The organism is Enterococcus mundtii (assembly GCF_002813755.1).
GTDB lineage: Bacteria > Bacillota > Bacilli > Lactobacillales > Enterococcaceae > Enterococcus_B > Enterococcus_B mundtii.
This window is the reverse complement of sequence record NZ_CP018061.1, coordinates 1-57,671: the sequence shown is the minus strand read 5'-3', so window position 1 is coordinate 57,671 and position 57,671 is coordinate 1. Positions and strand designations below refer to the sequence as shown.

General features: G+C 37.6%; 52 protein-coding genes and 9 pseudogenes (1 of these 61 running past the window's edge). 12 read left to right on the top strand and 49 right to left on the bottom strand.

What is annotated here, in order from left to right:
* From EM4838_RS00295 to EM4838_RS00270, 6 genes are all read left to right on the top strand, one after another.
* A protein-coding gene (locus EM4838_RS00295; protein ID WP_071866197.1) for a SpaA isopeptide-forming pilin-related protein crosses the window boundary here: on the top strand, positions 1 to 4,702 show its 3' portion. Its footprint begins 194 nt before the window's first position; only the last 4,702 of its 4,896 coding nucleotides appear in the window; the start codon falls outside the window, past its left edge; it ends in the stop codon at positions 4,700 to 4,702.
* Entirely contained in the window at positions 4,683 to 5,396 is a 714-nt protein-coding gene (locus EM4838_RS00290; RefSeq protein WP_071866196.1) for a pilin N-terminal domain-containing protein, read from the top strand. Before EM4838_RS00295 ends, EM4838_RS00290 begins: the two co-directional genes overlap by 20 nt.
* Positions 5,397 to 5,599: 203 nt before the next feature.
* Positions 5,600 to 7,345 carry a sortase family protein gene (locus EM4838_RS00285; protein ID WP_071866195.1) on the top strand — a complete coding sequence of 582 codons (1,746 nt, stop codon included), beginning with the start codon at positions 5,600 to 5,602 and terminating at the stop codon, positions 7,343 to 7,345.
* A gap of 61 nt (positions 7,346 to 7,406) precedes the next feature.
* Positions 7,407 to 7,730, top strand: coding sequence for a hypothetical protein (locus tag EM4838_RS00280; RefSeq protein ID WP_071866194.1), 324 nt, complete (start codon positions 7,407 to 7,409; stop codon positions 7,728 to 7,730).
* Positions 7,731 to 7,781: 51 nt separating this feature from the next.
* Positions 7,782 to 8,270 carry a signal peptidase I gene (gene lepB, locus EM4838_RS00275; RefSeq protein WP_205216901.1) on the top strand — a complete coding sequence of 163 codons (489 nt, stop codon included), beginning with the start codon at positions 7,782 to 7,784 and terminating at the stop codon, positions 8,268 to 8,270.
* A 19-nt stretch (positions 8,271 to 8,289) separates the two neighbouring features.
* On the top strand, positions 8,290 to 8,664 hold the full coding sequence (locus tag EM4838_RS00270; protein WP_071866192.1) for a hypothetical protein: 375 nt from the start codon (positions 8,290 to 8,292) through the stop codon (positions 8,662 to 8,664).
* Between the two features lie 272 nt (positions 8,665 to 8,936).
* On the opposite strand, the gene EM4838_RS00260 is transcribed toward EM4838_RS00270, so the two are convergent.
* From EM4838_RS00260 to sstT, 22 genes and pseudogenes are all read right to left on the bottom strand, one after another.
* Positions 8,937 to 9,932 (bottom strand): aldo/keto reductase, encoded by a 996-nt coding sequence (locus EM4838_RS00260; RefSeq protein WP_071866190.1) that lies wholly within the window; start codon positions 9,930 to 9,932, stop codon positions 8,937 to 8,939.
* A gap of 220 nt (positions 9,933 to 10,152) precedes the next feature.
* A complete protein-coding gene (gene msrA, locus EM4838_RS00255) occupies positions 10,153 to 10,971 on the bottom strand; it encodes a peptide-methionine (S)-S-oxide reductase MsrA (protein ID WP_071866189.1) in 819 nt (272 codons plus the stop codon).
* A gap of 98 nt (positions 10,972 to 11,069) precedes the next feature.
* Positions 11,070 to 11,807 carry a tRNA pseudouridine(38-40) synthase TruA gene (truA, locus tag EM4838_RS00250; RefSeq protein WP_071866188.1) on the bottom strand — a complete coding sequence of 246 codons (738 nt, stop codon included), beginning with the start codon at positions 11,805 to 11,807 and terminating at the stop codon, positions 11,070 to 11,072.
* A gap of 137 nt (positions 11,808 to 11,944) precedes the next feature.
* Positions 11,945 to 12,997, bottom strand: coding sequence for a PTS sugar transporter subunit IIC (locus EM4838_RS00245; protein ID WP_071866187.1), 1,053 nt, complete (start codon positions 12,995 to 12,997; stop codon positions 11,945 to 11,947).
* A gap of 13 nt (positions 12,998 to 13,010) precedes the next feature.
* Positions 13,011 to 13,949 carry a 2-dehydropantoate 2-reductase gene (locus EM4838_RS00240; protein ID WP_071866186.1) on the bottom strand — a complete coding sequence of 313 codons (939 nt, stop codon included), beginning with the start codon at positions 13,947 to 13,949 and terminating at the stop codon, positions 13,011 to 13,013.
* 508 nt (positions 13,950 to 14,457) lie between these two features.
* Positions 14,458 to 15,297, bottom strand: coding sequence for a PRD domain-containing protein (locus tag EM4838_RS00235; RefSeq protein WP_071866185.1), 840 nt, complete (start codon positions 15,295 to 15,297; stop codon positions 14,458 to 14,460).
* A gap of 50 nt (positions 15,298 to 15,347) precedes the next feature.
* Positions 15,348 to 16,808 (bottom strand): glycoside hydrolase family 1 protein, encoded by a 1,461-nt coding sequence (locus EM4838_RS00230; RefSeq protein WP_071866226.1) that lies wholly within the window; start codon positions 16,806 to 16,808, stop codon positions 15,348 to 15,350.
* Between the two features lie 31 nt (positions 16,809 to 16,839).
* Positions 16,840 to 18,681: a beta-glucoside-specific PTS transporter subunit IIABC gene (locus EM4838_RS00225; RefSeq protein ID WP_071866184.1), complete on the bottom strand. Its 1,842-nt coding sequence runs from the start codon at positions 18,679 to 18,681 to the stop codon at positions 16,840 to 16,842.
* 203 nt (positions 18,682 to 18,884) lie between these two features.
* A pseudogene (locus EM4838_RS00220) lies at positions 18,885 to 19,007 on the bottom strand (dicarboxylate/amino acid:cation symporter); the annotation flags it as partial.
* A 29-nt stretch (positions 19,008 to 19,036) separates the two neighbouring features.
* Complete coding sequence (locus EM4838_RS00215) at positions 19,037 to 19,657, bottom strand: P-loop nucleotide/nucleoside kinase family protein (RefSeq protein WP_071866225.1); 621 nt, start codon at positions 19,655 to 19,657, stop codon at positions 19,037 to 19,039.
* Between the two features lies 1 nt (position 19,658).
* On the bottom strand, positions 19,659 to 20,528 hold the full coding sequence (locus EM4838_RS00210) for a class II fructose-bisphosphate aldolase (RefSeq protein ID WP_023518997.1): 870 nt from the start codon (positions 20,526 to 20,528) through the stop codon (positions 19,659 to 19,661).
* Between the two features lie 22 nt (positions 20,529 to 20,550).
* Entirely contained in the window at positions 20,551 to 20,943 is a 393-nt protein-coding gene (locus tag EM4838_RS00205; RefSeq protein WP_071866183.1) for a hypothetical protein, read from the bottom strand.
* Positions 20,944 to 20,962: 19 nt separating this feature from the next.
* Entirely contained in the window at positions 20,963 to 22,252 is a 1,290-nt protein-coding gene (locus EM4838_RS00200; RefSeq protein WP_071866182.1) for a PTS sugar transporter subunit IIC, read from the bottom strand.
* A gap of 25 nt (positions 22,253 to 22,277) precedes the next feature.
* Positions 22,278 to 22,580 (bottom strand): PTS sugar transporter subunit IIB, encoded by a 303-nt coding sequence (locus EM4838_RS00195; protein WP_010736508.1) that lies wholly within the window; start codon positions 22,578 to 22,580, stop codon positions 22,278 to 22,280.
* An 18-nt stretch (positions 22,581 to 22,598) separates the two neighbouring features.
* Positions 22,599 to 24,680 carry a BglG family transcription antiterminator gene (locus tag EM4838_RS00190; RefSeq protein ID WP_071866181.1) on the bottom strand — a complete coding sequence of 694 codons (2,082 nt, stop codon included), beginning with the start codon at positions 24,678 to 24,680 and terminating at the stop codon, positions 22,599 to 22,601.
* Between the two features lie 277 nt (positions 24,681 to 24,957).
* Positions 24,958 to 25,602: a DUF998 domain-containing protein gene (locus EM4838_RS00185; protein WP_071866180.1), complete on the bottom strand. Its 645-nt coding sequence runs from the start codon at positions 25,600 to 25,602 to the stop codon at positions 24,958 to 24,960.
* Positions 25,603 to 25,793: 191 nt separating this feature from the next.
* A complete protein-coding gene (locus tag EM4838_RS00180; protein ID WP_071866179.1) occupies positions 25,794 to 26,534 on the bottom strand; it encodes a sugar isomerase domain-containing protein in 741 nt (246 codons plus the stop codon).
* Complete coding sequence (locus tag EM4838_RS00175) at positions 26,535 to 27,785, bottom strand: PTS ascorbate transporter subunit IIC (RefSeq protein WP_071866178.1); 1,251 nt, start codon at positions 27,783 to 27,785, stop codon at positions 26,535 to 26,537. It lies immediately after the preceding gene.
* A gap of 4 nt (positions 27,786 to 27,789) precedes the next feature.
* A complete protein-coding gene (locus tag EM4838_RS00170; protein WP_023518991.1) occupies positions 27,790 to 28,071 on the bottom strand; it encodes a PTS sugar transporter subunit IIB in 282 nt (93 codons plus the stop codon).
* Positions 28,072 to 28,084: 13 nt separating this feature from the next.
* Positions 28,085 to 28,516, bottom strand: a complete 432-nt coding sequence (locus EM4838_RS00165) for a PTS sugar transporter subunit IIA (protein ID WP_071866177.1) — start codon at positions 28,514 to 28,516, stop codon at positions 28,085 to 28,087.
* Positions 28,513 to 30,153, bottom strand: a complete 1,641-nt coding sequence (locus EM4838_RS00160; RefSeq protein WP_071866176.1) for a BglG family transcription antiterminator — start codon at positions 30,151 to 30,153, stop codon at positions 28,513 to 28,515. The genes EM4838_RS00165 and EM4838_RS00160 overlap by 4 nt, the downstream gene beginning before the upstream one ends.
* A 234-nt stretch (positions 30,154 to 30,387) precedes the next feature.
* Positions 30,388 to 31,620, bottom strand: a complete 1,233-nt coding sequence (gene sstT / locus EM4838_RS00155; RefSeq protein WP_071866175.1) for a serine/threonine transporter SstT — start codon at positions 31,618 to 31,620, stop codon at positions 30,388 to 30,390.
* Between the two features lie 262 nt (positions 31,621 to 31,882).
* On the opposite strand from sstT, the gene EM4838_RS00150 reads away from it, so the two are divergent.
* Complete coding sequence (locus EM4838_RS00150; RefSeq protein ID WP_071866174.1) at positions 31,883 to 33,529, top strand: 6-pyruvoyl-tetrahydropterin synthase-related protein; 1,647 nt, start codon at positions 31,883 to 31,885, stop codon at positions 33,527 to 33,529.
* Between the two features lie 135 nt (positions 33,530 to 33,664).
* Here the strand turns inward: EM4838_RS00150 and EM4838_RS00145 are convergent, their stop codons facing one another.
* From EM4838_RS00145 to EM4838_RS00090, 11 genes are all read right to left on the bottom strand, one after another.
* Entirely contained in the window at positions 33,665 to 34,378 is a 714-nt protein-coding gene (locus EM4838_RS00145; RefSeq protein WP_071866173.1) for a TIM44-like domain-containing protein, read from the bottom strand.
* A gap of 314 nt (positions 34,379 to 34,692) precedes the next feature.
* Positions 34,693 to 35,361, bottom strand: coding sequence for a hypothetical protein (locus EM4838_RS00140; RefSeq protein WP_233433751.1), 669 nt, complete (start codon positions 35,359 to 35,361; stop codon positions 34,693 to 34,695).
* A 207-nt stretch (positions 35,362 to 35,568) separates the two neighbouring features.
* Positions 35,569 to 35,955, bottom strand: coding sequence for a DUF4176 domain-containing protein (locus tag EM4838_RS00135; protein ID WP_071866172.1), 387 nt, complete (start codon positions 35,953 to 35,955; stop codon positions 35,569 to 35,571).
* Between the two features lie 327 nt (positions 35,956 to 36,282).
* On the bottom strand, positions 36,283 to 36,813 hold the full coding sequence (locus EM4838_RS00125; RefSeq protein ID WP_071866170.1) for a hypothetical protein: 531 nt from the start codon (positions 36,811 to 36,813) through the stop codon (positions 36,283 to 36,285).
* Positions 36,814 to 36,822: 9 nt separating this feature from the next.
* A complete protein-coding gene (locus EM4838_RS00120) occupies positions 36,823 to 37,548 on the bottom strand; it encodes a hypothetical protein (protein ID WP_071866169.1) in 726 nt (241 codons plus the stop codon).
* Positions 37,538 to 38,824 (bottom strand): hypothetical protein, encoded by a 1,287-nt coding sequence (locus EM4838_RS00115; protein WP_071866168.1) that lies wholly within the window; start codon positions 38,822 to 38,824, stop codon positions 37,538 to 37,540. The genes EM4838_RS00120 and EM4838_RS00115 overlap by 11 nt, the downstream gene beginning before the upstream one ends.
* Positions 38,815 to 39,171: a hypothetical protein gene (locus EM4838_RS00110; RefSeq protein ID WP_071866167.1), complete on the bottom strand. Its 357-nt coding sequence runs from the start codon at positions 39,169 to 39,171 to the stop codon at positions 38,815 to 38,817. Before EM4838_RS00110 ends, EM4838_RS00115 begins: the two co-directional genes overlap by 10 nt.
* A gap of 589 nt (positions 39,172 to 39,760) precedes the next feature.
* Positions 39,761 to 40,324, bottom strand: coding sequence for a restriction endonuclease subunit S (locus EM4838_RS00105; protein WP_070828486.1), 564 nt, complete (start codon positions 40,322 to 40,324; stop codon positions 39,761 to 39,763).
* A gap of 14 nt (positions 40,325 to 40,338) precedes the next feature.
* Positions 40,339 to 41,382 carry a YncE family protein gene (locus EM4838_RS00100; protein ID WP_002292292.1) on the bottom strand — a complete coding sequence of 348 codons (1,044 nt, stop codon included), beginning with the start codon at positions 41,380 to 41,382 and terminating at the stop codon, positions 40,339 to 40,341.
* Positions 41,383 to 41,514: 132 nt separating this feature from the next.
* On the bottom strand, positions 41,515 to 41,919 hold the full coding sequence (locus EM4838_RS00095; protein ID WP_002292291.1) for an organic hydroperoxide resistance protein: 405 nt from the start codon (positions 41,917 to 41,919) through the stop codon (positions 41,515 to 41,517).
* Positions 41,920 to 42,117: 198 nt separating this feature from the next.
* Positions 42,118 to 42,366, bottom strand: a complete 249-nt coding sequence (locus EM4838_RS00090) for a GlsB/YeaQ/YmgE family stress response membrane protein (protein WP_071866166.1) — start codon at positions 42,364 to 42,366, stop codon at positions 42,118 to 42,120.
* A gap of 130 nt (positions 42,367 to 42,496) precedes the next feature.
* Here EM4838_RS00090 and EM4838_RS00085 point away from each other — a divergent pair.
* A pseudogene (locus EM4838_RS00085) lies at positions 42,497 to 43,689 on the top strand (IS256-like element ISEfm2 family transposase).
* A gap of 51 nt (positions 43,690 to 43,740) precedes the next feature.
* On the opposite strand, the pseudogene EM4838_RS00080 reads toward EM4838_RS00085, so the two are convergent.
* From EM4838_RS00080 to rlmH, 6 genes and pseudogenes are all read right to left on the bottom strand, one after another.
* Positions 43,741 to 44,172 (bottom strand): annotated as a pseudogene (locus tag EM4838_RS00080) (DUF998 domain-containing protein); the annotation flags it as partial.
* A 265-nt stretch (positions 44,173 to 44,437) separates the two neighbouring features.
* Complete coding sequence (locus EM4838_RS00075) at positions 44,438 to 45,490, bottom strand: PTS sugar transporter subunit IIC (protein ID WP_002291912.1); 1,053 nt, start codon at positions 45,488 to 45,490, stop codon at positions 44,438 to 44,440.
* A 12-nt stretch (positions 45,491 to 45,502) separates the two neighbouring features.
* A pseudogene (locus EM4838_RS00070) lies at positions 45,503 to 46,440 on the bottom strand (2-dehydropantoate 2-reductase).
* A gap of 450 nt (positions 46,441 to 46,890) precedes the next feature.
* Entirely contained in the window at positions 46,891 to 47,526 is a 636-nt protein-coding gene (locus EM4838_RS00065; RefSeq protein WP_010728617.1) for a hypothetical protein, read from the bottom strand.
* Positions 47,527 to 47,625: 99 nt separating this feature from the next.
* A pseudogene (locus EM4838_RS00060) lies at positions 47,626 to 48,122 on the bottom strand (YehS family protein).
* An 84-nt stretch (positions 48,123 to 48,206) separates the two neighbouring features.
* A complete protein-coding gene (gene rlmH / locus EM4838_RS00055; protein ID WP_034689953.1) occupies positions 48,207 to 48,686 on the bottom strand; it encodes a 23S rRNA (pseudouridine(1915)-N(3))-methyltransferase RlmH in 480 nt (159 codons plus the stop codon).
* A 427-nt stretch (positions 48,687 to 49,113) separates the two neighbouring features.
* Between rlmH and EM4838_RS00050 the strand changes: the two genes are divergently transcribed.
* On the top strand, positions 49,114 to 50,418 hold the full coding sequence (locus EM4838_RS00050; RefSeq protein ID WP_066025889.1) for a S1C family serine protease: 1,305 nt from the start codon (positions 49,114 to 49,116) through the stop codon (positions 50,416 to 50,418).
* 46 nt (positions 50,419 to 50,464) lie between these two features.
* Here the strand turns inward: EM4838_RS00050 and ytpR are convergent, their stop codons facing one another.
* The 4 genes and pseudogenes from ytpR to pepA form a co-directional block, all read right to left on the bottom strand.
* Positions 50,465 to 51,070, bottom strand: coding sequence for a YtpR family tRNA-binding protein (gene ytpR, locus EM4838_RS00045; RefSeq protein ID WP_071866223.1), 606 nt, complete (start codon positions 51,068 to 51,070; stop codon positions 50,465 to 50,467).
* A 246-nt stretch (positions 51,071 to 51,316) separates the two neighbouring features.
* Positions 51,317 to 51,771, bottom strand: a pseudogene (locus EM4838_RS00040) (universal stress protein).
* A 21-nt stretch (positions 51,772 to 51,792) separates the two neighbouring features.
* Positions 51,793 to 52,113 carry a thioredoxin family protein gene (locus tag EM4838_RS00035; RefSeq protein WP_071866164.1) on the bottom strand — a complete coding sequence of 107 codons (321 nt, stop codon included), beginning with the start codon at positions 52,111 to 52,113 and terminating at the stop codon, positions 51,793 to 51,795.
* 123 nt (positions 52,114 to 52,236) lie between these two features.
* Complete coding sequence (pepA, locus tag EM4838_RS00030) at positions 52,237 to 53,316, bottom strand: glutamyl aminopeptidase (protein ID WP_019724279.1); 1,080 nt, start codon at positions 53,314 to 53,316, stop codon at positions 52,237 to 52,239.
* Between the two features lie 200 nt (positions 53,317 to 53,516).
* Between pepA and EM4838_RS00025 the strand changes: the two genes are divergently transcribed.
* Positions 53,517 to 53,867, top strand: a complete 351-nt coding sequence (locus EM4838_RS00025; protein ID WP_019724280.1) for a PepSY domain-containing protein — start codon at positions 53,517 to 53,519, stop codon at positions 53,865 to 53,867.
* 138 nt (positions 53,868 to 54,005) lie between these two features.
* A pseudogene (locus EM4838_RS00020) lies at positions 54,006 to 54,964 on the top strand (glycosyltransferase family 2 protein).
* Between the two features lie 35 nt (positions 54,965 to 54,999).
* Here EM4838_RS00020 and EM4838_RS16990 read toward each other — a convergent pair.
* The 5 genes and pseudogenes from EM4838_RS16990 to EM4838_RS16730 form a co-directional block, all read right to left on the bottom strand.
* Positions 55,000 to 55,239, bottom strand: a complete 240-nt coding sequence (locus EM4838_RS16990; RefSeq protein ID WP_250645099.1) for an aldehyde dehydrogenase family protein — start codon at positions 55,237 to 55,239, stop codon at positions 55,000 to 55,002.
* The gene (locus EM4838_RS16985) at positions 55,229 to 55,405 is read right to left on the bottom strand and encodes an aldehyde dehydrogenase family protein (protein WP_250645098.1); all 177 of its coding nucleotides are present in this window, start codon (positions 55,403 to 55,405) and stop codon (positions 55,229 to 55,231) included. The genes EM4838_RS16990 and EM4838_RS16985 overlap by 11 nt, the downstream gene beginning before the upstream one ends.
* Positions 55,406 to 55,568: 163 nt before the next feature.
* Positions 55,569 to 55,889 carry an aldehyde dehydrogenase family protein gene (locus EM4838_RS16980; RefSeq protein WP_250645097.1) on the bottom strand — a complete coding sequence of 107 codons (321 nt, stop codon included), beginning with the start codon at positions 55,887 to 55,889 and terminating at the stop codon, positions 55,569 to 55,571.
* A gap of 88 nt (positions 55,890 to 55,977) precedes the next feature.
* Positions 55,978 to 56,300 (bottom strand): annotated as a pseudogene (locus EM4838_RS16975) (aldehyde dehydrogenase family protein).
* Positions 56,234 to 56,452, bottom strand: coding sequence for a hypothetical protein (locus tag EM4838_RS16730; protein ID WP_233433750.1), 219 nt, complete (start codon positions 56,450 to 56,452; stop codon positions 56,234 to 56,236). The pseudogene EM4838_RS16975 and the gene EM4838_RS16730 overlap by 67 nt, the downstream one beginning before the upstream one ends.
* Before the next feature lie 224 nt (positions 56,453 to 56,676).
* On the opposite strand from EM4838_RS16730, the pseudogene EM4838_RS00010 reads away from it, so the two are divergent.
* A pseudogene (locus EM4838_RS00010) lies at positions 56,677 to 57,054 on the top strand (PH domain-containing protein).
* 426 nt (positions 57,055 to 57,480) lie between these two features.
* On the opposite strand, the gene EM4838_RS00005 reads toward EM4838_RS00010, so the two are convergent.
* A complete protein-coding gene (locus EM4838_RS00005; RefSeq protein ID WP_071866161.1) occupies positions 57,481 to 57,660 on the bottom strand; it encodes a hypothetical protein in 180 nt (59 codons plus the stop codon).
* Positions 57,661 to 57,671: the final 11 nt, after the last annotated feature.

Sequence of the window (57,671 nt, the reverse complement as noted above, 5' to 3'; positions counted from 1 at the left end):
TCCTGCAACCATCACGATCAGAAGTACTGAAAATCGTTTACTCGCTCTCCCAGCTAGTACGGATTATGCAATCACCACCTTAAATGAGGAACAGGAGCAAACCATCCCTATCTATTCCACCGAAAATTTTGTTCAAGAAGAAGAGCTGGCTCGTCTAGGTATTGGTGTAAAAACGACGGAAACAACCGTCTCCTCAACTACTGCGTCCATGGTTGAGCCTGCCCTCCCTACAATTGAACAAGCAGTAGCAAGTGATGTAATTGGTGTAGCATCCGAGGAAAACTCGGAGCAACCGACTATTTATTTACGCTTAGTCAAAGATCAGCCAGTCACTCTCGTTTTTCGGGAACCAACGAAAGATATGAGTATCGTATTGACGGATGTTTATTCTCAGCAGTATCAATCCCTTTTTCAATGGTTAAGACCAGATGATGTGACTGCATTAGAAGAAACATCCGAATCCCACGTTGAAGAAACGTCATCTTCAGCCGAAGACTCAGACTACGAGGCCCAAACAGAACAAGCTGAAACCCATGATGAAAGAAACGATACAGCACTTCCTCCATTTGAGGAAACTATCGCCGATGAGAATATCTTAGTGGTCGAAACAAAGGAAACTGATTTAACAATGGAAGAACTTCTCGAAGAAGAGTTCCCTGCAGAAGACTCCATCATTACACCAAAATTAGTGGCTGAAGAAATAGATACCAGCGAAGAAACTAGCAGTAATCCTATCGTCATCAAAGATGCCAAATTAACGATGGCCACTGGTACAGACAGTTTTGATTCCCACGATGATCCTGGCTATGATAGTTCTCCAAATAACGATATCGTTCGTTCCAATGATCAAATCTTATACCGACTTGGCTTCTCAATACAAACACAGTTACCGAACGATTACACAAATATCCGCTATCGTGTCGTTAGCACCTTGCCTAACGCGACTACCCTGATTAATGATGCGCCTTTTATTAATGGAGAAATTGCCAATGGCACGTATATTGATACAGGCATCGGTGATGGCACCATGTATTCTGAAGGCATCATGGAATCGATCATCAGCACTTCGGGACAAGTTTTCGTGCCCATCGTTGTCAATGTGTCTGGTGCAAAGAACGGAACGATCATGCAACCCACGTTCAAATTGCAACTGATTGATGCCATAAATATAAATACTGGTGAGTTAGAAACATTTAATCACACTTATACAGTCGAACATTTAGCAAATCTAACTGCGCCGCCAACAATCGTTTCTTCCGCACCTTCTATTGCTGCAACACTCGTCCGTGGCGAGCAAACGACTTATCAAATCTATGATCCTAACGCTACAAATAATGATTCGGTATACAACCTAGGATTAGTCATTGAGCTAAAAAATCTAGATGGACGAAGTATCGGTGATATTCGCGGTTCCACCTACCCTGAAGGACCGATTACTTTTGATCTTATTCAAAATGTCACCGGAACTTTGGGAAATACTCAAATACCTGTAGATCCATCTGAATATGACTCCGCCCAAACACGTTTCTATTCTGTCACAGATGCCGATCGAACGACTGCTGATTGGCAAGCAACCACAGAAGGTAGTCCGTATGAAGCAACATTTGATCCGACAATATTAGCGCACCCATTGCCTGTACCCCACGGAAAAACAAATGAACTTTACTTTTCTGAACCTTATAGTGATCACAAAAAAATCGGGGTGTTCAACTCTGGTAATGTCATGATTGAATTAGGAAATTATCAAGAATCTTGGGAAATCTCAAACTATAAAGGAATCAAAAATATCTATACTTATGACACTTTAGGTCATACCTTTTCAAACAAAGCTTTTATCAGCATTGAATTTATTTTTGACTGGGATCATTCGAGGTTACAGGAATTAATGTTAACAAACAATTGGTCGTATTACACATTAAACTTAAGTATTCCTACTTTAACTTATGATGGAGTAACTACTACTAATGACGCTAAAGTACATTTTAGTAGTTATATGATTCCGACAGGAGATATTTCCTCCGGTCCAAACTTCGTCGTTTTAAATCCTCCAGATCCCATAACAGGCAAGATACACAGTTGGGGAAATCAGGATATTGGATTCAATACGTGGGAATTTAATGTTGGCAAACCGACTCTTATGAGAGGACAAAAATTACATTTAGGAGGCTGGTTTGTCACACAGAATGTTCCTGGAACAGCAACCTCTGACCAAATTTTCCAATGGAATTCCAATGGATTTGAGTATGATATTTCTAGACAACCGTATACACAACGTTATTATCCAAACGAAAGTGATTACTCTTATTTAACGTATGGTGTTAGAAATAATGGAAATGCTATGCCCGACTTAACCGTCCCACATATTGATACAATCGTTTCAAATTACACTTGGTACGACACTCCCCAAGAAGCACAGGAAGCTGGGGTGATCAGTGCCGTCCGATTCCAATACCATATCAATAACGAGCCTACCTTTTTACACTGGAATGGCGTTCCAATAAGAGTCATCGGTCAATCAGGCGCATTGGATGAGGAGGGCGATCCTTATGTCCACCTATCACGTGCTGCTCTCAGAAATGATTCAGGTGTTGTTTTTAAGCAAAGCCCTGCGGAAAATAATCTTACTTTCTTTCCAGCTACTTGGGCCGCGGATGGTTCTAATGTAACCATTCCCTACGATAGTAGTATACCAAGTGCTGTTACTACGCCTTTTCTTGGTACAAATGCCTTTATTAAGAATTTTGGAATTGAAACAGAAACACTTGTATCGAAACCTTTGTATCAATCCGACGAACAAATCGATGTCAAAGTTCGAGGAACATTCTCTGGATCGGAAGAAGTTGATTATGATAGTGCGCTGAATACCATTCTTCCAAAAGGAATCAATTACCTAGCTGGTTCTTCGAAAGATGAACATGATAATCCTTTACCTGATCCAATCATTATCCAACACGAAAACGGAGAAACGACATTGCGTTGGGTGTTTCCTGACTCCTCTATTACAGAGGGGATTGAAGTGAATTTCACGGCTATCAGTGATAGTTCGCAACTAGCATTCAATGACATGGGCTTAACTCATTCACTCGTCATACGTAGTGTTGGTGAAATGTGGATTTCCGATACTCCAGAAATTATAGATACCCGTGCCGAATCAGCTCGATCATCTCAAGACCAGTTCATTCAAGAGCTTGTCCAGCAACTAACAATAAGCAAGTCCGTCAACAAAACATCAATTGAAACAGGAAATCAAGAAATGAATCCTTTGACCGAAGCGGATGCTGATACTTCGTTCACTTATTCGATCACTTCAGCCAACAGTGCCTTACAACCCGCTCATGATTTTCGTCTGATGGATATCTTACCGTATAACGGTGATTCTCGTGGCTCTTCTTTCAATGGTACGCTAGAGGTTCTTTCAGTGGATATCGACACAGAAGGATATACGATGTATTACACCACCGAACCAGTAGAAGATGCGACGAACCCAAATGAGATCGACCTTGCTACATGGACGGAATACACACCCGGTTCAACACCTGATGAAGAAATCAAACATGCCACAGGTTTTATGATCACTAAACCAACTGTTCCGATTGGTGAATCGGTCACTCTCTCCATCACTGTCCAACCAGTTGACCAATTACCAGGCGACCAATATCGAAATACCGCCCATATGAATGCGCAAATCGACTTACCTGTCCATTCACAAGAAACGATTACCCGAGTATATGGCAGAGAGTTGAGCGGGTTCGTATGGTTAGACGAAGATCGCGATGGTCTATACGATGATGGCGAGGAAAGGCTAGCAAATATCCCTGTCAAACTCTATCGAACAAGCCTGACTCACCCAAGCGAAGTAGCCGATCAGTTGGTCGAGCATAACTTGAAAGGAACATCATTTGTTGACAGTAACGGAAATGCCACACTAAAAACAGAAGCAAACGGACATTACAGTTTTAATTATCTACCAGAAGGAACCTATATCGTAGAATTCCAAATCGGCGATCAAATCGAACGAAAAGAAGTTGCAGTAACGAGGCCAATGGTTGGTGAAGATCCTTCCATCAACTCAAAAGCAAATCAAACCACCTTCCGAACCAATGAGTATATCGCTGAACCTTTAGCCAATTTGCCGGGAATGATCACGACAGATGATTCTATCTATCATATTCCTTATTTGAATCTAGGGCTTGTCAGTACACTCGGAGAGATTTATTTGTATAAGTTAGAAGCAGGTACCGCTGTAGATGATGATCAGGATGATCAACCAGATATCAATGACGAAAATCAGTTGATTGGAGGAAATAAACTGGCTGGCGCTGAGTTTTCCCTCCACGAAAAAGAATCAGGCGTGATCCTCCAAACGAAGACAACTGACGCGAATGGACGTATTCATTTTGAAGAGGTTCCCTTCGGTACCTATGAGTTGGTTGAAACAAACGCACCCGATGGCTATGAACTATTGAAACAACCAAGCGAGGTCACATTGGATGAAAACAACACGATCGTTCATCTCTTTGCCGAAGATGAGCTGATCACTGAATTGCCTTTTGCCGGTAACAGTTCAATCATGCAACGTGTCCTTATCGCAGCTGCTAGTTTATCCCTGATTGGTTTAATCGGATTAGGTACAAAATACCAATTGGAGGAAATGAATCGAAAAAAAACAGGAGGAAAGAAAGATGAACCCAAAAAAAGATGATCATTCCATTTTATTTATTCGCCTCCTGTTGGTTCTACTATTCCTCTTCGGTGGTTCAATTGGAAAATGGACTACTCCTGTGGCATACGCAGAAGAAGCCTTCCAATTAACAATTGTAAAATATAAGCTTTCAGAGCAGGAAATGGATAATCACCTACTTCCTTCTGAGCCAACTGGCTCCTTAGAAACGGGATTAACGAACGAACAGGGACAGGCATTAACCCCCTTTCCTGGGATTCGTTATCAAATCAAGAAGGTCACACCGAGTAATGATGCCAGTGATCCTTTTACGGAAATCCCAAGTTTTGAACCAATCGAAATCATCACGGGGTCAAACGGGCAAGCGACTATTCCATTGACTGAAGGACTCTATGAAGTCACCGAACTTGCAAACGATGCATTGTCTTCCCCAGCTAAGCCAGTCGTTGTCCAATTACCTGCAATTACTGCCGATGGCACTCGTTTAGATCAATTGTTTATTTATCCAAAATCAAGCGTGGTCGTCTCTCCTGAAGAAGGAGCTACTCCTAGATCGATTATACCGAAACAAGGGCAAGCGACTACAAAAAGGATTCCACAAACAAGTGGGAATCTCGGTTCACTTTTTCCGGTTTATTTTACACTGGCATTGATCATCTTACTAGGGATCGTCACAATCGTTAATTTTAAACCAAAAGGGAAAAAAAAGCCTTAAACAGTCTAGAACCAATTGTTTCTAACCTAAGAAGTAAGAAGAAATTCACAAAAATCGAGTGTTGATTTTTGTGGATTTCCGCTTATTTCAGAATTTTTCACAACTCTCGTTTTTACATTTCCGAAAGCAGAAAAGAGAAATGACTTTGCTTTTTTCGCAAATCTAAAAACAAAAATAATGAAATGAAAATGAGGTGAACAACCTTGATTGAAAAAGAAAAGAAGTCTGTTCTTTTGTTATTTGCTTCACTATTGATTCTTTTAGGAACGCTCACTTTGATCTATCCGATTTTTGCGAACTATCTCGCAAATCGTGAACGTAGTACTGCTTCCATCAATTACCATCAAGCATTAGAACAGCTAACGAAAGATGAATTAGGGCATAAATTCGAGCAAGCAAAACGTTACAATGAATTGATTTATAAAGAACAACAAGGAGACTTGGTTGACTTCGATGAAATTGAGTACCAAACATTGATCAATACCGCTGGGGTAATGGGTACACTAGACATTCCCGCTTTGGCAATCGAAACCATGCCTTTTTATCACGGCACTGATTTTTTGACACTTAATCGTGGCTTAGGACATTACGAAGCGAGTTCGATTCCAGTGGGCGGTGAAAACACACGATCGATCATCACTGGTCATAGCGGTATCCAGAACCAAGTTTTATTTACTGATATCATCCATCTTCAAATTGGCGATCTATTCTTTCTCACGATTTTAGGTGAACGCCTCGCTTATCAAATCGAATCCTTTGAAGAAGTCTTGCCTACTGAAGTCGATAAAGCCAAAATCATCCCTGGAAAGGATATGGTCACCTTATTGACTTGCACGCCACCAGGAATCAATACGTATCGATTATTAGTAAATGGTGTCCGGATTCCTTACAACGAAGCCGTTAATCGACAAGTTGAAAAACGAAATTTCTGGAGTTATCAAACCATTGTATTAGGCTCTTTCAGTGTTTGTCTCACTATCGCTCTCCTACTTATTGTTCGTTTTCGTTATCTAGTCAAACGCTTTCGCTCTGAAGACCCCTTTGTCAAAGAAAAATCCAGAAAAAAATTGCTTCGCCTTTATTTCTTGACCAAAGGACTCTTTATTACTTTAGTTCTTTCAATGGTTGCTTTACTAAGTGTCGGAATCTATGGCTATACACAAATTCAGAAACAACAAGAAATGGAGAGCATTGATATAGGACAAAATACAGACCTTTCAACGTTCAACTTGCCAAAAATAGCGGCAGCTAACTACTCTGAAATCGACATTGCGAGTGTCAATCTCAGTAATTTTTCCAAAGCGAAGATCAATTACCAACAAAGCATCAATGACTGGGGCATCGGAAAAATAATGATCCCAGAAGTAGCGATCGACTTACCGATACTTGCCGGTATGAATAATGACAACTTGATGAATGGCGTAGCCACTTACACGCAAAATCAACAACTCGGCAAAGGAAATTATGTCCTCTTATCACATAATGTATTTGAACAAAATGTCTTGCTTCATCAAATCGCTCAACTTCGTCTCAATGCAAAGATCTATGCGACAGATTTCAACGAGCTATTTGTCTATGAAGTGAGCTACAACGATGTCGTTGTTGATACAGAAATCGAGTTACTCGAAATCAAAAAAGAAGCACCACAAGCTATGATCACTTTAGTGCGTTGTGAAGGTGACATCGGCACACGTTTTCGTCGAGTCGTTCAAGGAAATTTAAGTAGCGTAAAAAGTCTAAGCACCTTATCCGCTACTGAATTAGCCCAATTAGGCTTAGAAAAAAACCGTACAAACATAGATGGCACGATTCTCGCGGACTCTCCCGTCCATCCCATTAATTCGTGGTCAATGTCCGTGGCGTCTAAGATCGTCGCCGAGCCATTACAGACCTTGATCCCGATCGTTTTTTTCTTATTGATACCGATACTGTTGTTCCATCTTGTTTAAGTGTTTTCCCCCATTGAGCAAAACATCTTCAAAAGAACTACTTATAAAGGAGGTCTCTTTCATGCTTATCAACAGTATCTTATCCCTTGTTGTGTTGGCTATTTTATTTTTCTTGGGAATCCAAATGATAAAACAAGGGAGATTGATTTTGCTAAAAAAGAAAGCCGGTGATCAACCGCTTCTATATAAAAAAATCAGTATTTATGAACTGAAATTATTGAAAAAACAATTTTTTTATCTTTTGATCATTAATAGCTTGCTAACTATTGCATTGGCCTTTTGTGTCTACATGCTGTTTGAACTACAAAATACTCGAATAAATGACCATCAGACAATCCTTGAGTTAGTTGAACGGGTCCAAGAACTAAAAAATCGATTGGACTAATCAAAAAGAACAAGCAAGTAAAAAAAGGGGGCTGTTTTCTTGTTTATTTGGGTGAATGGTCAACTTCGAAAAAGGAAAAAGAAAGGACCCTATTTCTTAATATGTCTGCTTCTATGCGTTACGTTTACTTATTCGCTTCACCGCTATCACTTTCATCAAGTTACTGGAACATCGATGGAGGATACTTTAGTCAACGGCAACATAGTGATCGTGGACAAATTTTCTTCGCTTACACGTTATAGCATCATCGCTATTCAGCGATCCTCTACGGATGAAATCGTAAAAAGGATTATCGGAATCCCAGGAGATTCTATAAAAGTACATGGGAATGAACTGACCTTGCATTTAGGCAACAAGCCGCATTCTCCTACAGAGATTTTTCGACTGAGTCCAGAAGCAGTCGCGCAAATGAAACATTTGACCTATCTTCCTGAAAATACCTATTTTGTTTTAGGCGATAATCCGGATATTTCTGAAGATAGTCGGACATTTGGACTTGTTAGTCATTCTCGTATTTTAGGAAAAGTTATTTTTAAATAAAAGGAAGTGTTTGACAACTATGGGTAAAAAAAAGAATGATGGTTGGTTTTTCTCAAAAAGTTTATTAGATGAAATTTATCAACTACCACTAGAGGAAGAGATTGATTTGGAAACTGAGGAAGAACTACATGAACCATTCACAAGAAAAATAAGTGAGCTAACGCTAGAAACAGCGACAGTGTCAGAAAAAAAAACAGAAATCGATAGCCACTCGTCTCCCGTATCTTTAATAAAAACCGCAGAAGATGGGCGTATGTTGTATGTGAAGGCTCCTTCTGTTGCGTCTGAAACAAATTTGGAACAAATAGAACAGGAACAAAAAAAGCAAGACGATAAAACCTTCACTTTAGAAGAACAAGCAGGCAAGTTATTGTACCAAGTAAAAAAGAAGTGAAGAAAACAATCTGCGCCGTCTGTCCCTACATCACCTCTCAAACACAAAATACGATAGCAGAAACAAGAGGAGGTTGGAACAGAAGTGTTTAGCCTCGATAAATAAGGCGCCATCCACGAAAATTGTTTTTCAAATTTTTGTGGATGGCGCCTTATTTCCGAAGAAGTTACTCCTGTTTCCGCCTTTTATTCGGTTTTAAAATATGCTAGAGGACTAATGCCCCAGACACTCTTGCTTTTGTTGTATCCACTTCAACGTGATTTTCTCACACGTTAATTTTCTGCCAAAATCGTTTCGATCGTTGCTAGTTCTTCTGGTGCAAAGACGAGATTATCTTTCATTTTGACACTTTCCTGCAACTGACTCAAACGGCTAGCACCGACTAAGACACTTGTCACTGATGGTTGTCGCACATTCCACGCCAATGCCATCTGAGCCAATGTTTGTCCTCTCGCTTCCGCCACTTCCTGTAACTGTGTGATTTTACGTAGTGTCGGTGCAATCTGTTCTTCTGAAAGAAAAGGGATTTCTTTTCGATGGGCACGTGAATCTTCAGGAATACCATGTAAGTAGCGATTCGTTAACAAGCCTTGTGCTAAGGGACTAAACGTGATTGCACCTAGTCCATTTTCAGCAAGAACAGGTGCTAAGTCCGTCTCAAGTAATTCTCTTGAAAACAGATTGTAACGCATTTGATGGATCACGAAGGGGGCATCTTTTTTGCGTAAAATTTCCGCCATTCGCTGTGTGTCCGCCCCATTGTAGTTAGAGATACCGATATAAAGGGCCTTTCCTTGTCGAACTAATTGCATCAATGCCTCTGCGGTTTCTTCCAAAGGTGTTTCAGGATCTGGACGATGATGATAGAAAATATCCACATAGTCCAAACCCATACGTTGCAAACTCTGGTCACAACTGGCAATGATCGACTTACGAGACCCCCAATCGCCATATGGGCCATCCCACATATGATAGCCTGCTTTACTAGAGATAATCAGTTCATCTCGATAGGATTTGAAATCCTCTTTAAAAAGTCGCCCAAAGTTTGTTTCAGCTGCTCCAGCAGGTCCACCATAATTATTGGCTAGATCAAAATGGGTGATGCCTAAATCAAAAGCCCCCCTTAAAATTTCCCGCTGATTACTGATGGGATCATATTCCCCAAAATTTTGCCATAACCCTAAAGACAGTAAGGGCAGCTTTAAGCCAGATCGACCGCTTTTACGATACTCCATGTTTTCGTAACGCGTTTTATCAGCTACATACATTTCATTCACTCCTTATTTTTTATGATTATCACAGAAGTCTTCCACTCCGAAAAAATAAGGAGTTACTTCTGGAATGCCGTTTTTCATTTTCAAGGATAGCAGATGACTACTAACCCAGCTTTTTGATCCATCTCTATTTCAAGTACCCATGTAACCTCGTCTACTTTCAAGTGATACATCAGCTCTGGCAGAAAACGCTATCATAATTGTGTTAACTTATTTATTTCTTGGCTTTTTTTCCCCAATTGTGCGTCATTCTTTGCAAAAATGCTAATTGTCGACGGGTTTGTTTTATTTTTTTGTAACGTTTTGGTTGCTTCTGGTAAAATTGTTGATGGTAATTTTCAGCCGGCCAAAAAGCTGTCGCTGGCAAAATAGCTGTAACTATCGGTTTTCTGTAGCGACCTGATACGCTTAATGCTTGTTTCGACGCTTCAGCAGTTTTTTGTTGCTCTTCATTTTGAACAAAAATGATTGGGCGATATTGTTCTCCGCGGTCTTGGAATTGTCCAAATTCATCCGTCGGGTCCGTTACTTGCCAGTAAATCTCGACTAGCTCTTGATAACTGATCACTCGCTTATCAAATATGATCTCCACTGCTTCCACATGACCAGTATAGCCGCCACTGACTTGGTCATAATTAGGGGAATCAAACTGCCCACCTGTGTACCCGGACATCACAGAAACAATCCCTGCTTTTTGCTCAAAAGGCTCTACCATACACCAAAAACAACCGCCAGCAAATACTGCTCGTTCTTGAACAGTCGGATCTGTCATTTCGTGTTTAGAAAAATCATACCGCGCTTCCCCTAACGGATCGCCGACCATTTGCAAATAGAAATCCATGACGTCTGGCGTTAGATTTTGTCGTAAAGCTAATGGTCGTAAAGAAACTTCCAACTTTTCAAGTACCTCTTTTAGAGAAACAGAAGTTGCTAACTCTTCTTTTGCTGTAATTAGTTGTTGCCGTTCCCAGTCTCGCGTGTTTGGGTTTAAAATCAAATTATAGAGAGTGGTGATTTCTTCCTCTTTCTTCATCGGATCTCCTCCTCCCAAAGTGTCCACTGTCGATCCAAGGAAACAGGAAAAAGCTGAGATTGCTTTTTCACTATTTTCTTTGAATCATTTAACATCTCTTAATAATACACTTCATCTAGAAAAAGCGCATGTGCGGGAACTGTCTCGCCTGCTTGCTGTCTGACTTTCGTTTCAAAAATCGTATCGATCAAAGATAAATCAGCTTTACCTGAACCAATATCTAAAATCGTTCCCATTAAGATCCGTACCATTTTATACAAAAAACCATCTCCTACAAATGTAAAATGAAGCATATTGCCTTCTTGTTGGACCGATAATTCTTCAATTGTACGTACTGTTGATTTTTTTGTTTTTTTCAATGCTGAAAATCCAATAAAGTCATGTTTTCCTTCTAGTTTCCGACAAGCTTCTTCCATTTTCTCCAAATCAAGTGCCTTCGGATAATCAAAACTATGGTTTCTTTCAAACACTGTTGGAATCGGTGCATTCCAAACGTAGTAACTATATTTTTTCCCTTTTGCATTATATCGAGCATGAAAACGTTCAGGTACTTCTTCCACTTTTTTCACCACAATATCTCTTGGCAAATAACGATTGAGGAAATCCAGCATCTCCATTCGACTCATTGTACTAGCTGTTTTGAAGTTAGCTACTTGACCTCTGGCGTGTGTCCCAGCGTCTGTTCGACCAGAACCGATAATCTCAATCGTTTCACTGGTCATTTGCGAAATGATCGCTTCGATCTTTCCTTGGATCGTTTTTTCATCATTACCAAGTCGTTGCCAACCAGAATATCTTTTTCCATCATATTCGATCGTTAATTTTATATTTCTCATGTATTCTCCTTCTATTGGATCAAATGATCCATTGTTTTCATTTAGTGTCAGTATAGCAGATAACACCAGCTTCTTCTCAAAAAAAAACGCAATCCAGAAATTTCTCTGTTTTGCGTTTTTTTCTTTTATAATTTTGATCAACCTAAGAATTTGAAGACTTCTTCCCGGTCGTAAAGTTTTAAGACTTTTTCAAATACCAATTGCGTAAATAAAGCAGCCGCGACTGGTACGACGAACCAACAAATCAACACCATCACGATATTTAGTCCAGCATCTAATGAAGCAAGAGGGCCAACTAAACCAACGATCCCAAAGCCCGCAGAAGCTGGTGTTCCTGATACAGAGAAAAGTGCAACAGGTATCGCTGTGATAACCGCACTTACTAAACATGGAACTAAGATGATCGGTTTACGGAATAAGTTCGGCATCATCATCTTCATCGCACCTAACGCAATCGCGATCGTGACACCTGATTTATTGACACGCCAAGAATTGACGATCAACACAAAGGTTGTTGCTGCAACACCCATAGCAGCAGCACCAGCAGAGACACCGTCTAACTGGATTGCTAAACCAATCGCCACTGTTGAAATCGGTGAAATGATCAAAAAGGCAAATGAACAACCGATCAAAATAGACATCAAAAGAGGTTGCAATGTCGTGAAGTTATTGATACCTTCACCGATTGCAGAGGTGATCGCTGTCACATAAGGGAATAAATAAAACCCAATAAGACCTGCGCCCACACCGACTACGATTGGTGTCAATACGATTGCGACTGACCCAAAACGATCGCCGATCAATAGGATCAGACCAACAGCAATCGCTGCAGTAATCATAGTATTGATGATATCTCCTGTACCTGACCCTACATATACACCTGCTTCACCAAGGTCTGGCATAAAGCGGACAACACCAGAACCGACAAATGAAGCACCAGCTACTACCATCATTTGCATCGGATTAAACCCAAATTGTAACCCGATCAAACCACCAATGATCAACGGAGTCGCTAATTGGAAGATCACAGCTAGTTGTGCGATCGTCACAGCAACAGGATATTCACTGAAATACTTTAAAATAGCTCCTAAAACAGCATTTGGAATCAGTCCTACGATGATCCCTGTTGCTGTTCCAGCTAATACTTTGTTCAAAAAAATTCTTGGCGTTAATTTATTCGTCGTATCCATTTATTTGTTCCTCCTATTTCGCCTGTAAAATCTGTTCTTTTGCATGCACGAGCGCTGTCAAAAAGTCACAGTAAGGCGTAGCGATCCCGTATTTCTTTCCTTTACGTGAAATCGCACCGTTGATATAGTCGATTTCTGTCAATCGGTTGTTTTTGATCAAATCTTGATGCATCGATGGGAAATGCATACCGATCGTCTCAGGATCAAAACAAGTTTCACAGTGTGCGACTGCTTCTTCCACATCTAAATCAATATTTTCTGCTTTTGCTACTTGACCAAATTCATTTACGATAGCAACAACCATATCATGAGCCGTAGAAGTACGACCAAGTCCTGCCATGTTCACGTCTAAAATCGTACATAAGCCGTTCATCGTGCCATTGACACAAGCTTTACGATAGATCGAGTAATGGATATTACTTGAATACTTCGCATTCAAACCCGATTCAGCTAAAGTTTCTGCCAATTCTTTCGCAGCTTCTTCTTGTCCGTCTCCTAAGTTTTGTAGTTCTACTGAACCACTACCGAATAATTTCACACGTCCAGGCCCTTCTAAGCCTGCTGTCCACATCGTATTACCAATAAAAATATTTTTCATTGGTACAAATTTTTCAATAATATCTTCATGGCCGATCCCGTTCAATAAACAAAGGACTTTAGTATCATCTTTGATCATTGGACGAATATCTTCCAGCATTTTTTCAAGTTGCATTGCTTTCGTGAATAAGACGATCAAATCAACTTTTTCTGCATCATTGATTTCTGATTGAAGAACGACTGGGATATCGACAACGATGTCCTCGCCATTAAAGTTTGCTTTCAATCCATTTTCTTTGATCGCTTCTACATGGTCTTTCCAACCATCGATCAATGTCACGTCATTTCCACCTTTTTGCAACATGAGTCCAAATCGACTCCCCATTGCACCTGCACCAGCAATTGCTATCTTCATTTCTTTGTTCTCCCCCTTTAATTTGGTTATACGACGAATAAGCAAATAATTCCCCTTACGATCATTCAATCATTCACAATGTCCGCTAGTTATGACTGATCATTCGTTTGAAAAACTATTTTACTTGACTCATTTTCCCATTTCCTTTGATTTATTTCAAATAGCCTGATTGATTGCTCATAAACGTAAGCGTTATCTATTGATTCCAAGCTAAATCAGATGGGTTGTCGTACGACACTAAGGAGTATTATACACTAAAAACAGCCCGTTTTTTTAATATAACCGCGATTATTTTTCTTAAATTTAAAATCATAAGTGTTATATAACTAATCACATAAACTTGTGAACTAACACACGATCGTATTCTAAAAATAGTATATCTTGTATTTGGCGGACATACATTTCGCTAAAAAAATACCTATTCCTCTTATTCGACACAAAAAAGCAGCTGCCAGAAATGTTCTTTGGCTTGCTGCTTTTCATTACATCATCTTATCTATTTTTATCTTCAATCAGGGTGCCGCATCAATCGATTGATATGCACACCTAGATAGGTGACTTCCTCATTCGTGATTTCCTGTTGGATCATTTTCTGGATATACTGCCTTACTTTGTCTGCATTTTCCATCGCCAATGGATACAAGATACACATTTGTTGATATAGCCCATCATCTTGACCATCCAACATCTTATTCGCAAACAACCGTTCAACGAAAAAACGAACATGAGTAATAAAGCGACTATAATGGATCGAGTCTGGAGCAATGTCGATCCGAATCGAATATTTTACTAAGTTGACGATCCCACCAATCAGCTTTGCTTGCTTCATACTATCGGTTCCTTGACTTTCTTGAGACAATGAATTGATGACGTGAAAGGCGATATTTGCCGCTTCTTCAATGGGTAACTCCACATCGGATTTTTCATTGAAGATCATCAAGGCTTCCTCCGCTGCTTGATATTCCTCCGGATAGTAATTCTTGATTTCCCAGTATAAACGATTGGTGATGATGATCCCTTGGGTCATACGTTCAACTGAAAAATGTAAATGATCAGGTAATGTTAAATAAATACTAGAGTTCAACCGTTTCTCTAGTCGTTTTTCCATACTAGAGACCATTGCTTTCGTTAATTCAAAATAGGTCAAAGGAACTTCTTTGATCAAATCCAATAATTGCATGGCTTTGCCTTCATCATAGGGTAGATAGATTTCATCAATCGAATCATCCGAGATGATCTCCCCGGGCTTTTTGCCAAAACCGATCCCTTTTCCTAAAGCAATCATTTTTTGATGATTGCTGTCGATCAATACCACACTGGAGTTAAGCACCTTTAGTATTTTTCTCATGATACCCTCCTTCGATCCAGTTCACTCCTTGAGCGCATCGAACAGTTCCTTCACTTGATCGATCGACCATTCGTTCTAATAACTTCTTTATACCAGTAAAATGAATCTTTACGCAAGCGATCATAACTTCCATTTCCTTCATCATCCGCATCTACATAAATGAATCCGTAACGTTTTGACATTTGAGAGGTTCCGGCACTGACTAAATCAATAGGTCCCCAACTTGTATAACCAATCAAATCAACCCCTTCATCGATGGCTGCTTTCATCGCTTTGAAATGTGCAGTAAAATAGGCGATTCGATAAGGATCATGGATTTCATCGTCAATCACTTCATCAAAGGCTCCCATGCCATTTTCAACGATCATCAACGGTACTTGATAACGGTCATATAATTCTAGTAAAGAAATTTTCAAGCCTAAAGGATCGATTTGCCAGCCCCAATCTGTCGCTTCTAAATAAGGATTTTTAACACCCAAAACGGTATTCCCCGGTGTCCGCTCTGCCTTTGGATCTGCGGATTCACACATAGACATATAATAACTAAACGATAGGAAGTCTGCCGTATGTTCTTTCAATAATTCTTTATCACCAGGTAACATGTCGATCGTGATATGACGGTTGGCTAAGTCTTTCAACACGAGTGGTGGATACATACCTTTTACTTGAACATCCGCATAAAAATGATTGTTCATATTCTTTTTCAATGTTCGTTCCACATCTTCTGGTCGACTCGTCAACGGATAGGTCATCAATTTGGTCAACATACAACCAACTTGGCTACCAGGGATCTTTTCATGGCAATGTTTCGTTGCTAAAGCTCCTGCTACAAATTGATGATGTAACGCTTGATAGATAGCTGCTTCAATTTTGTCTGGTTCGATCGTATCAGTCAAAATCCCGGCAGTCGTAAATGGGTGTCTAAAAATACTATCCACTTCATTGAACGTCAACCAGTAATGAACATACTCCCCAAATTCATCAAAACAAGTATCTGCAAATCGAACAAAGTCATCCACCACGCTTCGTTGAATCCAACCGTTGCCTTTCATCGCTAATGCTAATGGCATCTCATAATGAGACAAGGTCACAATCGGTTCGATTCCTAAGCGCTTCATTTCTTTAAAAACTTCTTTGTAAAATGAGACACCTTCAGGATTAGCTGTCTTTTCATCCCCATTTGGAAAGAGTCGGGACCACGCAATCGACAAACGTAATGTAATAAACCCCATTTCTGCAAATAACGCTAAATCCTCTTTGTAACGATGATAGAAATCGACCCCTCGTCGTTTAGGGAACCACTTGTCTGTAGGGTCGGCTATTGCTTCTTCTACTTTTTCGATCGTCACACCTACATGAGCTGCGTAATCTTTGTTGTCTACATTGGGTTTGTAGGTTGCAACATCGGCCACAGATAACCCTTTTCCACCAATATTCCATGCTCCTTCTACTTGGTTTGCTGCAATTGCACCTCCCCATAGAAATCCTTCGGGAAAACCTGTTTGTGTCATATCCATTTTTCTATTCCTCACTTTTATTTTTTCATTTTGCTAAAGCAGAAATCATCAATAACTCAGTTTCGGGTGTCACTGATTGATTTTCTACTTGACGATCGATGTGATACTCCTTCTGATTGGTCACGACCACCACAACGACTGGATCAAATCCTGCTTGTTTGATTTTTTCAATATCAAACTCAAGTAAACGCTCGCCTGGTTGCACCATCTGCCCTTCTTGAACAAGGGCATGGAAACCTTCACCTTGTAACTTGACTGTATCGATTCCTACATGAATCAGTAATTCTACTCCGCTCACCGTTCGTAACCCGATTGCATGACCTGTCTCAAATAGCATGGTCACTTGTGCTTCTTCAGGAGAAAAAACAATACCTTCTTCTGGAATGACCCCGACACCTTCGCCAACCATCCCACTAGAAAAGACATCATCTGGGACTGTTTCAAGAGGAATCACTTGCCCTTTGACTGGGCTCACGATACCCCAAGTTCCTCCCCTACGACTCTCGTTCTCTTCTTGTGTGGTTGCTTCTTCTTGATCTTTAAAAAATACCAAGCCACCTACAAACGACACAACAAAAGAAAGAGCTGTACAGACGAATGCCCAGACAAGATTCATCGGTTGATCTGCACTGGCAAACATAGTGATACTCGCAATCCCTGGTCCAACCAATGCGAAAGCTTCTAAAGCCATGATTCCGGCAAATATCCCGCCGATGAAACTAGAAACCATCACGATACTCAATACCCTTTTGTGTAAGATCGTGACCCCATATAATGCGGGTTCAGTGATACCAAACAAAGCTGAGATTCCTGCAGAAATCGCTGTTTGTCGCAATTTCATATTTTTTGTCTTTAAACTTACGGCAAAACATGCACCAGATTCAGCGATATTGTGAGCCAAAGAAGCCGGTAAATAGAGCATCTCTTTTCCTAACTCTCCCATTGAAGAAACAGCATAAGGAATCATCGCTTTGTGCATACCAGTAACGACCATCAATGGTAGAACTGCGGCAAGTAAGCCTGTTGCTAACCAGCCTAATCGTTGATATAACTCGACGATCAAATACGAGAATGCGCCACCAACGTTATATCCTAAAGGGCCTAAAATCAGCAGTGCAACTGGAACAGTCACTAATAAAGCAACCATCGGAACAAAGAAAATACGAATCGGCTTCGGAGAAACCTTCGTGACATATTTTTCGACGATACTGTAAAACAACACCGTTAAGATTGCTGGGAAGACTTGAGAAGCATACGCAATATTTTCAATTGAGAACCCTAGAAAGGAGGTTCCGTCTGCTAGAAGAGTTGCCATCTCTGGTAAAAGCAAAGCACTCACTGCTGAAACAGCTACGATCTCATTGACTTTTAGCTTTCTTGCCGTCGTCATCGCAACTAAAATCGGTAAGAAATAAAGAGGCGCTCCTCCGATCAAATTCAATAGAAGGTAAGTAGATGAGTTTGCATCCATGACACCCAATAAAGATAAGAGCAGTAAAAGTGATTTTAAGACACCGCCACCTGCAATCGCGGGAATCAACGGTTGAAAAACTGAAATGATAAAATCAAGTAAAATTGTTCCAACAGGTTTCTTTTCTTTGTTTATGTTCTGATCTGCAGAGATTTCTCCGATCAGTTTGGCTAATTCGTCATAAACTTCCACTACTTCATTCCCAATGATTACTTGGAATTGAGCATTGCTACGAACACCGATGACCCCATCTAAGCGTTCTAACTCTTCACGATTTGTTTGTTTGACATCTTTCAACGTAAAACGAAGCCTAGTTGAACAATGTTCCAAATGAATGATATTTTCTTTTCCGCCAACGAATTGTAAAATATGCTTTGCTAAAGTTTGATAATCCATTTTTTCCACTCCTTCTTTCGTTTTCCTTTTTCGCTGCGCAGACAAAAAAGAAAAAAGCAGGCAAGACCATAAGAAATAACAACAAAGGATTCTTTGTGTGTCTTTCTTTAGGTCCTGCCTGCTTTACCAGTCACATGCCTGTTTTATTTACATTTACTATAACAAGTATTTTTTAAAATTGCAACCCCTTTCTTTTTATTCATTTAGCCACGGTTAAAAATCTCATAATCGATTTCATCGACTGATTTTGCCACTAGGATCGCTGAATACACATCAGAATTGACATTCAAAATCGTGCGCAACATCCCTACTAACCATTCAACACCAGTCGAATCAATCAATTTGTCATTAATTTTTATTGGTCATTCGCCACTCGCCACTCTAACTCGTCTAACAGCGGCGTATAATCCACTTTGGTAAAATCAGTCACATCGAATGTATAAAGCGTTCCAAGTTCAAAGTGTTCATACTTTCGATCATTTATAACAGCTCTAAATTCTTCTTTGGTGATATGATTGGTTCCTAACGATCGATCGTCCAACGTATCTCCATAATGATAATGGTCCATGATATAACTCAAATGACGTTCAGGATCACGATCTCTTTTATAACGTCGTTGCCATAGTACATCAAAGTCTGCGTGCAAGCGAATCGTGATCACTTCATAGCCATATTTTTTTGATAACGCTTCTAATGGTCCTTTTTGTTTGTCACTGAAAGGATACTCTGAAACAATCACTTTCTTCCCAGCTTCCATGTACAGTTCCAACGCCTGATAAAAGAATGGATACACCTTGTTTTTTTCTTGCTCTGCTCGTTCAGCTAAATTATCGAACCCAATTGATTCAGCGTAATACTCTTTGACTTCATCTAAGGTAAGACGATACATCGTTGGAAACCGTTCGAACAGTCGTTCCATCAAATAGGTTTTCCCTGTCCCAGGACTTCCTGCCAAAAGAAACAAATATTTTTTTATTTTAGCTCTTTCCTGCATAGATCTCACTTCCTGTATTCAAAAACAAGCCGATTTTATGTTTGATGATTGCCTTCACTGCTTCATTGGCTGGGATCACGTTGTGGCGTAATGATCGGCTGACTTCTGTTTCACCAAAGCTTTCTTTTGCGGTTTTCGTCCAGTTGACAAGTAGCTCTGTCCCAACATTGAATTTACGGATTCCGTGATTGATCAACTCTGGATAATCTTCCTCTTTCACTCCAGTACCACCGTGGATGACCAAGGGAACATCGACTACTGCGTCGATTTCTTTCAGGAGTGGTAGATTGACTTCTGTTTTTGATTTGAATTGCCCATGATTTGTTCCAATAGCAATTGCTAATGCATCTACTCCAGTTGCTGCTACGAATTCTACCGCATCTTCGGGTTTCGTATACACTTTATCATCTTCTGCCACATGGATTCCTTCTTCCGTCCCACCAATCGTTCCTAGCTCCCCTTCCACTGAGACACCACGAGCGTGGGCGTATTCAACGACTGCTTTTGTTTTCAAGATATTTTCTTTAAAAGGTAAATGGGAACCATCATACATCACCGAAGTATAACCGCTATCGATTGCTTGCTTGATATCAGAGAAATCACGCGCATGATCCAGATGAAGAACAGCATCCACCATTTCTTCTTCAGCGATCGTTTTCACTACATTGACTAAGACATTCATCCCAATATATTTCGCCGTATCCACACTTGTTTGGATAATGATCGGCGCACCCATTTCTTTGGCTGCTCGTAACATTTCTGGCAACATCTCTAAGTTATGCGTGTTGAATGCGCCCACGGTAAAATTCAAAGCTTCTGCTGTTTTTGTTACCTCTTTTAATGTCGTATACATTTTTTTATAGCCACCTTTATTCTTATTTATTCCCTGTAATCGTGAGTTGTTTAGCAATTTGTCGCATCTCGTCCATTTTCCCCATATAATGCTCAATTCCTTGATCGTCCCCAGCTCGTGCAGCTTCTGCTCTTTTGGCATTATATAAAGACATCAACCTCTTGTACCCATCATTGATACTTTTCTTCAGTGATAAACTTTTCTCAAGCTGTTCGATTGCCTGATCGTTATCCCCTAGCTCAGCGAGTTTTAGTCCTACTTGTTCAAAAAGAACAGCTAGTTGGTCTGTTTCTTCTGTCTGGTCGATATCTTTTTTGAGACGTTCGATCGCTGTTTGAAGTTCTTCTTTTTCTTCGCTGGAAAGCGTCTGTATTACTTCAGGTTGCTCTTTTTTCTTTTTCAAAAAACCAAACATCATGATCCCTACTTTCACATTAGAATGCTTTTAAAATCGGACTTAAGATCCAAGCGTAAAGTAGTGCTACCACTACTGTATCGACATCTGTCGCTGTCGCACTAACAAATCCCATTGAATTGAAAATCGTTACTAGTAATGCTGGCAATAAGGTAATAAAGAAGCCATGAGCGATTCCACCAATGATTGCTCCTCGTCGTCCACCAACTGCATTACCAAAGATACCCGCTGTCCCCCCAGCAAAGAAATTCGTCAACATCCCTGGCAGAATCATCGCTAATCCAAACATCGGCAACGTAAACATCGCAATGACCGTACCGATCGTTGTGGTGATAAACCCTAAAATCACCGCATTCGGGCTATAAGGGAAGAATACCGGACAGTCTAACGCTGGAATCGCATCAGGAACTAGTTTCATCGCAATCCCCCGAAACGCTGGAACGATTTCGCCTAGTAATAAGCGTACCCCTGAAAGTAATACGTATACACCCACAACAAACTGGATGGCTTGTAAAAAGGCAAACATGATGTAGTTTTGCCCCCCTGATAGCTCAGCCGCAAACGTCTCTCCTGCAAATAACACAGTCACAATATAAAGTGGTACCATCACCACCATGACGGATAAATACGTATCTTGTAAAAATTCAAAGTGAGCAGGCAATTTGATGTCTTCAATCGATTTCTTGTTCTCGCCTCTTTCACCAAAGATTTTTGCTACCCCAGCCTCAAATAAATAACCGATCGTACAAAAATGCCCTAAAGCAATATCGTTTGAACCGGTGACCTTACGTATGATTGGTTGCGCCATCGCTGGCATCGCAATAGCAAAAACTGCCCCAATGAAACCACCAACTAAAATCAAGAAAAACCCACGTAACCCAGCAAAGTACCCAAATACAGTGGTCATCGTCGCCATCCATAAGATTGCTTGACCAGTCAAGAAGATATATTTCCACTTCGTAAAACGGGCAAGTAAGATATTAAAGATAAAAATAGCTAAAAATGTTAATGCGATATCTCTACCTAGACCAAGTTCATTCATTGCTTGACCATTGATTGCTTCAATTGACGGGATGATCCCTTCCATTTGGAATCCTTCGGTAAAAATTTGCCCAAAATACGTCAAACTACCGACGATGATACTCGAACCCGCACTTAAAACTTGAAAGCCTAGCAATGTTTTCAATGTACCCGAAATAATTTGACCCGTTGATTTCTTTTGCAGGATCAGCCCTAGCATCGCAATCAAGGCAATCGTGATCGATGCTTGAGTCAAAATATTTTCGATAATAAAATTGATAACGCCCATGTTTTCTCCCCCTATTTTTTCTTGATTAGATAGCTCCCTTACTTTGTAAAACTGGTGTTAACTTCTCTTCGATCTCAACTTTTGAGACGATATTTTTCAAGTAAATCATGGCTGTTGTCGGATCAATGGTAAATTTCTCAAATTGTGAACGAAAATTCTCTGCGGTAATGATCACATCCGGCTTCATCGAAACGGCTGACGAAATATCACAATGATCCAGCTTAGCTGTCACTCCTAATTTATTCAATACATCTTCAGCTGACATTTGAGCGGCAAAACTACTTCCTAACCCTGCGCCACATACAAATAAAATATTCAATTTGTTCATTCCACTCTCTCCTTCTATCTACTTAAATAGTAGTTTTTTAAATGAATCTACATTAGGACTTTCGATCAAACGAGTCAATTTCGTTTCGTCATTGATCAACTCGATCAACTCTTTCATGATCGTTAAATGAGAATATGAATCCACCGCTGCTAAGCAGAAAATGATTTTAACCGGATCCATCTCTTCATTGCCAAAATCAACTGGCTGACGAATCGTCGCGACACTCACCCCTAACTTATTGACGCCATCTTCTGGTCTGGCATGGGCTAATGCCAGATGCTTGCCAATAACGATATAGGCGCCATACTCTTCTACTGCACGGACCATCGCATCAACATAACTTGACTCAACGATATTTTCTTTCAACAATGGTTTAGCCACTCGTTCAATCGCTTCTTGCCAATTGGCTACGTGTTCTTGGATCAATATATGATTATCTGTCAAAATGTCTTTTAGCATTGGTTGGATCTCCCTTTTATTGATTTCTAAATGATTTTGCTCAAATAATGTTTCTAATTTGGTGTAGATTGGCCGATCGATCTTGCCTCCACTTTCTTCCACGATCCGCAAGACGTCGGTAAACAATTCTGTTTGCCCACTCTCTGTCGGAATCAGTCGTTGGACCTTTTGGTGAGCATTTAAAAAATCTGCAATGATCGGACGATTCGCATCGGTTAAAATAGGCTCCAACACAAGCAGTGGTTTGTTCTGATCTGATAATTGAAACGTACTGAAAATCAAATCGACATCTAACTTATCCACCAACTCCGCTTCTTTAGAACTCAATACCGCGACAACTTCGATTTGTGGAAACTTCTCTTTTAAATTTTCTGCTAATAGATTGCCTGTCGCCAGTCCATGGTGACAAACCACCACTGCTTTATACATGGACGTGACATTCTGTTTGATCGTGCTAGCAACCGTCGAAAAATGGATCACTAGAAAAGCAAGTTCATCTTCGATTATCTCTCCCCCAATGACTTCCTCGATTGTTGGGACAAACAACTCAACGGCTTCATAGATGGGGCGGTAATTGGCCCGAATATTTTCTTTCAAAGGATTCGTGACTTGGATTCGATGTTTGATGCGAATGATCAAAGCTGTCATATGTTTATAAAGATTTTCACACAGGATTTCTTCTTTTAAGTGAAATGGGATACGGGTCTGTTCCTCGACGAATTGGATCAGTTGGATCGTCAACAGTTGTGCTTGGACCCATTCCAACGAATTACTGATATCTTTTGAACTGAATGTCTCGATCGTAAAACGAAGGTAGTTTCTTTCAACCGGCGGAACGTCTGTCAAACGAAACTCAGCGATCACCTTTTCAATAAAGTCAGTGAAACCGTCTTTTTTTTCGTTACTATTTTTCCAATTGATGGCTGCAATAAGTTCATGCTTTCTGACTCGCTGGACCCAAATCATCGTAAACAGCAACAGTTGATTTTTGTAGATATCATCTTCTTGTCTGATCATAGTATCTGTATAGATGGCTTCGAGCTTTACAATCTCCGAAGGTGGAAAATACTGTTGGAAACTTCTTTGAGCTGCAGTGATTTTCGTACCATTTCTTGCTGAAAAATCAATTCTTCCTAGATTCTTATTGATCAAGTCATAAATCATCGTGCGGATGGAGCGCTCCGCTCCTTTATAGACGAGTCCCTGTCTGCCAAAACTCACGATCTCGATACCGTATTTGATCAAATCCGCTCGCAAACGACGCATATCTTCGTCCATCGTACTTTTCGAAATCATGAATGCTTCTTCCTTACGATTCAAATAAACTGGCTGTTGCTCATAAGCAATTGATAACACTAAATCAAAGGTCCTCTCATCACGATTCAACAACTCCTCTTGATAAGTCACCAATGCTTCTGCCAGTCTTTTTTCTTCCTCATCGCTTAAACGCAACAGAAACCCTTGCTTACGAACCGTTTGGATCTCTCCCAGCTGATTGGCTCGCAACCAACTATTGGCATCCAACACATCTTGACGAATCGTTCGTTGACTGACTTGGTACTCTAACGCTAATTGTTCCGCTTTGATTGGATAATGATATGCTCTAAATCTTTGAAGTAACTCAATCGTTCTCGTTTTCATATGATTGATTTTCCTTTCTGAACCAAGTATATGTTGGCGCTTCCAAAATAAAAAGTAGAGATTTCTGCCAATTAAGTTGGCAGAAAAGTAAGAACACCTTTATAAATTTTTTTAAGCAAGTTAGTAGCAGGAGTACCTACTTTCGAGAAATAAGCCGCACAAGTCGAAAATAGTCTCTCCTATTTTTGGCTTGCGCGGCTCATTTTCTGAAAAAAAAAACTTCAGGAAGCTCGCTTATTCGATTGTTTAGAAATAACCCTTTCGCTCAACCAAACAGCTATTTTGTCACTCGTTTTAGTTGGTTGATACCTACTGATACGATCGTTAAATAATTGAAGAAGTAACTCAATCTTTGACAAAAACCTAGTTTATCCAATAGTGGAAGGTGATTCAGCACTGGGATCCTTGCCAGTCCGTAAATCATCGCACTCAGCAGACTCAAGCTTATTAAGACGATATACATTCGACTGATTGGTTGATTCGCTTCTTTTCGATAGAGCAATAAAGCAAAAACCGGAAATAAAAGAAAGCCACTATAACCTAAACTAGAACCAACATTATGTACCCACGTTGAGAAATCCCACGAAGTAGCTTGGGTGTTAAGACTAAACAATCCTGTAAAAAGGCAATCGCCTATTGCATAGAAACCTAGTGAAATAATCAACCATTTCGCTAAATGAGTAGATACTTTTTCAAACGAAGAATACAATGCAGGTAAGGATAAGATAAAAAAGATGCCTGAAAAAACAGAACAAACAAGAAAGAATGTTCTCACTGGACTTGTGACGTCACCGAATACACTGATTGGCAGCCTCAATTGATCTAAGCCTGGATAGAACAAGCCCAAAATATAAGGTGTCGAAAAATCACTCAACACTCCTAGAAATAAAAAATAAAGCCCATATCGTCGTAAAAAATCCATGTACTCCTCCAAAACACTTTTATTCTTATATACAGAATAACATTTTCAATTTAATTGCAAAACAAAAAATCCTATTGATTCTGTCACACTCAGTGAGTTAGGATCAAAGGATTTTTTGCTTTGACATAGCTTATTTACTATATTCTCAAAAAAGTTATCTTTTTAAAATCAATGGCTCACGACGCGCTAGTTTAAGTGAATGGATAATGAATGACCTCTTTGTACGTTTCAAATAATTCAGCATTCAATTGATCGCCACCATCTATATTGGCAGAATAGAAAATCGGTGGATGTTTCACTCCCTCAGAAATCAACTGTTCACAAACTTCTACAATGATCGTATTGAGAATGGACGCTCCAATCACCGTAGAAGAAGGCCCGACCTTTTGTGATAGACCTGTTAGTTCACAACACGCATCTCCGATATCGCCGTGGTTATCGATCACGATATCCGCAATTTCAAATAATCGTTTCCCTGATGAATGGCGACTAGTTACAGATTTCGAGTAGGATACATTTGTTAGTGCGATGATTTTTACTCCTTTTTCTTTTGCCACTTTAGCTAAGTCAATAATGATCGGGTTTCTGCCAGATACTGAATGAAGAATCAATACATCATTTTCTTTAAAAGGAATCGTTCCGGCTATGGCCATTCCATAGCCTTCTAATCGCTCCATTTGACTCGTAAAGGTTACTGGATTTCGATCCAACATCACTTCTCGTCCAAATATTGCATTGATCGTCATCATTCCTCCAGCGCGGTAATACATTTCCTCTGCTAAAATACCCGCGTGGCTGGCGCCAAAAATATAGATCGAATGTTTTTGTAAATTTGCTTGCGTCAATAATTTAATTGCTTTTCCAATTGATTGCCTTTCTTTTTCTTCGACAAGTGTTAATAGTTCTCTGATTTTATCCATGTAACGAAACATTTAAAACCCTCCAAACAAACTGCTGATTCCTCGTCCAATCATTCCCCACAATGACAAATCGTTTCCGCCAAAAATCAAGATCCAACTTTGGATCGTTGTACTGAAAATCATGGCAGAAAAACCAACTAAAGCAACCATTGCGACAGATGCTGCAATCGTTCCGATAACTGCCCCACGAAAACCGCCTTGGCCTTCACCAATGACTGCGGCTCCACCACATTCAAAGAAACTTGTAATGACCAATGGTACGATCAGTACACCAAATAACTGGAATGAATTTGCTAAGACAACTAAAATCGTTGAAGTGATCATCGCAACGATAAAACCAATAATGACCGCATTCGGACGATAGTTGAATAGAATCGGGACGTCAAAAGCAGGTTTCGCACCTGGTACCACTTTTTCAGCAATTCCTTGGAAAGCTGGAATAATTTGATTAATCAATAAACGAACACCATACAACATGATCAATAATCCGGCACCGAAATTCAACCCAGCTTCAATGGCAAACATAACAAGATTCCCACCTTCTGGAATCAAAACTGGTGCGATGATCCCAACTACCACATTCATAAGAAACATGACCAGTGCACCCGTTATCGAAATTTCACGGAAAAATGAAAGGTTCTCTGGAACATTGATATCTTCTGTCGATTTTTCTTTATTTCCCACACGCTTTGCCACAAATCCTGAAATCAATGATAAGATCCCTGTCGGATGACCGATCAAGAAAGAATCATCACCGGTAGCATCCCAAACATATTTGCGCATGATCCATGGCATGAATGACCAATAGCAAGCAGACAATAATGCACTGATCCCAATCAGTAAAGTGCCAGTTAGACCAGCCTCTACTCCGGCAGCTACAAATACAAATGGGAACCACCACAGCATGTGCCCAGTCAGAAAAATCGTTTTGACTGGTGTAAACCGAGCAATCAACAAATGGATGATCAATCCTAAAAACATGGCTAAACCGACTGTACCACCGTATTCTGCTGTAAAAGTCACATCAGATAACCCTTCAGTAACTTGCACACCTAATTGTGTCTGGACCGCTGTATTGATAGGAGCTATCGTCCCTACCAACATATTTACCCCAGCCGTTAACGCCACCATCCCAAAGGCTGCGGTCAAGGAACCTTTGATGATTTCTGAAAATGACTTTCGTTGGATGATCAAACCAATCATCGCGATCAGGGCTAAAAGAACAGGTGGATTTTTCAAAATATGATCGCTAATAAAATTCATCAGTCTAGCCCTCCTTGTTTGCTAAATATTGTTCTAATTGTGCTTTCACTTCATTTGTATCCATATATTTTTTGATTGGATAAACAGGCGCTTTGACCGAAGCTTTCAGTTCTGGAAGTAATTCATTACTAGTAAAATAAACATCTGCTTGAGTCGCTTTTGCTGAGGATAAATCAGTATTCTCTACTGTAGCTTTAAGCCCTAGCTCTTTGATCACCTTATCAATCGACATTTTTAAAACCATTGAACTTCCAACACCAAATCCACATACTGCTAAAATTTTCATTTTTTCTTCCTCCTTAGGTTAGTAATTGGATTATTTGTTCCTTATTTCCCGATAAAATAGTTTGATACTTCACTTCATCCATAAATATGGACATGATTTCTTGCAATTTTTCCAGATGGCTCTCACTATCTTTCGCAGCTAAGATCAAAAATATTTTCACCGCTTTTTCTTTCATATCTACTGCATTTTTTACGACTAAAAGACTCATGCTTTGTTCATTCACTCCTACGCCTGGTTTGGCGTGCATGAGGGCAAAATAGTCGGTTAAAACCATATATGGACCATGTTCTTCTACACTTTTGATCATATTATCCAAATAGGTATGCGCTATCATTTTACTTTTTAACAAAGGCTCACTTGCAATCTCAACGGCAGTCTCCCAATTTTCCACTGTATCGATTACTTGGATCTGCTCTTTTGCCAATAATGGATCAATTCTACTCATTCTTTTACCTCCAACATTTTTGAGATGAACCAGTTTTTATCACCAATCCCTTGCATGATCAGTTTCATCACTGCTTCAACTTCTTTCACATCTTCTTCTCGGATCATCAATAATACGATGATATCTGCTTTTTGCTTTCCCCAATCAACTGGTTTATCCGCTACTAATATCGCAATAGTAGTCTCTTCTACGAATAACGGATTACCATGAGGAATCACAAAACCGTTATCGAGATAGGTAGATTGGATTGCTTCTCGGTCAAAAATCGACTGGGTGTATTGTTCTTTTTTATAGTCATTTTTAAAGTTTTGCTGCTCAATCAGAAAATGGATTGCTTCTTCTTTTGACTCATAATGACCAAAATAAATATTGGCCGCAAGCAAGTGTTTTGTTTTTTCAGGCAATATCCGCCTTTCCTTCATATGCTCATGATCAATGACTAAATCGATATAATGATTCATGATTCGTTTCATATCACGACTAGTCACCATGGGCGAGATTCTGACGACAGGCTTTGATTGCTTGGGTATATCGACTGTAGAAATAATAAAATCAATTTCTGATAGATCCATGTAAGTCAACTTATCAATAGAGGCAGTTTCAATGCTGTCAATCTCAGGTAAGATTCTTCGTATTTTGGCTGAAACAAATGAACTTGTTCCAATGCCATTCGGGCAGACAAATAATAATTTGTTCAATCGTTTGATTCTCTCAATAGCAGCTTGAAAATGGATGGTGACAAACCCAACTTCATCCTCAGATAGATTCACTTCACTTGGCCAACAAAAATCTTTTAATGCAAACCATACAACCCCATAAATGGATGGATAATTTTGTTTGATTTCGTCAATCAATGGATTGACGATCGTTGTTTGCGCTTCAATTCGCAAAAGTAATTGATACAGATGAACTAGAAGATCTTCTTCTAAACGGTTATCTTGTGTTAAATCAATCTGGATACCTTCGCTAACCTTTTGGATCAATTGCCGAATTTTCCCACGAAAAGCAAAAGGAATATTTTCACTTTTCATAAAGAATTTCAAGCCACTTCCTACGATAATGTAAGTTAAATATTGGACCTCTTCTTGCGTGAACTGATAAATTTTCTGGTCTTCTAATTTTTTTAATAGTTCATACACAAGCGGGTACTTGTTGAACTCCAAGAAATATTTTCCATACTGATTCTTACCAATCAAATCTATTTTTTTACCCTCTTTTGAGCGTTGGACAATCAATAAAATTGAAATCACAATGCTTTTGAAATAACTCTCTGGAATCTCCATTTGTTTTTCGTTGATTCCTTGACGAAAAGCTTGCTCAATTCTTCTTAAAAGTTGCTGTTCTACCAGTTCTGCTACCACTTCTAGTTCATTGAAATGATTAAGGATGGTCCGCTTCAACACACGTTGGATTTGAATTTCATTTCCTTCAAAAAATGTTCCCGAACGATCAAATGTCAAATTCAATCCTTCTTTGGTAAAAATATCCTTCACATAAGAAAGATCATTGGCAATACTACTTCGTGAGACAAAGTATTCATCAGAAAGCTGTTGGTAACTTAAGTGCTCAAAATTCAACAGTCGATTGAGAATGGTTATTCTGCGCATTTTATTTTCCTGATAGTGCATAACTGTCATTTTCCATCACCTTCTATATTTACTATAATTTTTCTAACAACCGATTAGAAGACCAAATAAATCATTAGAAAATAATGAGATAGTCTGCACATTACTAATCGAAGTCTTTTTTTAGTATACTCAGAAACAACTAAATAATTCTACTCGCAGTAAAAGACATGAAAAAAGCCAACAGACGATTGCTGTGGGCTTAAAAAAAATGTACTTTGAAATGATGGTAGAAAGATTCCTCTATTACAATTCACTCAAACGACTTTTGATCGAAACAGCCTCGCCATTTCTTTTTCTAGCACCTAATTCACCAATTGCGGTAAATAGTAAGTCACTGGAAGAATTCAGCGCTGTTTCAACTGAGTCTTGGATGACCCCAATAATAAACCCAATTCCTACCACTTGCATCGCAATATCATTTGAGATGCCAAATAAACTACAAGCCAAAGGAATCAACAGTAATGAACCACCAGCTACTCCAGATGCACCACAAGCAGCTAAAGCCGCCAAGATGCTTAAAATCAATTTTAAGCCAAAAGAAGCTTCGATACCTAACGCTTGAACAGTCGTTAACGTCATCACTGTGATCGTCACTGCAGCTCCCCCCATATTGATCGTTGCTCCTAATGGAATCGAAATGGCATAAGATTCTTTTGTTAATTTCAGTTTTTCTGCCAACATCATGTTGATCGGAATGTTCGCCGCAGAACTACGAGTAAAGAAGGCAGAGATTGCACTTTCTTTTAAACAAAAGAAAATCAATGGATAGGGATTTTCTTTGATGAACAAAAAAGTAAGTAATGGATAGATGACCAAAGCAACAAAGAGCATCGTACCTACTAACACAAGAACTAATTGGAGATACTCGGTCAGTCCAGAAAGACCTGTTGTGGCAATCGATTCATAGACTAATCCCAAAATACCGATCGGAGCGAAAGAAATAATCAATTGGACCACCTGTGACAATGCGACTGAAATCTGATCGATAACTTCTTTCGTTGCTTCTGTACGTGTCCGCAATGCCAACCCTAATAATACAGCCCAAAATAACACACCTAAATAATTAGAATCAATAATTGCTTGAATCGGATTTTGAGTGACATTGGTCAACATCGTAGATAAAACAGTCCCTATATTTTGAGGTGCTTGTTCCGAAGCTGTTTCTTGTAGCGTGATCGGCACTGTAAAAATCGAGCTAGTGATCACCGCAACAAAAGCTGCTAAAAAAGTTCCGCTTAGATACAATCCTAAAATCGGCTTTACAAATGTTTCATTCCCCATTTTGTGTTTCGCAATCGAAGCAGCAGTTAAGAAAAACACTAACAGCGGCGCAATCGCTTTTAAACAACTAACAAACAACGTTCCTAATAAAGCAATAAATCCCCAGGTCGGTAAAAAAATACCTAATATTATACCAATTAAAATACCACAACCAATACGTTGAACTAACGACATGTCCAAGAATTTCTCTAACAAACAACCACCCCTTTATAGTTTAACAACCATTCTAACATCTTCATGAGAGAAACAAAAGGGTAATTTTCAGAAAATTCTTATTATTTATCTTTTTAGTAATTACTTATTTTTATAATTAAATTTTATCTAATCGTGCAATCTTACGCTTTATTATTTAGATTTATTAAAGGAACAAACTTTAAAAGTAGTTTATAAAATAACCAATATATGTTATAATATTATTAAATGTTTTTAGTAATAGATGAAAAAAAAGGAGAAAAAGATGAAAAAGAATAAATATCAATTAATAGATATCATGTTTATGCTTTGCTTAAGTATGATGTATGTACTACCTTTATTTTTGACACATGGAATCTTACATAACTCGTCTCAAGACACATATTTTCATTTGTCACGCCTTGTAGGTTTAGATAATGTATGGGATTCTCCAGTCAATTTTAATAATTTTGCCCATCATGGTACTATGATAAACGTTTTCTACCCTTGGTTAACTTTTTACCCGGCTAGTTTTTTCTTTAAAATTACAGGTAATCTTGTATTGAGTTATAATTTATACTATTTTTTCATAACATTTTTAACAATGTTAATAGCTTACTTCTCAATGAATAAATTAAAAAGAAACAGATACATCGCTCTACTATTTTCTATCATATACACATTTGCAGGCTATCGCGCAATTGATATCTTTTTTAGAGCCTCACTAGGAGAAGCAGTTGCTTTAACCTTTTTACCTCTAATATTGGTTGGTTGTTATGAAATATATGTGGGCGATTATAGCAAGTGGTATTGGCTTACTATTGGTATGACTTTAGTAGTCTATACACATTTACTATCGGTAGCAATGGTTACAGGCTTTATAGCTATCACCATAATTTTATCTTTTTATTTTTGGAATAATAAAATGTCTAGATTATTAAGCTTGTTAAAAGCAACTACAGTGACCTTTTTATTAAGTGCGGCTTTTTTAATTCCATTTATTCAGCAATCTAGCGCACAAGAACTCAAAGTACCTCAAGGAAGAGAATTAATCGGGATGGCTCCTAGTGATATGCTCTCTCATATTTTAAATAATAACTATAGAAATTATACAATCGGATTCTTTATTTTTATTGGATTATTAGTAACTTTTACTTTTGTAAAAAAATTGCAAGTTACTGATAAATTCATTTTCGCGCTTGGTATATTTACACTTTTTTGTTGTACTAGTTTATTTCCCTTAAAATTACTGAACAGTACCCCTATAAAGAGCCTACAATTTATTTGGCGATTGAATGGCTTCACTTCATTGTTTTTAGCTTATACAATAAGTATCTTAATCTATTATAATTTATATAATAAAAAAAATATGATAAAAATCATCAGTGTTACTCTAATTGGGATTACCCTTCATTTTTCTGGGATAATTAATCTAGTAGCGAATAATGACTCATTAACTCGCATCGAACCTGAAAATGCTATTTCTGCTGCCGAGAACTACCAGCATACTGATTATGCAAATAAAGAATCAATAAAATATCCAGATGTGATTAACAATCATAAATACTTCCTTAATAATGAGGAAATAAAACCCGAGACTTCTTTTACTAATAGTAAATATACAATTAAAGTTGATAATAAAAATAATGAAAAATCAGTTTTCACAACATCTCTTTACCATTATGATGGACAAATCGCAACAGTGAATAACACTCCAGTTGAAACTTCTTTATCTTCAATAGGTACAACTGAGTTAGTCATCCCACCCGGTAAAAACACAATTGTGATTACTTATACCTATACAAATCTCGCTATTTTCGCAAGATATCTCTCTCTAATTTCATTGATGATTTTCCTGATTTTTCTCTTATATAATTCCTATAAGACTAAGTTAGGATCCCATTATACTCATATCACGAATGACATTTTTTAGTTATTTAATCATGATAGAGAATCATCTATTTCAATAACTATAAAAAGAGGACTGAAGCATCTTATTGATTCTTCAATCCTCTTTTTTGTCATCTTATTTTATATGGTTGATCATTTATCCTCTAAAGACACGCTATCAATCTAAAAATATCGGTTGAATAAAATCTGCTTGCCAAATTTTGTCTTTTTCAGAGTAGTTGAAATACCATACTTGCGAAAAATAAAGCCTTTCCCGCTTATCTCCTGAAATCAACTGCTGGTTCTTTCGATCGACTAAGTAATCGAAACAACTAAAATCGATTCGAATAGAGAAACTAGTATCATTGATTTGTCGGTAGTTAGCCAATTCTTGAATGGCTATTTTCGTTGTATGATTTCTTACACCGTCATCTTTATTTTTTTGTAACACTTGCTGATGTTCTTCAAATAATCTTGAAGTATAACAATTTTTTGCTTTTTCAGGAGCCTCTTCTTCCCAAGATTTTTGTATTGCATAAAAGATTCTGTTGATCTCAGAAAGCAATTTTTTCTTTTCACGCTTTGTTCCAGGCATTCTTGATAACAAATCATTGATATCCATATTGTGCGTTTTCTTTTTTTTAAATAAAGAAAAAACAAATATACTTCCTAATGATAAGCCAACAAAGAGAAAATCTTCTGATGTACTGTTACTATTAGTCGTCCGACTCCTCCGATAATAGGAATTGGAACCTCCCCCTATCGAACCGCCACCAGAGCCCCCACCGGTTGAACCACCACCATGCCCACCTGCTACGGCAAAAGTTTGAACGGGCGTAAAAAACAAAAAAGCCATGATCAATAGACAAATCACTTGATAAGTTTTCTTCATCTGAACCCTCTTTCTCAATCCCCCACGATGATACCTTATCAAATAATTATTACAAGATTCCTATGGAACAATGAATGATTTCCTAATTTTCTTTATTTGGTAGGATTTCTTGATAGATTCTCAAAGATACAGCACCTATGCTCCTAAATGCTTAGAGGTGGACTAAAAAATACATACACATTCAACAGAAACTTAAATTTTGGTAGTCATATTATTTCTTTTCACACATTCATCTTTTGTTTATCCTCATAATCGATTAGAATAATGGGTTCAAAATATACAATCATTTCAATTGATAATCTTTTATGTAATTTTCATCTTTTTTCAATTTGATATTTAGAAGATGCATCTGGAACTTCTCTAAAATTTGATATGATTTTTCCAAATATTAATGAAATTGTAGGTGATACTAATGAAACAAAAATAACTTTCCAAAAGTCACCTGATAAAATTGCCGATATAAATAGGTAACCTATAAACATACCATATACACATGATAAAAAATTACTCAGAAATACATAAATTTTTGACCTTTTATTTTCAACAAGTACTAACTGTACAATTGTCGTATCTTTAACGATTTCTTTCACTTTCTTATTGTTATGTAATAGTCGACAGGTCGATATTATTCCATATGTACTAAGAACACTACCAATCAATAGAGCTAAATATATTGATTCAAGATAGCCCAAAAATATAAGAAAAGGACTAATTACAAAAACTCCGAAAATTCCATAAGATTCAGGAACATAAAATTGTATTTCAGGTATTTTTTTACCTTCAAAAATTTCTGCTGATCCAGTTACTTTATATGCAGTCCAACTTTTTTTCGGAGCGTTGTCGTAAAAGGTACTAAACGGAAAAAAGTTTCTCAGCCTCATTAACTTAAAATAATCAACAATGTACAATCCATCATTTAATTCCAGTAAATAATATCTGCCATTAATTCTTTTAATCTCTTGGGCACAGTTGTTTCCTATCATCTAAAGCCTCCTTCAAGTTTCTCAGTTGATTCTGGAAAATTTAGCACTATAAGCTATTACTTAATTAGTTTCAAAACAGTTCTATAGTATTTTATTTCTGTGATTTTTTCATAAAAAACCAACCAAAACGATCTTCCTCCTCATCTTTAAATTGTATTTGATGGGCTTAATAATCCTTGCTAGCATTCTCATTAACTCAATATAAAATTAAAAACCAAATGTTTCTCCTTCCAATAAAGATTTTTTTCCTAAATCCCCGTATTCTTTTTTCTTAGAAGTATGTTTTAGATCAATAACTTTACCTTTAGGGATATCCAAATTATTTTGCTTCCATTCTTCTAAGGCTGTTAAAACTGTTTTTTCATTTTCACTTATATATCCTTGATATAAAATTTCTCGAATGTCCTCGTTATTAAAATACGCTATTTCTTCAATATTATTTAAACCAGTTAGTTGATTTACTGCAGCATAATCTAAGTAATAAATTTCCTCTTGCATCTTCAAAATCGGTTGTCGCGCAACAATTAGTAATGGCATAATTCCTTCTTTCATGTACACAACACTACCCAAAGGCAATAAGTTAGTTTGTTCCATATGTATTCTCCATTCTAGTTATTATAGCTGTTGCTATTAGTAGGCTCAATCTCTGTATTTCCGACTTCTATTCCATAAGAAATTTAATACAAAAAAAGGATATACATATTTACCGATCATCTTTATCAAATATTATTTTATATTTCACTTTTTTTGTTGAATATATTTTGCCATTATATATAGTACTCACAAGAATAAACACTGTAAGAAAAAATAATAATCTTTCTTGTATCAAAAAAGGAAGCACTAGCGTAAATATGCCATAAAATATAAGCAATCCTATCCCTACTATTAATACCTTTACGCAATGAATCATCTTCATTCTTCTCACCACCACTTTAAATTTTTTTGTGTAATGATCAATGGAGTAATTGCATATCCCTTACCTATAAGCTTTAAAGAACTACCTCTTTTTTCTAATTCCATTTTTAATCTATTTTTTCTCCAATAAGAGACAACAGAAAGACAAACGACTAATGTTAACCAGAAGAATAATAAATTGATGATTCCTTCCAACATATCTATTGGCAAATTACTTTTGCCCCAAAGCCAATTCTGTGGAATAAAGTCCCTCACTAAGTTACTTAAAGGAAGTCCAATGGCTACTCCTAAATAACTTTTTTCTGATTTTTTCTTGATTTCCTTCTCCATTTCTAAACCAGAAATACTGGATTCACTCAAAGAAATACTGGCTTGATAGATCTTTCTATTAACTCTATATTGCTTTAAACCTACCATGAAATTGTTTTGTCTTATTAAATATTCTTCATTATTATCTGAAATCAATAGACACCAACCTGGAATTACTCTTTTTTTATCAAAGCATAAATTTCTAATCTCACCATCTTCTATTTCCATATCATTTACTCAAGATACACTTTCTAACATTATATATTTCACATCATTATTAACGAACCAAACTTTACCATTGAACAAAAAAATTTTAACTATATAAAAACTCAACAAACTTAGCAATCTTGCTTGTACTAAAAAAGGTATTATAAACAAAAAAATGATTGTAAAACAAATAATCAAAGCTAGACCAACTAGATTATTTATTGTCCATACTTTTTTTGTATATTTAGAATTATTAATCAGATTTATCTTTCCTAAAAAACTTACATCAAAATCATTATTCATCATTTTAAAAAGAAAATTTCTTTTTCTAAAGAAAGAACAAAAGTACAAGCAAACTATTATAGTTAGCCAAAAAAACAATAGATTTTTTATACCTATAGAAAAATTAAAAGATTGATCAGAATTATCCCATAACCATTCAACTGGAACTATTTTTCTTATTATTGGATATAATACTAAAGCAACCGCACTACCTATGTAATTACTGTTCGATTTTTTCTTATAATCTTTCTCTATCTCTTTACAGTCTACAGAAAAACTCATTAAAGAAGTATTAGATTTATATATTTCTCTCTTCAGATGATAGTTGCCCAACCTTAACAAATTTGAATTCTGTCGAACAACAAATTCTTCATTGTTTTCTGTTACTAATAACAACCATCCGCGAATAATTTTATTTTTTTGAAATGCAATATTATATATTTTCCCACCAATAATTTTACGGCTATATTCCATCTAATAGGCCTCCAATAAAACCACTCACCCCTTCAGTGAAATCACCCCATCCAGATACTACTGCTTGTCCCACACTATCTTCAAAATCTCTAACAAATTTAAATTTTTCTCTTAAAATATCATTCGCAATACCTACACCTATACCTACAGCTATAGAACCTACTATACCAATATTTACAGGAGCAGAAATTAGTCCAACTGCAGCTAATGCTCCAGTACTAAGCTTTATACCACTTACTACTCCTGCACTAGCTAATCCTGTAATTATTCCTTTTCCCCAAGCCTCTTCAGCACTATCACCTGAAACTATATCTATCCCTACACCAATTAATAATCCTGCTCCTTCTGTTATTACCTTACCTCCATATTTAAATACCCCTTTTATTGCATTCTCAGCCGATTCTCTTGCAGCTAGAGTGGCTCCAGGAACTTCTCCCAAAATCTTTCCGTCTGGTAATTCTAACGAATATCGGTTTTTCCAGATATAGTCGGAAGCATCTTGACCATGCTGTATTCCTTTTTGTATAAATAGTTTCTCTGTTTTCTCACTAGCCAGAGTCCCCCCTGTTGTTTGAAGTACTGAAATAACTTCATCATAATTTTCTATATCCATTTGATCAGAAGTAAACCACTTTTTATTTATCCCCTCGGGTAACAAATATGAACCATCTGTCCGCACTCTCGTATTCTTTAACACTAATACACCCTGCATTGCCAGTTTCAATTCATCCAAACTATGACTGAATAATCCACTAGTTTGAGAATTGAAATTATGTAATTTTTTTAGCTTATTTTGTAATTGATCAATATCTTGTTGAAAGCTCTCTGACATACGATTTAGATCTCGTTGGACATTTAGCAATGTTTCGAGAATGCCGACGAACGGATTACTTTGTGCTTGGGACTGAACAAAAGCAGAAGTCGTGTCTACTGATGCTTTCATAACTCGCGTCGTCGCCAGTTGCTGGTTCAGTTTGTTCTCATCCAAGTATCCTTCCATTGCTACAATCTGATCCGCGACTTTATACCTTTGTAGCTCCTGTTCAATTTTTTCAATCGCATTCGTTGTTCGTGTAATTGTCGGAATGATCAATTCACTAAATAATCCTTTTCCTGCTGTATATGCTGCACCAGATAATTCGTTTCCGTTAACAGCTGACACGACTTTTTGACTTCCTCTCTTTAGTTGATTGATCGTTTCTTTACTACTGGCTAAGTTCTTCTTTAACGCTGACATAAATTCTGATGATTCCCCACTCACATAAACTAATCCCACTCAAATGTTCTCCTTTCTGCAAACAACTCTTCTCTTTCTACTTCTAATCCTTGTAAAGTTTTCCTGTACGAAAAATCAAGTTCTTCATGTGCCTGATGAAATTGTTGTTGAAATGTTTGTTGCTTTGCTTCATACTCCTTCTGCATCCAAATTGCATTGGTCATACCTTGTTGGATATCTTCATGATTCAATTCAGATAATTGGCGAAAACCTCTTTGAAGTTCTTTTTCTAATTGAAGGAGCTGGTTTTCTAACCTACGTTTCCCATTTGCTAATTCGTCTTGTTGCTGTTCCACTTTCCAAATTTCTTTTTGATTCTCATAGATCATTTCATTGTCTATTGACATTCATTCACCTTCTTAGATATTTGATGGTTGATTTCTTGCAACATTCTTTTTCCTAAACGATAGCTTTGCTCTTTAGATACTGTCCTTCTTAAACTAAATACGAATTTTTTCTGAATTATTTTCATATTTAAAACGATTAAAACGATTTTTATTATTTCATAAAAAAATGAGCTCTTTGATCAAATAAAATAACTGATAAAATTAACTTTACACCTTCGATATATTTCCATTTTAATATAATAATCAATTGAAAAATAGAACATATCATAAAACGTCGTTTTGGTTTCATAATCGTTAAAATAACATTAAAAAAAGACCGTCATTTATTGACAGTCATTCGTGATATCGATCATTATTTCATTTATGATACGGAGCTGCCTATCATGAGTGAATGATATTAGGAAAACTTCATAAAATAAATCTTTTATACATTTCCACTTCTAGATGGTCATTCATGTTAGAAGAATCAAACTATTTTTTTACTGTCGTAATAATATTAAAACACTAGAACAAATCAATTAAATTCCATAAAATATAAATAATAGACCTAGCATCATCTGGTATAAAATGGATGCTAGGTCCGTTATATTTACTCAAAATTGATTCTACGAATAGATCTTCTTATCATTTCTATTTTAGTAGTCATGCGTTGTTGTTCTTCTAAAGGTGGTAATGGTATAAGTAGTTTAGATAAATTTGTACCATTTACATTTGGTTGCCCAGTTCCGTAAGAAATTTTTTCTAATAACTTCCAATATAATGGCGAGTCTAAGAAGCAGTCTACGTATTCTGATAATAATTTCTCAACTAACCTAATTCGAATCAAGTAAGAAGCAAAAACAGATTCCTCACTTATTTCCTTAACCAAGAAACTTTTTCCCATAGTTCCTCCTGTCCTTGCTATCAAAATGTCATTTTCTTCCAATCTTAAATCAACTAGTTTAGAATTACTAATATCACAGTAAGGCACACTGGACCAATTTACACGTCCCTCTTGTATATCTGTGATTCTTAAAAACTTAACATTGCCTTGTTTTTTCGCCGAATCTGTATAGCCATATTGAATCTTAGTAGAAATACTTCCTAAATAAACCCATAGTTGAACATCGCTAGATGATTTTTCTTGTCGTTCTTTATGAACAACAGTGATCATCTTGAGTTGTCCGACTATTTTTTAGTTGCAGCAATCTTTTTGGGACGCTTATTTGCATGAAGCAACGTTGCTAAGTCTAGTAATAAAACATTGGCTAACACAGGATTGGCTTTCTCGCGATACGCTGCGGCGCCACTTTCAAACAATACTGCTAGACGATCTTCTACAACAACGATTTGTTCCAAATACGGTGGAAATTTGATTCGTTTTAGGATCCGGCTAGGAGAGTCCCGCTCGGACACTAAGAGTTCCGAGGTATAAGGACCATAAGAACGACTGGCTAAGAGATAATGGCCATAAAAAGCCACACCTTGAATCTTATCAGATGTTTTTCTGCTCATTGTCACGGTTGGTTGGATTTTGTCTTTGCGGCGAATTGCTGTTTTCATTTCAGCTATCGTCGGCAATAGATAGAAAGTCAACTGTCCTTCACCTTTTAGTGTGAAGTTGCCAGATACCAGTTGATCATTGTTTTGAGTCAAATACGATGCTTGTGGAATCTCTGAGAGATCAGTTGTCAGCCAATAAGCGATTGGCTGTCCCGTCTCTTCAGATGTATCTGCTAAGATATCGATCAAACGTAAAGCGGCTACTCGTCCAGTAGCAGATCCTGTGATTGTCAACCATAAAAGTTCCCGTTTTGTATCATATACTAAGCCCCCTACATGTGGCCGTTTAGGTAAAATCAGCAGTTTGATCGGCTGTCCTGTTTCTCTATCCAGTACATGAATAATAGAATGATGCTGATGGTCATAGCAGTAGGCAGAAATAAACACAAAATCTTGAGAAAAAGCCAACCCTTGCGGCGTCATCCATTGACAAACCTCATTTTCGCCGGTTTCCGGCACCACCATTCTTGTTTCTGTTAATCCAGGAATGTTATATTGTTTTGCTTCAGCCTTTTCCCAAGCTGCTTGAACAATAGGATACCGTTTTAACTTTTTTTCAATATCCTGATGTATCCGTTGCTGCTTCCAATGCTTAAACTTTAGGACATAGTAAACAAGGAGGCCAATGACCAGCAACACTAAAATCATTATTGCTACCCGCTGTGTCATTTTTTTGCCTCCTTGTTCTATTCGATCAATCGTACATATACCGCAATTAATTACCGTAACTACATGTTTCTTTTACTAGCGTTTCTTTATAGGATCTTTCATAATCTCATTTATAGTAACATTAAGAATCCCTTATTCTACTATAGTCACTTCCACATCAATATTGCCTCTTGTTGCTTTAGAGTATGGGCAAAATGCGTGGGCTTCTTCTGCGATTTTCTCTGCTTGGTCCTTCTCAAGTCCTGGCAAAGAAACTTCTAAAACAACCCCGATTTGGTAGCCCCCATCTTCTAATTGAAATAAAGATACCCGTGCTTTGACTTCAGAATCAGACTCAAGATTATTTTCTTCCAGCATGTGTTGAACCGCGCCGTTGAAGCAAGATGCGTATCCAGCCGCAAAAAGTTGTTCCGGATTTGTCCCTTCACTATGGATTCCTGGGCGGTCGATCTTCATGTGCATACTTCCGTTTGGTGCCTCAACCTCGCCATCACGGCCTCCACGATTGATCATTGCTGTTTCGTACATTTTTTTCATTGAGATCATCCTTTCTTTCGTCGTTCTATATTAAGTGTAACGAGTATTTTTTAATCTGACAAAGGTAATGCTTGCATTCGGCGACATCAGTTAGACAACATCGATGATCAGTGATAGAAGCAGTTTATCTATACAAAAAAAGAAGCAGCGAAAAGCTGCTCCTTAAGATAATAGGTAAAATTGCTGATATATTGACGATTAACCTCTTGAACGTCCCAAGCAAAATGATACTACAGCAACAACGATGATCGCACCAATGATAGAAGGAATCAAAGCCATTCCTGCTAATTGAGGACCCCAGCTACCTAATAATGCTTGTCCAATTGCTGAACCAACTAAACCTGCAACGATGTTAGCTATCCATCCCATTGATCCACCTTTATTTGTAATTGCTCCGGCAATCAAACCGATAATAGCTCCTACGATTAATACCCATAACCAATGCATAATTTTCTCTTTCTTTCTGTGAAATATTTATTACACATATTATGTTACGCTTCTTCTTAAGAGAGTGTAAAATATTTTGTGTAAATAGAAAAAAGGAAGTCCCTTCTGTAGAATAGAGTTACCACAACACATTCACAGAAAAGAGGACTTCCATAAGAACGATTTTACTACAGAAATTCTAAAGACTCTAGCGAACAAAGGCGATTTGAATGAATTATTCCGTGTCCATTTGGAAAAAGCTGTCAATACGCTTCTCAAAACGGAGTTAACGGCTTTCTTCGATTACGAAAAGTACGATCGCATTGGTTTTAACACGGGTAATTCTCGTAACGGCTCCTATGACCGTACGGTCAAGACCGAGTACGGGGAACTTCATCTCCAGATTCCGCGCGACCGCAACGGGCGAGTTCAAGCAACAGACTGTTCCTGCTTATAGACGGACGAATGATACCTTAGAGGAGACCGTCATTCACCTCTTCCGAAAAGGTATTACCATGTCGGAAATCGCAGACTTGATTGAGAAAATGTATGGGCATCACTACACGCCCCAAACCATGTCCAACATGACTAAAGTGCTGACTGAAGAAGTAAATGCATTTAAAGTTAGAACTCTAAATGATAAGTATGTCGCTATTTTCATGGATGCTACTTATATTCCTTTAAAACGGCAAACCGTCTCCAAAGAAGCAATCTATATTGCCATTGGTATACGAGAAGACGGCACTAAAGAAGTACTAAGTTATGCGATTGCTCCGACTGAATCGACCTACGTTTGGAATGAGTTGTTACAGGACATTTACTCCAGAGGGGTTCATGATGTCTTACTGTTTATTACCGATGGCTTAAAAGGCATGAAAGATACGATTCACCAGATTTATCCTAAAGCTAAATACCAACATTGCTGTGTTCACGTTTCCCGTAATATTGCTCACAAAGTATGTGTCAAAGATCGAAAAGAAATCTGTGATGATTTTAAGGCTGTTTATCAAGCTAGCTCAAAGGAAGAGGCAAATACCTTTTTAGGGAGTATGATTGAGAAGTGGCAGAAAACTTATCCTAAAGTGACGCAGTCACTGATAAAAAATCAAGATTTATTGACTTTTTATGAGTTTCCGCCGAAGCATTTACTCAACTAATTTAATCGAATCTTTCAATAAACAAATCAAGAAATACAGCCGCAGAAAAGAGCAGTTTCAAAATGAAGAATCACTAGAGCGTTTCCTAGTATCCATCTTTGATACATACAATCAAAAATTCTTAAATAGAAGCCATAAAGGCTTCCAACAAGTGACGGATACATTAGCTTCAATGTTTACTGAGTAACCCATTATTTTGCAGAAGGACGAGTTATTTACACAAAATTATTGACGCTCCCCGATAAAGCAGAACAAGTAACAATGGGAAAAGTAGAAAGCCTGCATAGCCTAGCCCAGAACCTATATTATGGATCCAAGTCGATAGATTCCAAGAGCTTTCATTCGTATTGATACTGAATAACCCAGTAAAAATACAATCACCTATCCCATATAAACCAACTGTTGCAACAGCAAGTATTGCAAGTGTTTTTGATGTTCCAACAAATAGGTGATACAACGCAGGCAACGAAAGAACAAAAAAAAGTCCAGATACAACTGACCAGACCAAGAAAGCACGTCTGACTGGACTATCTACGTCACCAAACACACTAATTACGGTAGTCATTTGATTCAGTTTGGGATAAAAAAGGCCAAGGATATACGGTGTCGATAAATCACTAATCACACCTAATAATAAAAAATAAAAACCATATTTTTGCAAAAAAATCATTTTCTTCCCCTACTTTTTAGTGATTATTCGATACATCCAACAATCAAATTTTTTCTCATTTTAACACATATTTTTATTCTAGTTGCCTTTTGAACAATCAATAACATAAAGGTGAGTTTCTTCTACATTTTAAAAAATCGAATGGCACTGAAGAGTTCAGTTGTCAGCATCAATCTCCTACTCAAAAAGGCAAAAAAACGTAAGTCAGATGTTGTTGACATCTCACTTACGCATCCATTGATTGAAAATTTCTTAGTAAAATCTACTAGCCTAAAAATTTGAAGACTTCTTCTCGATCATACAGTTTAAATACTTTCTCGCATAAAAATTGAGTAATTAGTGCCGCAAAAACAGGGATGACTAACCAACAAAGAACAACAAGAAAGCCATTTAGCCCTGCATCTAAAGAAGCCAACGGACCAACAAGTCCGACCACGCCGAAACCAGCAGAAGCAGGCGTACCTGAAATAGAAAATAGAGCGACAGGAATAGCTGTAATCACTGCACTAACTAAACAAGGAATAAGAATCACAGGTTTTCTAAATAGATTAGGCATCATCATCTTCATAGCGCCTAAAGCAATCGCAATTGTCACACCTGACTTATTAACCTTCCAAGAGTTCACTACTAAAACAAAAGTGGTTGCAGCTACGCCCATCGCAGCCGCACCAGCAGAAACACCATCTAGTTGGATTGCCATTCCGATTGCTACTGTTGAAATAGGAGAGATAATCAAAAAGGCAAAGGAACAACCAATCAAGATAGACATTAACAGCGGTTGTAAGGTAGTGAAGTTATTAATCAATGATCCAATTGCAGAAGTAATTGCTGTTACAAAAGGGAATAAATAAAAACCAAGTAAACCTGCACCTACACCTACAACAATCGGTGTTAACACAATCGACACTGACCCAAAACTATTTCCAATCAGTAAAATCAGCCCGACAGCAATCGATGCTGTCAGCATCGTATTAATAATATCGCCTGTACCAGCACCAACGTAAACACCCGTTTCACCCAAATCAGGTGTGAATTTGACTACACCAGAACCAACAAAAGAAGCTCCGGCTACAACCATCATTCTCATCGGATCAAATCCAAATTGTAAGGCAATCAAACCACCAATGATCAAAGGTGTTGCTAATTGAAAAATAACTGCTAACTGTGCGATCGTTACCGCAAAGGGATACGCACTAAAATATTTTAAAATGGCACCTAATACTGCATTAGGAATCAATCCAATAATGATTCCTGTTGCTGTACCAGCGAGGACTTTATTCAGAAAAATTTTCGGTGATATTTTTTGTGAAGTTTCCATTCAATCTCTCCTTTATTTTACGTTCAAACTATCTTCTTTTGCATGGACAAGCTCAGTCAAGAAATCACAATAAGGCGTCGCAACACCATATTTCTTCCCTTTTCTAGAAATTGCGCCATTGATATAATCGATTTCTGTTAATCGATGGTTCTTAATCAAGTCTTGATACATTGAAGGATAATGTAACCCAATTGTTTCCGGGTCAAAACAAGATTCACAATGTGCAATGACTTCTGGGACATCTAGTTCAATCTTCTCTACTGCTGCTACTTTGGCAAACTCATTGACAATCGTCGCCACCATTTTATGAGCAGTCGATGTTTTTCCTAGCTCAGCCATATTAACGTCTAAGATTGTGCATAATCCGTTCATTGTTCCGTTCACACATGCTTTGCGATAAATAGAATAGTGAATATTGTCAGAAAAATGAGCATTTAATCCTGATTCAGACAATTTGTCTGCTAATTTTTTGCAGCTGCTTCTTTTCCATCACCTAAATTTTGTAATTCTACTGAACCACTTCCAAATAATTTGACCTGACCAGGACCTTCAAGACCTGCCGTCCACATGGTATTTCCAATATAGATATTTTCCATTGGTACAAATTTCTCAATAATATCTTCATGCCCGATACCATTTAATAGACATAAGACCTCTGTATCTTTTTTGATTAATGATTGGATATCCTGCAGCATTTTTTCCAGCTGCATCGCTTTGGTAAATAGAATAATCAGATCAACTTGATCTTCTTTTTCTACTTCGGATTGAAGAACGATTGGTAGTTTTGCTTCTACCTCTTTACCATTAAAATTTGCTTGTAATCCATGTTCTTTGATTTGTTGGACATGTTCTGCCCAGCCATCGATTAATAATACTTCGTTCCCACTTTGGTGAAGCATTAACCCAAAGCGACTTCCCATTGCGCCAGCGCCTGCAATTGCTATTTTCATTGATTCTTCCTCCTTTTTCTTTCTATTATACTCATTTGAGAATCATTTCACAAATTTGTTTTGTTATTCTTCTCTTATTTATCATGTTTATATCCACCATTCAAGTTATTTTATCAGCAAATCAATAAAAACTGGAATAGAATCCAAATTTCATCGTAAGAGAAACTAGACTAGCAATAAGAAAATAGAAACATTCATAGAAAAAACCTCACTCCTCTGATTATAAAAGAGGGGGCATTAACCTCGTGTATACTAAAACCTTCCATTCATTCGATGGATGATTTTCTTTTTGTGAAAAAATATTCATTGTAGTACGATGTTGCGCAACACAGACGGATGGTATTGCTTATTATTTATTAAAATCGAACAATACACTTATTTAAAAACTTCTTTCCCAGATTTTCTTCCATTTTTACAGTTATAACTAGTATTATCATGAAAAATAGCCTTTTATTGTCTATGGGAATAATAATTTAAAATTGGTACTTTTTTATTAATTAGTTCATCGCCCAATAATCTCTCCAGTTTCTTAGCATCTCCTGACTCAACCGGAATTATCCAAGCCCAGTCCAAATAATTTTTTAAAATCTCATCATATTTTGCAAATATTTCATTGCCATATTCCGTCCTTAAAATTATATTTTCAGTGCCAGACAAGTGATTTGTATTGAGTTGATAAAAAAGATCTCCATCTAAAAAAATATCATTAGAAGAAGATTTCCCCACAGTAATGACCATTCCATCAGCTCTATGTGTTACATACAAATAATTGTATGACCTCATTTCACCTAATGAATCAATTATTTCTTGCCCTTTAGCTCTAATATATTGATCTCTATTACCTATCTCACTCTTATTTAACAAAAGTTTTTTCATGTCAAATTTAATCGGCTGTTTTATTTTTGTAAATTCGCTTCTACTACTAATCCAATCCGAGATTAATTTTTCAACATGTCCCAGAGTAAACTCTGATTTATTCGCTAAATACTTTTTTTGTTGTATTAAAGACATCTTTCCCCGAAGCTCAAAATTGAGCCTACATCGATTCTCTATCTCTTCAAAAAGCATCTTATCTTCATCATTCATTAAACCAATCCAGCTCCTCGATTAAGATAATATTTTAATCTCATACAAAAACTAGCTCTCATCAAAACAACCATTGTTTTGATTTCTCATGAAATTTCTTTATACTTTTCTCCGATTATAAATTCCTAACCCCTTGAGAAAATTACGCATATATTTATCTCCGCAATGCTTAAAATTTCGTTGGCCTTCTTTTCTCAAAAATGCCCCGATTTCGCCTTTTGATGGATAGATTTCTGCCTCAGCAAAAACGTCTAAAATATCATCAGTGGTCATAGACAAGGCGATTTTTAATTTTTTTAGCAACACATTGTTGATATATTTGATTTCCTTGCTTTTTTGCGGCGTGTCTACTATCGGCTTATCTTTTTGCGGACCACGCGCCAAGAGAATCAGGCCATTTAGGAATGCGTCAAAAACTTGGTTGTTGATGGTTTTTTCATACACATTATTTTCTGCATTATCTTTGTTCTTATCCTGTACTTTGGTCAGTACCGCCTGAGCTTCTTCTTTAGTCAGTGGTACACCGCCTAGCTCAAAAGCTTTAATCAAATCCGTATCTTTCAAATCAATCGCAATAACCTATCATTGTTATTCATTTGTTCCTCCGAAGTATTTAGTCTTTACTTTCTTACGTACTTTTTGTCTTGCTAAGATTTTTAGGATCAATGATAAAAACCGCATCACTTATGATAAGGCGCCCCAGTATTGATCCGAAACGCGCGATAAATTTGTTCAACGAGGATTAGACGCATCAGTTGATGCGGGTAGGTCATTTTGCCGAAGGAGATTTGGGCATTGCTGCGTTGCATGACGTCATCGCTTAATCCTAATGAGCCACCGATGACAAAGACGAGCTGGCTTTTTCCTTGGATGCCTAATTGATCAATTTGCTTTGCAAAGGCTTCACTGGTAGGATTTTCGCCTTGGATCGCTAAAGCGTAGACAAATTCATGATCTTTGATTTTTGCGAGTATACGCTCGCCTTCTTTTTCTTTGACTTGGCGCATTTGGGCTTCACTAAGATTTTCTGGTGCTTTTTCGTCAGGTACTTCGATTAGTTCGATTTTTCCATATGCTTTAAGTCGTTTGACATACTCATTGATTCCTTGGATCAAATATTTCTCTTTTAATTTTCCAACTGAAATGATTTTTATATTCATAATAATTTCCTTCCCTCGGTCTTTCATATCGAATTCTTCTTTCTTATTATAATAGAGTATTCTTATTCGACAAAGAGATTTAAAAAAGTTTTCCCACATAGTTATACACATCTTCCACAGGTTTATCCACAGCTTATCGTTGTTTTATTGCTTATTTCATAAGTATTTCTTAAGCAAACATATGTTTCGCACAGATTTTTCCACTTTTTCCACAAGTTGTTGATAACTTTTATGGGCATTTATACGCATTTTTTACAAATACTTTTCCACAATTCCTGTGTATAAGTTTGTATTTTATTTTTTCATCTGAAAACAATTATTTTTCCTAATGTTTTTCATAAAAAGTTCACAGTCTGGAAGTAGACTAAATTTAGTAAATAAGTCTATACTTAACTTATCAAGAAAATAATAAATGGAGGCAGATCACATGGACAGAAGAGATGTGACACCAAAAATGAAAAAAAGAAAATCTAATGGCATTTGGCGAAAGCTAGGTCTTGGCGTAGTTGGTGGCGTGATTGGCGGATTACTGACTTTCGGTATTTTTTATGCAGCAACTGGAGGTGGTAACTCAGTAACGACTTCTTCTAGCAGTGGGACACAAAATGCATCAGGCGAAACAGTTGTCGAAAATGTAAAAGTCAATGTAGATTCAGATATCACTTCTGCAGTAGATAAAGTGCAAGGAGCAGTTGTTTCTGTTATCAACCTACAAAAACAAAGTTCATCATCTGACCCGTTTGGTTCATTATTTGGCCAACAACAAGAAAGTAGTGGCGAAGATGGCGAATTGCAAGCTTACAGTGAAGGTAGCGGTGTGATTTATAAAAAAGAGGGCGATTCCGCTTATATCGTGACGAATAATCACGTTGTCGATGGACAACAAGGACTAGAAGTTTTACTAAAAGATGGAACAAAAGTGAAAGCAGAATTAGTCGGTACAGATGCTTATACTGATTTAGCTGTTTTAAAAATCAGTGCTGACAAAGTCGATACTGTTGCTTCATTTGGCGACTCTGCTTCATTGAAAGTCGGCGAACCTGCGATTGCGATTGGTTCTCCTCTAGGTTCTCAATACGCAAACTCGGTGACATCAGGAATTGTTTCTTCCTTGAATCGTCAAGTGACAAGTACAAATGAATCTAATGAGACAGTGAATATCAATGCGATCCAAACAGATGCAGCGATCAACCCAGGGAACTCTGGTGGTCCACTAGTTAATATCGAAGGCCAAGTTATTGGTATCAATTCAAGTAAAATTGCATCGACTTCTGATTCTTCAAGTGTAAGTGTTGAAGGAATGGGCTTTGCGATTCCAAGTAATGATGTCGTAAATATCATCAATCAACTTGAAAAAGATGGAAAAGTAACACGCCCTGCACTGGGTATCACAATGACCGATCTTTCCGCCGTTTCTACACAACAACAGGAACAGATCTTGAAATTACCATCTTCTGTAACAAATGGCGTGATCATTCGTTCGGTTCAACCAGCAACGCCTGCGGAAAAAGCTGGCTTAGAACAATATGATGTCATCACAAAAATCGATGATACAGAAGTCTCATCTGGTGTTGAATTACAGTCTGTGCTTTATGGTAAAAAAGTTGGTGACACTGTGAAGATCACTTATTACCGTGGCGAAGAAGAAAAAACTGTAGATATCAAATTGACAATTGATAATACTGCATTAAATCAAGGAAATTCAAATAGTTCCAATGGCTCAAATAATTAATAAAAAAACGGCTACCTCAATGGAGGTAGTCGTTTTTTTATTCATGCTAGTTTTTGAATGCTTCGCCAACTATCGCATCTTCAGGTAAAACTAAGATGCCTTTTTTCTCTGGGGCGTTAGGTACGTGAAGTTCCTTTGCAGAGCAAATCATTCCGTCACTTTTGACCCCTCTTAATTCTCCAGGCCAAATCATCATACCGTCTGGCATCATTGCACCAGGTTTAGCAACGACTACTTTTTGACCTGCTTCAATATTCGGTGCGCCACAAACGATTTGTAAAACTTCACCACCATCTACTTCTGTTTCAGTTACAGATAAATGATCAGAATCTGGATGAGGTTCACAAGTTTTGACGTAACCAACAACGATTTTCGGTTGGTTGTCTTTTTCCAATGTTTCTTCAAAGCCAGCTTCTTTGATCAAACGGTTCAATTCAGCTAGTTGTTCTTCTGAGATTGTTACTTGGCCATTGCCTTCAATTGTTAGATGATCTGAGATATGGAAAAAGTTCCATGCAACGATTTGACCAGATTCATCTTTGATTTGCGCAACATTCCATTTACGACTAACAGTGTTTTCCGTGCCTTTATCGTCGGCTATGATCACCATTAATGTGTCGCCCACATGTGCGCGATTATAAGCAAAAATCATTTTGTTTCCTCCAATATCATTTGTTGAAGTTGTTTTTGATTTATGGCAACTGAGTAGATCGATCAGCACCAAACTCTCTTGTATTATCTTAACAAAAAAAGGAAGTTCTTGCATGATAAATTCTCTTAGAAAAACTTGCCGGAATAAAAAGAAAGCACGGATCACAAAAAAAGACGAGGAAACGAAATGCACCATCTTTCGTTTCCTCGTCTTTTTTGTTCAAGGATCTGCCTATTGAATCAAAAACTAGGCTTCTCTTGGTTCTGAAACGACTAGGACATCACACGGAGCTTGTCGAATCACGTAGCTTGCCACACTCCCAGTCATAAAGCGTTCAACGGCATTCAAACCTGATTGACCGATCATGATCAAGTCGATTTGATATTTCTTTGGTAGTTTTACTGCCATAGATTCTCTGACCGAACCATAAGCCACAATGCCTTCTATTTTTGGTAGTCAACGGATTTTCCGTAATTTTTACATTCTTCAATCAATTGTTTTGCTGATTCAGTCTGTTGATCGATCAAGGATTGGTCAATAGGCGTATACCCCATAAATTGATAAAATTGTTGGTCGATCACATTCGTCACGTACACTGTGCCTTCATTTCTACGAGCCACCTCGACAGCTTTTTTGAATGCAGCAAACGCTTGCTCGCTTCCGTCAATTCCAACTAATATTTTCTTATATGCTTGTTCCATTTTTCCCACTCCTCTCGTTTCTCACTGCTGAATCGTTTTTGTTAAAAATTGTTCGATTTCTTCTTTTGTTTTACGATCTTTATTGACCAGACGACCTAATTCTTTCCCATCTTTGATGACAATGAAACTTGGAATACCGAAAATATTCCATTCTGCTGCTAAATCGATGTACGCATCTCGATCCATTTCGACAAATGTCCACTCTGAAAAATGACGTTCGATTTCTGGCATTTGTGGTTTGATGAAGCGACAATCGCCACACCAATCGGCAGTAAAGAAAAAGATATGATTGCCTTTTTCAACATAACCGGCTACTTCTTCAAGACTTTTAGGAGTAATCATAGGTTCACACTTCTTTCTTATTCTATGTTCTACTTAAATTATACACCTTTACAAAAAACTGACCAAACTATATCTAAAAAATAAAAAACGAGCAAAAGCGGATCGCCTTTACTCGTTGATTACTTATTTTCCGTAAACGATCGTATTCACCGTTGATTTATCTAAGCCCTTCAATGTTTGGATCAACATTTCTCTGGCTGCTTCAAAGTCACGGATACTAAACATCGTTTGATGCGTATGGATATAGCGTCCAACTACACCGATAACGGTACTTGGGATTCCTTCATTTTGTGTATGAGCAGCACCAGCGTCGGTACCGCCTTTTGATACAAAGTATTGATAAGGAATATTGTTTGTTTCAGCAATATCTAATAAATATTCACGTAATCGCGGCAACATGATCAATCCTGGATCTTGGATACGCATCAAGGTGCCTTCTCCTAGATGACCAAATGTGCCTTTTTTCGTTACTGTATCATCTGCTGCAGAGCAGTCTACCGCAAAGAATAGATCAGGTTTGAATTTGTTCACTGAAGCTTTTGATCCACGTAAACCAACTTCTTCTTGGACATTGGCGCCGGCGATCAGCGTATGACCTAATGTTTCTTTTTCTAGGGCTTCTAATGCTTCCAAGACCATCGTACAACCGTAACGGTTGTCCCATGATTTACTGATGATATTTTTGCCGTTTGCTGTTTTGATCGTTTCTGCAAAAGGTACGATCGTATCTCCTGGTAGGACACCAAAACTCATTGCTTCTTCTTTTGATTCAAAACCAGCATCAAATAAAATATCTGTTACTTCGACTGACTTTTGACCGCTTGTACCACGTAATAAATGTGGTGGAACAGAAGAAGAAATACATGGGTAATTTTTCCCTGTTGATGTCTTCAATGTAAAGCGTTGAGCCGATACTACATAAGGATTCCAACCGCCTAGCGGAACCACTTTGAACAATCCGTTATCTTGGATTTGTGTCAACATAAAACCAACTTCGTCCATGTGTGCTGCCACCATGACACGAGGGGCATCCGCTTCTTGGTGATGGCGCAATCCAAAGATCCCACCTAATCCATCTAATTGTAATTCATCAACTAGTGGCTCCATGTGTTGTTCCATGTACGCGCGGATGTCTTGTTCAAAACCGCTTGTTCCTTGTAATTCTGTTAATTCTTTAATACGTTGAAATGTTTTTTCATCCATAATAATGATCGTCTATAATTCAGACTTGTCTCCTTTCAATCTCAGCTTTGATTTGTCTTAAAAAATAGTATCTGGACAAATCTATCGTGATTATTATACCGTATTTTATTTCAAAACGGTTATTTATTTCAAAGAAAATCAGATAGTGTGGTAAAATAAAGCCAAAGAAACTTGTGAAAGTGTAAAGGAGGGCAAGCAGCATGTATGAAGAAAGTGAACAGGCCTATTTCAAAGGTGGTTTAGCTGTCGGACTTGGTTTAGGATTATTAAGTGGCGTGGCAACTGCACTATGGTACAATCGCAACAAAACGATGTCCGCTGATGAAGTCTTAGCTACCATCAAAGAAGCGTTTTTAGATGAAGGCTCGATTGAAGGCTCCTGGATCTCTTTTGAGAAAGAACCGACACGTAAATTTGCAATTCATTCAAAAGCTTATCGTGGTGGGATTTCTCGCATAGAAGATGGTGAAGTCGTCTATTATGAATTTTTAGCAGATGCCTATACTGGTACTGTTTTAGATATTTCTAGAAAAAAAGGAACAGATGCTTGATTTCATTTTTAAAAGATTCTCTTAGAAATAGGCTTTCCTATGGATAAGAGCTTCTTTTTTTGCATAAAAACTGGTATAAACGTACATGATAGGTTATGCTTAGTTTAAACTTTTTCAATTTATTTAGGAGAGTGAAAAATGAATCACACAGAAAAAATTGCTGTCCTGATTCCTTGTTATAATGAAGAAGCAACGATTCCTACAGTCATTGCCGACTTTAAACGAGAATTACCAGAAGCAGATATTTATGTATACGACAATAACTCAACGGACAACACCTACGACTTAGCAGTTGCAGCGGGTGCTATTGTAAAAAAGAACCTCGTCAGGTAAAGGAAATGTCATTCGTCAAATGTTTTTTGATATTGATGCGGACTACTACTTGATGGTAGACGGAGATGATACTTATCCAGCCGAAGCCGTACATGGACTTTTAGAAAAATTACGTTCTGGCGAAGCGGATATGGTCATTGGCGACCGTCTTTCTAATGGTACTTACTTTGAAGAAAATAAACGCGCCTTCCATGATTTTGGCAATAATTTAGTTAAAAATACGATCACTCGTTTATATAAAACAAAAATAAGAGACGTGATGACTGGCTATCGAGGATTTAATCGTATTTTTGTCAAAAGTTTTCCGATCATGAGTGCGGGATTCCAAATCGAAACGGAATTGACCATTCATGCCTTAGATAAAAAATTCAAATTAGTTGAGCTCCCTATTGATTACCGTGATCGCCCAGAAGGTAGCGAATCAAAATTGAATACCTTTTCTGATGGCTTCAAAGTCATTATGATGATCATTAAAATGTGTAAAGATTATAAAACCTATCCTATTTTTCAATATCTGGACAGTCATTTTCTTTTTAGCTGGTCTGTTCACTGGGATTCCTGTCATTCGGGAGTTTATGTTGACGAGCTTTATTACTAAAGTCCCTTCAGCCATATTAAGTACAGGATTGATGATCCTAGCTTTACTTTCACTAGTTACTGGTATGATTTTAGATACGGTCGTTACAAATGCAAAGAAAGAGTACGAACTGAACCTCTATCATGTTTATCATGAGTATCACCAAAATAAAAAAGAAGAGAGATGATTTTATGCAATCATCCTCTCTTTTTATCTTATCATTTATTTCTCTGATGCAATCGTCACAAACTTCACTTCGACATATTCCTCTACCCCAAAAGTTCCGTTCTCACGGCCAAACCCTGAATGTTTGACTCCCCCAAATGGTGTCGCAGAATTTGAGATCGTCGTATCATTGACACCGACCATGCCATATTGCAATTTATTGCTTACATTGTTGATCGTATGGATATTCGTCGCAAAGAAATATGATGCTAAACCAAAAATCGTATCATTGGGCATCTTTGATTACTTGTTCTTCGTCTTCAAATGTAATGATTGGGATCACTGGTCCAAATGTTTCATTGTAGAAAATATCCATTTCCTTTTTCACGCCATCTAATACTGTCGGTTCAAAGAAAAAGCCATTTGCATATTCTCCGTCCGTTAGACGATGACCACCAGCCAAGATTTTCTGCTCCTTTAGCTACTGCATCTTCTAGTTGTTCTTCAACTTTTTTTACGCCTTCTTCATTGATCAATGGCCCGTAGTTGGATCGTCTAAGCCATTTCCAACAGTCACTTCTCTGATTTTTTCCACAATCAATTTTGTTGCTTGTTCTTTGATTTCTTTATGGATAAAAATTCGATTTGGGTGACGTACATACTTGTCCATTGTTGATAAATTTCGTTTTGATCAATGTATCGACTGCTAATTCTACATCGGCATCTGGAAAAATAATAAATGGCGCATGTCCACCTAGCTCCATAGAAACTTTTTTCAAGGTAGGTGCTGCTTGTTCATTTAGAATTTGTCCAACTTCTGTTGAACCTGTAAATGTGATTTTTTGGATATCATCCGATTCAGACAAAATCTTTCCAATAGTTGAGGAGTCCCCCATGACGATATTTACGACGCCATCTGGAAAGCCAGCTTTGTGGAATAGTTCCATCAGCGCAAGTGCTGATAGAGGTGTTGATTTTGCTGGTTTAAGATAACCGTACAGCCTGCGGCGATTGCCGGCGAGATTTTACGAATGATCATGTTGGATGGAAGTTCCATGGTGTGATGGCGCCGACGACACCTACTGGTTGTTTACGTGCTTGCCATTGTTTCCCTTCAGGTGAAGGAATGATTTCTCCCATGATTCGTTGGCCTTGCGCTGCATTCCAGCGAAGGTTTTCGACATTTGTTTGGATTTCTGCCGTCGCTTGAGCAGCGGTTTCCCTTGCTCCATCGTCATGATTTTTGCTAAACGTTCGCTGTCTTCTTCTACTAGATCAGCCATTTTATTCATTAATTTTGCTCGTTCGCTTGGTGCCGTTCTTGACCAACCTTCGAATGCCTTGTTGGCAGCTTCAATGGCTTCTTTTGTCTTTTTCGCCCTTGTTGAACGCTTGCTAACGTTTCACCAGTTGCTGGATTGACGACATCAACTGTTCCTTCAGAGCCTTCAAGCCATTTGCCATTAATATAAAGATGAGTTTCTACTTGCGGTAAATCATATTTCCCCATAGTTTGCCTCCTCTATTCTTAATTACATAACAACCGTAACATTAATAAAGTCAAACCTCAAACCATCTGTTTAACGTGACTTTGTCTCACTCAGCCTTACAAATTCAATTTTTTTATTCTTTTGAAGAATAAATTGCTCGTTCATTCAAAAGCTTTGTTACAATGAGATAGAAATGAGATAGAGTACTACAATGATTTTATCCTACGACTAAAGGAGTGTTTTTATGGGGCTATTTGATGGCTTGATGGGAAATGCTACCCAAAAGATACAACGAATATCACAAGAGAAGTTCAAGAATCCTGATTCCAATGGAACAGGTAGAGTTAGCGTTCAAATTAGTACGTGATTTGATTATTTTTACCGACCGTCGGATGATTATCGTCGATAAACAAGGAATGACCGGTAAAAAAAGTGAATATAAATCGATCCCTTACCGCTCGATTTCACGTTTTTCGATTGAAACAGTGGGCATTTTGATTTAGATGCCGAATTGAAAATTTGGATTTCTAGCGCAGAACTACCCGCAGAGTCTTTACAATTCAGAAAAGATAAGAATATCATCGCCGTACAACAGGCGCTAGCAACAGCTGTCTTATCTTAAACTTACGATCAACACAAAGAGCTTACCACCCAAAATACTTCAAATTTTGGGTGTGTAAGCTTTTGTGTTGACGTCTTCTGTAAAACTCTTCCTAATAAAATAAAAATTTTATAGTACACGTCCTTCATTTTTTTGATGATTCGCTCTTTTTTCTTTAAATTCCATTTTGTCTACTTTTAGTTTTTTATATTATTCACTTTGATTTTACTGATTTCTGCAAAAGAGCGCTGTTTGATACCTTCGATTTCTTGTCTTCTTTTCTCTTTAACTTATCTAGATCTTTTTCTTTCATCATGCTCTCCTTTCTTTTAAAAAGCTTGGTTTTTAAAATTCACTGTAACCATACAAATCTAGAAAGTCGCATCAATCGAACAGGATGCTGAGACGTTCAAGTATCTTCTATTCATATTCTGGATTTTTGAAAATTTATCTCTCTTTATTTTTTTCGCTTTGCCCCACAGCCTGAGAATCATCTCTGTGTAATACTTCTTTACTATCTTTCGTTACTTCTTTATTTCTGTCGACTTCATTTAATGCTTGCTCTTTAACTGATGCTAATTTACGCTGTTTTCTTTCTCTAAGCCCTTCCAATGTTTCGTGTTCCATCGTAATTCCCC

What these genes read in the sequence shown, in the direction of transcription:
- EM4838_RS00230 (WP_071866226.1), bottom strand. Translation starts at nt 16,808, where the DNA reads ATGACACAAACAGGTTTTCCCGAAGGATTTCTATGGGGAGGTGCAATT.
- EM4838_RS00105 (WP_070828486.1), bottom strand. Translation starts at nt 40,324, where the DNA reads ATGATCACTGTTGTTCATAAAGAACGACAAGAAAAATCATCTAGCGAT.
- EM4838_RS00165 (WP_071866177.1), bottom strand. Translation starts at nt 28,516, where the DNA reads ATGAGTAGAATTGATCCATTATTGGCAAAAGAGCAGATCCAAGTAATC.
- EM4838_RS00170 (WP_023518991.1), bottom strand. Translation starts at nt 28,071, where the DNA reads ATGAAAATTTTAGCAGTATGTGGATTTGGTGTTGGAAGTTCAATGGTT.
- EM4838_RS00065 (WP_010728617.1), bottom strand. Translation starts at nt 47,526, where the DNA reads ATGAATGATGAAGATAAGATGCTTTTTGAAGAGATAGAGAATCGATGT.
- EM4838_RS00175 (WP_071866178.1), bottom strand. Translation starts at nt 27,785, where the DNA reads ATGAATTTTATTAGCGATCATATTTTGAAAAATCCACCTGTTCTTTTA.
- EM4838_RS00235 (WP_071866185.1), bottom strand. Translation starts at nt 15,297, where the DNA reads ATGAGAAAAATACTAAAGGTGCTTAACTCCAGTGTGGTATTGATCGAC.
- EM4838_RS00200 (WP_071866182.1), bottom strand. Translation starts at nt 22,252, where the DNA reads ATGGGCGTTATCAATTTTATTATCGAAAATATTTTGACTCAAGCATCG.
- EM4838_RS00225 (WP_071866184.1), bottom strand. Translation starts at nt 18,681, where the DNA reads ATGGATTATCAAACTTTAGCAAAGCATATTTTACAATTCGTTGGCGGA.
- EM4838_RS00210 (WP_023518997.1), bottom strand. Translation starts at nt 20,528, where the DNA reads ATGTATACGACATTAAAAGAGGTAACAAAAACAGCAGAAGCTTTGAAT.
- ytpR (WP_071866223.1), bottom strand. Translation starts at nt 51,070, where the DNA reads ATGATTTTTGCTTATAATCGCGCACATGTGGGCGACACATTAATGGTG.
- EM4838_RS00125 (WP_071866170.1), bottom strand. Translation starts at nt 36,813, where the DNA reads ATGGAAATAGAAGATGGTGAGATTAGAAATTTATGCTTTGATAAAAAA.
- EM4838_RS00160 (WP_071866176.1), bottom strand. Translation starts at nt 30,153, where the DNA reads ATGACAGTTATGCACTATCAGGAAAATAAAATGCGCAGAATAACCATT.
- EM4838_RS00110 (WP_071866167.1), bottom strand. Translation starts at nt 39,171, where the DNA reads ATGTCAATAGACAATGAAATGATCTATGAGAATCAAAAAGAAATTTGG.
- EM4838_RS00150 (WP_071866174.1), top strand. Translation starts at nt 31,883, where the DNA reads ATGAAAAAGAATAAATATCAATTAATAGATATCATGTTTATGCTTTGC.
- EM4838_RS00075 (WP_002291912.1), bottom strand. Translation starts at nt 45,490, where the DNA reads ATGGAAACTTCACAAAAAATATCACCGAAAATTTTTCTGAATAAAGTC.
- EM4838_RS16980 (WP_250645097.1), bottom strand. Translation starts at nt 55,889, where the DNA reads ATGGAACTATTCCACAAAGCTGGCTTTCCAGATGGCGTCGTAAATATC.
- EM4838_RS00245 (WP_071866187.1), bottom strand. Translation starts at nt 12,997, where the DNA reads ATGGATACGACGAATAAATTAACGCCAAGAATTTTTTTGAACAAAGTA.
- EM4838_RS00050 (WP_066025889.1), top strand. Translation starts at nt 49,114, where the DNA reads ATGGACAGAAGAGATGTGACACCAAAAATGAAAAAAAGAAAATCTAAT.
- EM4838_RS00180 (WP_071866179.1), bottom strand. Translation starts at nt 26,534, where the DNA reads ATGTTTCGTTACATGGATAAAATCAGAGAACTATTAACACTTGTCGAA.
- EM4838_RS00025 (WP_019724280.1), top strand. Translation starts at nt 53,517, where the DNA reads ATGTATGAAGAAAGTGAACAGGCCTATTTCAAAGGTGGTTTAGCTGTC.
- EM4838_RS00185 (WP_071866180.1), bottom strand. Translation starts at nt 25,602, where the DNA reads ATGGATTTTTTACGACGATATGGGCTTTATTTTTTATTTCTAGGAGTG.
- EM4838_RS00190 (WP_071866181.1), bottom strand. Translation starts at nt 24,680, where the DNA reads ATGAAAACGAGAACGATTGAGTTACTTCAAAGATTTAGAGCATATCAT.
- EM4838_RS00195 (WP_010736508.1), bottom strand. Translation starts at nt 22,580, where the DNA reads ATGAACAAATTGAATATTTTATTTGTATGTGGCGCAGGGTTAGGAAGT.
- EM4838_RS00100 (WP_002292292.1), bottom strand. Translation starts at nt 41,382, where the DNA reads ATGACACAGCGGGTAGCAATAATGATTTTAGTGTTGCTGGTCATTGGC.
- EM4838_RS00205 (WP_071866183.1), bottom strand. Translation starts at nt 20,943, where the DNA reads ATGTTTGGTTTTTTGAAAAAGAAAAAAGAGCAACCTGAAGTAATACAG.
- EM4838_RS00135 (WP_071866172.1), bottom strand. Translation starts at nt 35,955, where the DNA reads ATGGAACAAACTAACTTATTGCCTTTGGGTAGTGTTGTGTACATGAAA.
- EM4838_RS00140 (WP_233433751.1), bottom strand. Translation starts at nt 35,361, where the DNA reads ATGATAGGAAACAACTGTGCCCAAGAGATTAAAAGAATTAATGGCAGA.
- rlmH (WP_034689953.1), bottom strand. Translation starts at nt 48,686, where the DNA reads ATGAATATAAAAATCATTTCAGTTGGAAAATTAAAAGAGAAATATTTG.
- pepA (WP_019724279.1), bottom strand. Translation starts at nt 53,316, where the DNA reads ATGGATGAAAAAACATTTCAACGTATTAAAGAATTAACAGAATTACAA.
- msrA (WP_071866189.1), bottom strand. Translation starts at nt 10,971, where the DNA reads ATGAAGAAAGAGGAAGAAATCACCACTCTCTATAATTTGATTTTAAAC.
- truA (WP_071866188.1), bottom strand. Translation starts at nt 11,807, where the DNA reads ATGAGAAATATAAAATTAACGATCGAATATGATGGAAAAAGATATTCT.
- EM4838_RS00270 (WP_071866192.1), top strand. Translation starts at nt 8,290, where the DNA reads ATGGGTAAAAAAAAGAATGATGGTTGGTTTTTCTCAAAAAGTTTATTA.
- EM4838_RS00120 (WP_071866169.1), bottom strand. Translation starts at nt 37,548, where the DNA reads ATGGAATATAGCCGTAAAATTATTGGTGGGAAAATATATAATATTGCA.
- EM4838_RS00145 (WP_071866173.1), bottom strand. Translation starts at nt 34,378, where the DNA reads ATGAAGAAAACTTATCAAGTGATTTGTCTATTGATCATGGCTTTTTTG.
- EM4838_RS00035 (WP_071866164.1), bottom strand. Translation starts at nt 52,113, where the DNA reads ATGATTACTCCTAAAAGTCTTGAAGAAGTAGCCGGTTATGTTGAAAAA.
- EM4838_RS00090 (WP_071866166.1), bottom strand. Translation starts at nt 42,366, where the DNA reads ATGCATTGGTTATGGGTATTAATCGTAGGAGCTATTATCGGTTTGATT.
- EM4838_RS00280 (WP_071866194.1), top strand. Translation starts at nt 7,407, where the DNA reads ATGCTTATCAACAGTATCTTATCCCTTGTTGTGTTGGCTATTTTATTT.
- EM4838_RS00005 (WP_071866161.1), bottom strand. Translation starts at nt 57,660, where the DNA reads ATGGAACACGAAACATTGGAAGGGCTTAGAGAAAGAAAACAGCGTAAA.
- EM4838_RS00095 (WP_002292291.1), bottom strand. Translation starts at nt 41,919, where the DNA reads ATGAAAAAAATGTACGAAACAGCAATGATCAATCGTGGAGGCCGTGAT.
- EM4838_RS00290 (WP_071866196.1), top strand. Translation starts at nt 4,683, where the DNA reads ATGAACCCAAAAAAAGATGATCATTCCATTTTATTTATTCGCCTCCTG.
- EM4838_RS00240 (WP_071866186.1), bottom strand. Translation starts at nt 13,949, where the DNA reads ATGAAGATAGCAATTGCTGGTGCAGGTGCAATGGGGAGTCGATTTGGA.
- EM4838_RS16990 (WP_250645099.1), bottom strand. Translation starts at nt 55,239, where the DNA reads ATGCCCAATGATACGATTTTTGGTTTAGCATCATATTTCTTTGCGACG.
- EM4838_RS16730 (WP_233433750.1), bottom strand. Translation starts at nt 56,452, where the DNA reads ATGGGGAAATATGATTTACCGCAAGTAGAAACTCATCTTTATATTAAT.
- EM4838_RS00260 (WP_071866190.1), bottom strand. Translation starts at nt 9,932, where the DNA reads ATGTATGTAGCTGATAAAACGCGTTACGAAAACATGGAGTATCGTAAA.